The organism is Streptomyces angustmyceticus (assembly GCF_019933235.1).
Taxonomy (GTDB): domain Bacteria; phylum Actinomycetota; class Actinomycetes; order Streptomycetales; family Streptomycetaceae; genus Streptomyces; species Streptomyces angustmyceticus.
On sequence record NZ_CP082945.1, the window covers coordinates 2,963,916 to 3,021,586 of the forward strand.

Annotated in this window: 31 protein-coding genes and 1 pseudogene (2 of these 32 cut by a window edge); 6 read left to right on the forward strand and 26 right to left on the reverse strand. The window is 71.5% G+C overall.

Going from position 1 to position 57,671, the window contains the following annotated elements; translation table 11 throughout:
- The 3 genes from K7396_RS13340 to K7396_RS13350 all read right to left on the reverse strand — a co-directional run.
- A protein-coding gene (locus tag K7396_RS13340) for a RidA family protein (protein ID WP_152104541.1) crosses the window boundary here: on the reverse strand, positions 1–61 show its start. 350 nt of this gene lie to the left of the window's left edge; only the first 61 of its 411 coding nucleotides appear in the window; it begins with the start codon at positions 59–61; its stop codon lies off the left edge, out of view.
- A 50-nt stretch (positions 62–111) separates the two neighbouring features.
- Entirely contained in the window at positions 112–864 is a 753-nt protein-coding gene (locus K7396_RS13345) for an IclR family transcriptional regulator (RefSeq protein ID WP_152104540.1), read from the reverse strand.
- A 76-nt stretch (positions 865–940) separates the two neighbouring features.
- Positions 941–1,960: a sugar kinase gene (locus tag K7396_RS13350; protein ID WP_233476799.1), complete on the reverse strand. Its 1,020-nt coding sequence runs from the start codon at positions 1,958–1,960 to the stop codon at positions 941–943.
- A 321-nt stretch (positions 1,961–2,281) separates the two neighbouring features.
- On the opposite strand from K7396_RS13350, the gene K7396_RS13355 reads away from it, so the two are divergent.
- On the forward strand, positions 2,282–3,571 hold the full coding sequence (locus tag K7396_RS13355; RefSeq protein ID WP_086718356.1) for an amino acid deaminase: 1,290 nt from the start codon (positions 2,282–2,284) through the stop codon (positions 3,569–3,571).
- Between the two features lie 54 nt (positions 3,572–3,625).
- Positions 3,626–5,266 carry an N-acyl-D-amino-acid deacylase family protein gene (locus tag K7396_RS13360; RefSeq protein ID WP_086718357.1) on the forward strand — a complete coding sequence of 547 codons (1,641 nt, stop codon included), beginning with the start codon at positions 3,626–3,628 and terminating at the stop codon, positions 5,264–5,266.
- Between the two features lie 33 nt (positions 5,267–5,299).
- Here K7396_RS13360 and K7396_RS13365 read toward each other — a convergent pair whose 3' ends face one another.
- From K7396_RS13365 to K7396_RS13375, 3 genes are all read right to left on the reverse strand, one after another.
- Positions 5,300–6,802, reverse strand: coding sequence for an eCIS core domain-containing protein (locus K7396_RS13365; RefSeq protein ID WP_373866911.1), 1,503 nt, complete (start codon positions 6,800–6,802; stop codon positions 5,300–5,302).
- 174 nt (positions 6,803–6,976) lie between these two features.
- On the reverse strand, positions 6,977–8,422 hold the full coding sequence (locus K7396_RS13370; protein ID WP_086718358.1) for a glyceraldehyde-3-phosphate dehydrogenase: 1,446 nt from the start codon (positions 8,420–8,422) through the stop codon (positions 6,977–6,979).
- A gap of 231 nt (positions 8,423–8,653) precedes the next feature.
- On the reverse strand, positions 8,654–10,507 hold the full coding sequence (locus K7396_RS13375) for a P-loop NTPase fold protein (protein ID WP_086718359.1): 1,854 nt from the start codon (positions 10,505–10,507) through the stop codon (positions 8,654–8,656).
- Positions 10,508–10,686: 179 nt separating this feature from the next.
- Between K7396_RS13375 and K7396_RS13380 the strand changes: the two genes are divergently transcribed.
- Both K7396_RS13380 and K7396_RS13385 read left to right on the forward strand, forming a co-directional pair.
- Complete coding sequence (locus K7396_RS13380) at positions 10,687–11,898, forward strand: pyridoxal phosphate-dependent aminotransferase (RefSeq protein WP_086718360.1); 1,212 nt, start codon at positions 10,687–10,689, stop codon at positions 11,896–11,898.
- 85 nt (positions 11,899–11,983) lie between these two features.
- Complete coding sequence (locus K7396_RS13385; protein ID WP_152104539.1) at positions 11,984–12,433, forward strand: SCO4983 family protein; 450 nt, start codon at positions 11,984–11,986, stop codon at positions 12,431–12,433.
- Positions 12,434–12,658: 225 nt separating this feature from the next.
- Here K7396_RS13385 and K7396_RS13390 read toward each other — a convergent pair whose 3' ends face one another.
- Positions 12,659–14,482 carry a phosphoenolpyruvate carboxykinase (GTP) gene (locus K7396_RS13390; protein WP_152104538.1) on the reverse strand — a complete coding sequence of 608 codons (1,824 nt, stop codon included), beginning with the start codon at positions 14,480–14,482 and terminating at the stop codon, positions 12,659–12,661.
- Positions 14,483–14,722: 240 nt separating this feature from the next.
- Here K7396_RS13390 and trhA point away from each other — a divergent pair, with 240 nt between their 5' ends.
- Positions 14,723–15,439, forward strand: a complete 717-nt coding sequence (gene trhA / locus K7396_RS13395; RefSeq protein ID WP_152104537.1) for a PAQR family membrane homeostasis protein TrhA — start codon at positions 14,723–14,725, stop codon at positions 15,437–15,439.
- A 354-nt stretch (positions 15,440–15,793) separates the two neighbouring features.
- Positions 15,794–16,423 carry a TetR/AcrR family transcriptional regulator gene (locus K7396_RS13400; RefSeq protein WP_152104536.1) on the forward strand — a complete coding sequence of 210 codons (630 nt, stop codon included), beginning with the start codon at positions 15,794–15,796 and terminating at the stop codon, positions 16,421–16,423.
- Here K7396_RS13400 and K7396_RS13405 read toward each other — a convergent pair.
- From K7396_RS13405 to K7396_RS13495, 19 genes and pseudogenes are all read right to left on the reverse strand, one after another.
- Positions 16,413–17,084 (reverse strand): MerR family transcriptional regulator, encoded by a 672-nt coding sequence (locus K7396_RS13405; protein ID WP_176605158.1) that lies wholly within the window; start codon positions 17,082–17,084, stop codon positions 16,413–16,415. The two genes, K7396_RS13400 and K7396_RS13405, sit on opposite strands and share 11 nt — an antisense overlap.
- 22 nt (positions 17,085–17,106) lie before the next feature.
- Complete coding sequence (locus K7396_RS13410; RefSeq protein WP_086716546.1) at positions 17,107–18,468, reverse strand: amidase; 1,362 nt, start codon at positions 18,466–18,468, stop codon at positions 17,107–17,109.
- A 74-nt stretch (positions 18,469–18,542) separates the two neighbouring features.
- A complete protein-coding gene (locus K7396_RS13415; RefSeq protein WP_086716547.1) occupies positions 18,543–19,553 on the reverse strand; it encodes an MDR family NADP-dependent oxidoreductase in 1,011 nt (336 codons plus the stop codon).
- Positions 19,554–19,659: 106 nt separating this feature from the next.
- Positions 19,660–21,702 (reverse strand): thioredoxin domain-containing protein, encoded by a 2,043-nt coding sequence (locus K7396_RS13420; RefSeq protein WP_086716548.1) that lies wholly within the window; start codon positions 21,700–21,702, stop codon positions 19,660–19,662.
- A 416-nt stretch (positions 21,703–22,118) separates the two neighbouring features.
- Positions 22,119–22,520 (reverse strand): annotated as a pseudogene (locus K7396_RS13425) (DnaJ family domain-containing protein); the annotation flags it as partial.
- A 77-nt stretch (positions 22,521–22,597) separates the two neighbouring features.
- Entirely contained in the window at positions 22,598–23,476 is an 879-nt protein-coding gene (locus K7396_RS13430; protein ID WP_158101098.1) for an NAD(P)-dependent oxidoreductase, read from the reverse strand.
- A 65-nt stretch (positions 23,477–23,541) separates the two neighbouring features.
- A complete protein-coding gene (locus tag K7396_RS13435) occupies positions 23,542–25,101 on the reverse strand; it encodes an acetolactate synthase large subunit (protein WP_086716551.1) in 1,560 nt (519 codons plus the stop codon).
- A 22-nt stretch (positions 25,102–25,123) separates the two neighbouring features.
- Entirely contained in the window at positions 25,124–25,828 is a 705-nt protein-coding gene (locus K7396_RS13440) for a TauD/TfdA dioxygenase family protein (RefSeq protein ID WP_143589049.1), read from the reverse strand.
- A gap of 104 nt (positions 25,829–25,932) precedes the next feature.
- On the reverse strand, positions 25,933–26,976 hold the full coding sequence (locus tag K7396_RS13445) for a zinc-binding dehydrogenase (RefSeq protein ID WP_086716553.1): 1,044 nt from the start codon (positions 26,974–26,976) through the stop codon (positions 25,933–25,935).
- A complete protein-coding gene (locus K7396_RS13450; protein WP_086716554.1) occupies positions 26,934–28,316 on the reverse strand; it encodes an ATP-grasp domain-containing protein in 1,383 nt (460 codons plus the stop codon). Before K7396_RS13450 ends, K7396_RS13445 begins: the two co-directional genes overlap by 43 nt.
- Positions 28,313–32,710, reverse strand: coding sequence for a non-ribosomal peptide synthetase (locus tag K7396_RS13455; protein WP_143589050.1), 4,398 nt, complete (start codon positions 32,708–32,710; stop codon positions 28,313–28,315). The genes K7396_RS13450 and K7396_RS13455 overlap by 4 nt, the downstream gene beginning before the upstream one ends.
- A 15-nt stretch (positions 32,711–32,725) precedes the next feature.
- Positions 32,726–34,501, reverse strand: coding sequence for a non-ribosomal peptide synthetase (locus tag K7396_RS13460; protein ID WP_086716556.1), 1,776 nt, complete (start codon positions 34,499–34,501; stop codon positions 32,726–32,728).
- Positions 34,501–35,733 (reverse strand): MFS transporter, encoded by a 1,233-nt coding sequence (locus K7396_RS13465; protein WP_086716557.1) that lies wholly within the window; start codon positions 35,731–35,733, stop codon positions 34,501–34,503. Before K7396_RS13465 ends, K7396_RS13460 begins: the two co-directional genes overlap by 1 nt.
- A 50-nt stretch (positions 35,734–35,783) precedes the next feature.
- A complete protein-coding gene (locus tag K7396_RS13470; protein ID WP_086716558.1) occupies positions 35,784–36,740 on the reverse strand; it encodes a hypothetical protein in 957 nt (318 codons plus the stop codon).
- Positions 36,737–37,171 carry a VOC family protein gene (locus K7396_RS13475; protein ID WP_086716559.1) on the reverse strand — a complete coding sequence of 145 codons (435 nt, stop codon included), beginning with the start codon at positions 37,169–37,171 and terminating at the stop codon, positions 36,737–36,739. The genes K7396_RS13470 and K7396_RS13475 overlap by 4 nt, the downstream gene beginning before the upstream one ends.
- Before the next feature lie 149 nt (positions 37,172–37,320).
- Positions 37,321–39,030, reverse strand: a complete 1,710-nt coding sequence (locus K7396_RS13480; RefSeq protein ID WP_086716560.1) for a carbamoyltransferase N-terminal domain-containing protein — start codon at positions 39,028–39,030, stop codon at positions 37,321–37,323.
- Between the two features lie 12 nt (positions 39,031–39,042).
- Complete coding sequence (locus K7396_RS13485) at positions 39,043–40,047, reverse strand: class I SAM-dependent methyltransferase (RefSeq protein ID WP_086716561.1); 1,005 nt, start codon at positions 40,045–40,047, stop codon at positions 39,043–39,045.
- A gap of 63 nt (positions 40,048–40,110) precedes the next feature.
- Positions 40,111–48,708, reverse strand: coding sequence for a non-ribosomal peptide synthetase (locus K7396_RS13490; protein WP_223659923.1), 8,598 nt, complete (start codon positions 48,706–48,708; stop codon positions 40,111–40,113).
- Positions 48,705–57,671, reverse strand: the 3' portion of a protein-coding gene (locus tag K7396_RS13495) for a non-ribosomal peptide synthetase (RefSeq protein WP_158101113.1). The gene runs 1,965 nt beyond the window's last position; the window shows 8,967 of its 10,932 coding nt (coding positions 1,966–10,932); its start codon lies off the right edge, out of view; its stop codon occupies positions 48,705–48,707. Before K7396_RS13495 ends, K7396_RS13490 begins: the two co-directional genes overlap by 4 nt.

Consider the following 57,671-nt stretch of genomic DNA (forward strand, 5'->3'; position numbering starts at 1 on the left):
GGGAGAACTTCGCGGGCGGGGTGGTGTGGGTGGCCGGGGTGAGCGCGATCTTCTCGGTCATGGTGTTCAGGCTTCCTGTGCGGGACCCGTGGTCGCTCACGGGGCCGGTGGTCACTGGGGAATGGCGGTTCCGGAGTACTCCCGGCTGATGGTGTCGGCGGTGCGGCGCACCAGCGGGAGCAGCGTGAGGAGTTCCTCGGCGGTGACGACGACGTTCGGCGCGGAGACCGACATGGCGGCGACCACGCGGCCGTCCGTGCCGCGGATGGGTGCCGCGACGCAGTTGATGGACTCCTCGTGGCCACCGAGGTCGGTGGCCCAGCCCTGATCGCCGACCTTGGCCAGTTCGGCCAGGAAGGCCGTGGCGTTCGGGGTCGAACGGGACGTGTAGAGGGGGTAGTCGAGCTTCTCCGCGAGGGCGCGGCGCTCGGGTTCGGGCAGGTCGGCGAGGAGCAGCTTGGCGACCGCGGCGACGGTGATCGCGACGGGCTTGCCGATCCGGGAGTACATCCGGACCGGGTAGCGGCTCTCGACCTTGTCGATGTAGAGGACCTCGTTCTCCTCGTGGACGGCGAGGTGGACGGTGTGGCCGCACCTCTCGTTGAGTTCGACGAGGTGGGGGTGGGCGATCTCGCGGACGTCGAGGTTCTCGACGGCCTGCTGGGCGAGGTTGAAGAGCCGGGCGCCGAGACGGTAGCGCTGGTCGGACTGGCGGTAGACGAGGCCGTGTTCGTGCAGGGTGCGCAGCAGGCGGAGGGCCGTGGACTTGTGGACGCCGAGGCGGTCGGCGACCTGCCCGAGGTCGGCGGGTCCTTCGGCGAGCAGCGGCAGGATGCTCAGCGCGCGGTCGACGGTCTGGCTCATGCGCGTGCCCCGCTTCGCCCGTCCCTGCCGTCGCCGGGGGCGCGCCTCTCGTCGGGGGCTGTCTCGCGTCGCTCGTTCACGGTGTCCGTACCTCCTCGTCGGCCCGGTGGCCGCCGGCGCCGGCTTCGGTCCAGCCGGGGCCGAGGTGCAGTCTCTCCCAGGCCGCGTCGTCGAGGTCCGCCAGGCGGTCGGCGTGGGCGCGGCCGGGCGGGGTGGCGAGGTCGCCGGGGTGGGTGAGGGCCGCGGCGGCCCACAGGTGGCCGTGGCGGATGCGGGTGCGGTCCGGCAGGCCGCGCAGGGTGGCGGAGAGGAACCCGGCGGCGAAGGCGTCGCCGGCGCCGGTGGCCGCCACGAGATCGACGTTCAGGGAGGGGACGAAGGTGGTGGGGGCGGCACCGGCGCGCTCGCCCGTCGCCGTGGTGCGCCGGAACACGGTGGCGCCGCGGCGGCCCTGCTTGACGACCAGGAGGGCCGGTTCCGGCAGGGCGTCGCTGATGGCCCGGGCCCCGTGCAGGCCCCAGGCGTCCCGGGCCTCGTCGTCGCCGACGAAGACCAGGTCGGCGCCCCGGGCGAGGTCGAGCAGCTCCCTTGCCCCGGCCGCCTCGCGCCAGAGGCCCGGCCGGTAGTTGACGTCGAAGGAGAGCAGCGGGCGCCCGGGGCGGCGGGCGGTCAGCTCGCGCATCAGGCCGAGGCAGCTCGCGGAGAGCGCCGCCGTGATGCCGGACAGGTGCAGGATCCGGCCGGAGCGGAGCGCGGCGGGGTCCAGGTCCGCGGCGGTCATGGCGGAGGCGGCGGAGCCGGCGCGGTAGTAGGCGACCTCGTGGGTGTCGCCGGCGCGGTCGCCCGCGGTGCGGAAGTAGACGCCGGTGGGGCGCAGCGGGTCGCGCCGGACGTGGCTGACGTCGACGCCGCAGCCGGCGACGGCGGTCAGCAGGTGGTCGCCGAAGCCGTCGGCGCCGACCGCGGAGATCCAGCGCGTGGTGTGGCCGGTGCGGGCGAGGGTGCAGGCGACGTTGGACTCGGCGCCGCCGATGGCGCGGTCGAAGGACGGTACGTCGGCGAGCCGGCCGGGCCGGGTCGGCAGGAAGGTGACCATGGACTCGCCGAGACAGACGACGTCGACGTCCGGGGCGGGCGTGCCGTCCCGGGCGGGGGTGCCGCCGGCGTTCGAGGGCCTGGTCACGATCGGTTCCGCTCCTTCGCTGTGGTGCCTGCCCGGACCGGGTGGCGCGCGGGTGCGGGCCGGGTGCGGCACGGGATCCGGGCCCCGGTGCGGCGCGGTGTGCGGGCCGTTTCCCGCCGCTTCCGGCCGCGTTGGGCACCGTTGACCGGGCGATGGCTCGGATGTTAGACAGCGGTCAGCGATATGCGCAATGACTGTTGCAGACAGTGCAACGCGGACTTTTGAGGAGGCCCCATGGCCGGCGAACGGCTCGCGCAGGGACTCGCGGAACTCGCCGGCGAGCGGGTCGATCACCGCTTCAAGGGGCTCCCCCCGGACGCCGAGGGCCGGACCGTCGGCGAGCTCGCCGCCGAGCGCCGCAACCTCTTCCGCGACGGGTTCACCACCCCCGTCCTCGCCCTCTCCGCCGAGTCCGTCGCCCACAACCTGGCCCTGCTGGAGACCTACACCGAGCGGCACGGCCTGGCCTTCGCCCCGCACGGCAAGACCTGCATGGCGCCGCAGCTCTTCGCCCGCCAGCTGGCGCACGGCGCCTGGGGCATCACCGCCGCCGTCCCCCACCAGGTCCGCGTCTACCGCCGTTTCGGCATCGACCGGATCTTCCTGGCCAACGAGCTGGTGGACGCGGCCGCGCTGCGCTGGCTGGCCGCCGAGCTCGCCGCCGACCCCGGCTTCCGCTTCGTGTGCTACGTCGACTCGCTGCGCGGCATCGAGCTGATGGACACCGCGCTGCGCGAGGCCGGCGCCACCCGCCCCGTGGACGTCGTCGTCGAACTCGGCGCGGGCGAGGGCGCCCGTACCGGCGTGCGGACCGGGGCCGAGTGCCTGGAACTCGCCGACGCCATCGCGGGCGTGGACACCCTGCGCCTGGTGGGCGTCGCCGGGTACGAGGGCGAGGTGCCCGACGCCACCCCCGAGCGGGTCACGGCCTGGCTGCGCCGACTGGTCGCCCTGGCCGTGGAGTTCGACGCGTCGGGCCGGTTCGCCGACCTCGACCGGATCATCGTCAGCGCCGGCGGCAGCGCCTGGTTCGACGCGGTGGCCGAGGTCTTCGCCGAGGTCCCCGAGCTGTCCGCCCCGGTCCTCAAGCTGCTGCGCTCGGGTGCCTACGTCTCGCACGACGACGGCCACTACAGCGCGGTCACCCCCTTCCGCCGCATCCCGGAGGAGGGCGCCCTGCGGCCCGCGTTCCGCCTCTGGGCACAGGTCGTCTCCCGCCCCACGCCCGAGCAGGCGTTCCTCAACGCGGGCAAGCGCGACGCGGCCCACGACCTGCATCTGCCGCGGGCCCAGGTCGTACGGTCCGGCCGGGACGGCACCCTGCGCCCGGCGGACGGCATCACCGTCACCGGCCTGTCCGACCAGCACGCCTGGGTCGCCACCGAGCGGCCCGGCGACCTGGAGGTCGGTGACTGGGTGGGGCTGGGCCTGTCCCATCCCTGCACGTCCTTCGACAAGTGGCAGCTGATCCCGCTGGTCGAGGAGGACGGCACGGTCACCGACTACCTCCGCACCTTCTTCTAGAAGGGCCGGGCCAGGACCGGAAGCCCGCAGGCACCGAGAAAGGCAGTCCCAGCCATGGACACCGTGCTCCGCGACGTCCGCGTCCTCGACGGGTCCGGCGGTCCGTCCTACCGCGCCGATGTCGCCCTGGCCGGCGGCCGGATCGCCGTGATCCACCGCGAGACCGACGGCGGCCCGCGCCCGGGCGCCGCCCGCGTGGTGGACGGCCACGGCCTCGCCCTCTCCCCCGGCTTCATCGACATGCACGCGCACAGCGACCTCGCGCTGCTGCGCGACCCGGCGCACGAGGCGAAGGCCGCCCAGGGCGTCACCCTCGAAGTCCTCGGCCAGGACGGCCTGTCGTACGCCCCGGTCGACGACCGGACCCTCGCCGAGGTCCGCACCCAGATCACCGGCTGGAACGGCGGCGGCCCCGGCGACACCTCCGTCGACTTCACCTGGCGCACCGTCGGCGGCTACCTCGACCGGCTCGACCACGGCTTCGACGGCCACGGCATCGCCGTCAACGCCGCCTACCTCGTCCCGCAGGGCACCGTCCGGATGCTGGCCCTGGGCTGGGACGACCGCCCCGCCGGCGCCGACGAGCTGACGCGGATGAAGCAGCTGGTCGCCGAGGGCCTGGAGCAGGGCGCGGTGGGGCTGTCCTCGGGTCTGACCTACACCCCGGGGATGTACGCCTCCGACGCGGAACTGACCGAACTGTGCCGGGTGGTGGCCCGCTACGACGGCTACTACTGCCCGCACCACCGCTCCTACGGGGCCGGCGCCCTGCGGGCGTACGAGGAGATGGTGGCGCTCACCCGCGAGGCCGGCTGTGCGCTGCACCTGGCGCACGCCACCATGAACTTCGGCGTCAACGAGGGCCGCGCGCCCGAGCTGCTGGCGCTCCTGGACGGCGCGCTGGACGCCGGCGCCGACCTCACCCTCGACACGTACCCCTACACCCCCGGCTGCACGACCCTGGTCGCGATGCTGCCGAGCTGGGCGAGCGAGGGCGGCCCGGAGGCGATCCTGGCCCGCCTGCGCGACGAGGCGACGGCCGGGCGCATCCGCCGGGTCATGGAGGTCGAGGGCGCAGACGGCTGCCACGGGGTGCCCATCGAGTGGGACACCATCGAGATCTCCGGGGTCGCCGACCCGGCGCTGTCCGGCTACGTCGGCAAGACCGTCGCCCGCAGCGCGGCGGAGCGCGGCGAGGAGCCGTGGACGACCGCCCGGCGCCTGCTGACCGAGGACCGCCTGGGCTCGACGATCCTGCAGCACGTCGGCCACGAGGACAACGTCCGCCGGATCATGCGCCACCGGGTCCACACCGGTGGCAGCGACGGCATCCTCCAGGGCCACAAGCCGCATCCGCGCGCGTACGGGACCTTCCCCCAGTACCTCGGCCGGTACGTCCGCGAACTGGGGGTGCTGTCCCTGGAGGAGTGCGTCGCCCATCTGACCGGCCGCCCGGCCGCGCGTCTGCGGCTCCCCGACCGCGGCCTCGTCCGGGCCGGCTACCGCGCCGACCTCGTCCTCTTCGACCCGGAGACGGTCGCCGCCGGGTCCACCTTCGACGCCCCGCGCACCCTGCCCACCGGCATCCCGCATGTGCTGATCGACGGCCGGTTCGTGATGGAGGACGGCCGGCGGACGGATGTCCTGGCGGGGCGGGCGGTACGGCGGACGGCGACGGGGCGCGGCCGGGGATAGGGCCGGGACGCCGCCGGGCCGCGGCAGTGCGCGTCACACGGCTGCCACGGCCGCCTCCCCCGGCAGCGGCGTCCCCGACTTGTTGCCCACGACGTCCACGTCCGCGACGAACAGCTGGAACAGCAGCTGGCTCGGTCCGGCCTCCCGGCCCTTCTTGCTCTTGGCCCCCTGCGCGACGGCGATGCTGAACGGCTCGTTCTCCTCCGCCTTCACCCCGATGTAGCCGGGCAGCGCGCCCTCGTTGGCGCTGGCGTTCTGGTAGTCGCCGTCGTGGGCGCCGCGGATCAGCTCGCTGTTGTAGGAGGGCCCGAGGGCCATGTGCTGCGGCTGGAAGAGGAGTTCGTGCGCACCGGGCTTCAGCGTGAACTTCAGCATGACCTGATACGCCTCGCCGCCCATGCCGTGGTACGCCTCGGCCTGGGCCCGGTCCCCGAGGTGGGCACCGATGGTCATGCCCTTGTGCTGGGTCTTGAACTCCTTGGCCGAGCCCTGGCCGTCCGCCACGTACGCCAGGGCGGCGGCCCGCGCGGGACTGCCCCAGTACTCCACGATGCCGACCGCCTCTTCGAGGCTCATGGAGCGGTACAGCTCCAGCTTCCCCGCCGTCGCCGGCTTGCTCTGCAACTGGCGCAGGAGGTCCGGGCCGACGGTCGCGACGATCTCCTCCATCGTCCGGCCCTTCCCCGCCTTGGCCTTCTTGTTCTTCTTGGCCGCGTTGGCGAGGCCGACCTTGGCGGTGGCCATGTCCTTCGTGGCCCTGCCGTCGGCGCCCATGATCCCCGCCCGGCGTTCCCAGTGCTCGGTGGTCATGACGTTCTGCGGGTTCGCCGGGTTGTCGTGGTCGTAGGCGCGCTGCACGGCGGGGCGGACGGCGGGCCCGGGAGCGGGCGCCGTGCGGCGTTGCAGGCTCTGGGCGGCCGGGTGGCCGGCGACCATGACCCGTACGGCGTTCGCCTCGGCTTCGCGCTCGAAGCGGTCGGACGGGTCGGAGACCTGCAGCCCGCTGCCGTTGTCGGCACCGGCGACGGGGCCCTGGCGCTGCTGGATGACGTGGGTGAGTTCGTGGGCCAGGGTGTGCTTGTCCGCACCGCCCTCCCCGATGACGACGTGATGGCCGCTGGTGTAGGCATGGGCACCGACTTCGGCGGCCGAGGCCCGCGCGGCGGCGTCGTGGTGGATGCGGACGTCGGAGAAGTCCGCGCCCAGCCGCGCTTCCATGTCGGCCCGGGTGGCGGCGTCCAGCGGCCGGCCGGGCGTGCGCAGCACCTCGTGGACGGCGGAGCGCTGCACCGCGGGCTGCGCCGCCGGCTCGGGACCGGCCTGCCGGTGGCCGCATCCGGCGCCGTGCCGATGCTGCTCCTGGGACCACGGGTGGCCGGCCTGACGGAGCATCTGGACGACCGCGGCGTTGCCGGCGCCGGCCGGCAGGGCGGGCACGCCGGCGCGCGGCGGTGCGGACGGGGCGGGCGCGGGCTTGTGTACCGGGGTACGGCCGCTGCCCGCTGCGGCATGTCCGGCCTGCTCGTGATGGTGCACGGGGGTCCCTCTTCCGGCGCGAGTTCGTCGACCCTTTCTGGATACGTGCCGGGGATTCACCGGGGCAAGGTACGAAAGGGCAGCATGTGCTGACCGGACGGGCGGAGTGACGACGCCGGCCCTCCCGCCGCCGAGGGGCGGTGGGAGGGCCGGCGGATGAAGCGGTTCCCGGGCTCAGGCCTCCGGAGCCGGGTAGGTCGGGTACTCCACGCCGGAGACGTGCTGGACGACCCGGATGACCTGGCAGGAGTAGCCGAACTCGTTGTCGTACCAGAGGTAGAGGATCGCGTTGTCGCCGTCGACCTTGGTCGCGCCGGCGTCGACGATCGAGGCGTGCCGCGAGCCCATGAAGTCGCTCGACACCGCGTCGGGGGCGCTGGTGAAGTCGATCTGGCGCTTGAGCGGCGAGTTCAGCGACACGTCGCGGAGGTGGTCGAGGACCTCCTCGCGGGTGGTCTCCCGGCCGAGCCGCAGGCTGAGGATCGCGATCGAGACGTCCGGCACCGGCACCCGGATCGAGCTGCCGGTGATCGGGGCGGTGAGCTCGGGCAGCGCCTTGGCGACGGCCGAGGCGGCACCGGTCTCGGTGATGACCATGTTGAGCGGCGCGGAGCGGCCGCGGCGGTCGGCCTTGTGGTAATTGTCCAGCAGGTTCTGGTCGTTGGTGAACGAGTGGACGGTCTCCACGTGGCCGCGCAGCACGCCGTACTCGTCCGCCATCGCCTTCAGCGGCGGGACGATCGCGTTGGTGGTGCAGGAGGCGCAGGACAGGATCTGCTCGTCCGGCTTGATCGTGTCGTGGTTGACGCCGTGCACGATGTTGGGGACGTCGCCCTTGCCCGGCGCGGTCAGGACGACCTTGTCGATGCCGGGGCGCAGGTGCTTCGACAGGCCCGCGCGGTCGCGCCACTTGCCCGTGTTGTCGATGAGGATGGCGTCCTTGATGCCGTACGCCGTGTAGTCGACCTCGGAGGGGTCGTTGGCGTAGATCACCTTGATCTCGTTGCCGTTGGCGATGATCGTGCTGTTCGCCTCGTCGACGGTGATCGTGCCCTGGAACTGCCCGTGGATGGAGTCGCGGCGCAGCAGCGAGGCGCGCTTGACGATGTCCTGGTCGCCGCCCTGGCGGACGACGATGGCGCGCAGCCGCAGGCCGTTGCCGGAACCGGTCTTCTCGATCAGCAGCCGGGCGACGAGGCGGCCGATGCGGCCGAAGCCGTAGAGGACGACATCGCGCGGCTCGCGGCGCTCGATCTTGTCGGTACCGGTGGCGCCGGCGACGGCCTCGGCGGTGAACTCCGCCACCGACAGACCACGGTCGTCGCTGCGGTACGCCTCGGCGAGCAGGGCGATGTCGATCTGGGACGGGCCGAGGTCGAGCGAGGTGAGTGCCTGCAGGAACGGCAGCGTCTCGGTGACCGAGAGTTCCACGCCGGCGATCTGCCGGGCGAACCGGTGGGTCTTGAGGATGCTGACCACCGACTTGTTCACCAAGGAGCGGCTGTGCAGCAGGACCGTCACGTCCTGCTCACGGTGCAGCTTCCCGATGATCGGGATCATCGACTCCGCGATCTCCTCGCGGTTCTTCCAGTTGGTGAACGAGTCGTCATTGACAGTCACAGGCTTATCTTTCGAGCTAGGCGGTGCTCATATGCTAGCGCCCCGCTCTTTTCATCATTCAAACGGTGCCCCCTGAGCGGGGCGCGCACGCAGGAATCAGCACCACACTCGGGGCGGAATGCACCGGTATGCCGGACTACCGGTTTCCTGTTTGCGGCACTTTCGGCGCTTACGTCGCTGTGTGACCCGTGCCATGGCAGGGACGTGTGCCATGGCAGCGGCGTGCGCGCCCTACCCCGCCTCGGCCGCGCGCACGATCAGCCGCTCGATCTCGCTGCCGCTGCTCGTCATATGCGCCGCCAGCTCCCGGGCCACCGCCTCGCGTTCCGGAGTGACGCGGCCCGCGTAGAAGACGACCGGGCCGGTGTAGCGGCCGTCGCGGCGCAGGCGCGCGACGTGCTCCAGGCCCTCCCGGGGATTACCGCCCCGCTCGATGTCGGAGATGATCAGCGTCGGCGTCTCGACGGCGAGCGCGTCGTCGGCGGCGCGGGAGTCCTCGGCGATCCGCACCACCGCGCCCGCCGCCCGGAACGCGCCGGCCAGTGAGTCGTTGTTCCGCGGATGGTCGTCCACCCACAGGATGCGCACCCCCCGCAACAGGTCCGCGCGGGAGGGCGCGGTCCGCGCCCCGCTCCGCGCCGAGGAGGGCACCCGGGCCGGGGGCGGCCCGGAGTACGCGACGGGCTCCGGCCGCACCTCCGCCGGGAGTGCGGCCCCCTCGCGCAGCCGGCGCAGCAGCTCACCGGACCGGGGCAGCGCCACCAGGCCGTCGATCAGCGAGGTGAACTCCTGGTCGCCCACCATCTCGGGGAATCCGCTGGGCAGTTGGCGCTCCAGCCGGCTCAGCACCACACCCGACCGCCTCACATCCTCTTCCGGCAGGTCGTGCTCGCGCAGGAAACGGGTCACCGTCGGCAGCTCGGCCTCGGGGATCCGGCCGGGGGCCCGCAGCAGCGCGCGCACCCGCTGGTAGGTGCGGAACTCGGCGATCACATCGCCCGTACCGGAGCCGGCCGCCCCGGCCACCATCCGGTAGAAGTCGGGGTAGAAGTACTGCAGGAGCAGCGTCCTGACCACCGCCTCGGGCGCGAACTCGTCCCACATCGGGTTGAGCGTCGCCTCCAGCACGAAGCCGTTCACCAGGCGCTTGATGCGGCGGGGGTTGCGGGCCGAGCGCTCCGCGAGCAGCGTGGTCAGCCGGTCGTCCAGGAGCTGGTCGATCCCGACGGTCCGGGCGCACCGCCGGATGTACTCCCGCACGCCCTGCTGGTCGGCCACCGGAATCCGGTAACTCGTCTGGAAGATCTTCTCCATGAAAGCCGAGGCGGCCGGGGAGGCATCGCGCAACAGCCCGCCCGGGGCGAGCGCCGAGCGGTCGCACCCGATGACGAACGCCAGGCCCGGTACGTCCAGATAGATCTTCACCGCCTCGCAGACCGCGAGCACGGTCTCCTCCGGGCAGCGGTCGAGGTCGTCGATGAAGACGACCAGCAGCCGGCGCGGCCGGAAGCCGTCGGACTCCGACCACTCCTGCACCAGCTCACCGATCGCCCCGCGCATCTCGTTGCGCGCCTGGGAGTCGACGGACAGGGTCCGCCACAGCTCGTCGACCAGACCGCCCACCCCGAGCGGTCCCGCGGCGAGGGTCGTCACCGCCCGTACGGCCCGCAGCAGCGCCCGCCGTTCGGACAGCCGCTGCAGCGCGCGCCGCAGCACGCGCCGGTCGAAGCGCATCAGGACGGACTTGATCAGCCCTTCCAGCGCGTCGGCCCCCTGCGAGGTCCAGGCGTTGTACCAGACGGTGTGCACGTCGGGGGCGTGCGCCAGCTCCGCGTCGACCAGCCGCATCAGGCTGCTCTTGCCCATGCCCCAGCCTGCGTCGACGGCCAGCGTGAACGGGGTGGAGCCGCGGGAGGCGACCAGCAGCCCGGCGAGCTGGCGGGCCGCCCGGCCGGCGCCGAGCAGATCGTCGTCGGGTCCGGCCACCGGTTCGTCGTTGAGCAGCGCGAAGGGGCCGCGCGACGAGGGTGCGGGCGCCGCGGCCGGGGAGGCGGCGGGCGGGGGTAAGTACGCCGAGGTGGTCATGCGCCCGGAGCGTACCGAGCCACGCTGCCGCCCGCTGGCCCGCCGCCGGGCGCCCCGAGGGCGGCGCCCGGCGGCGGGCCACGGTGCGTCACTACGCGTGACGCACTCCACACCGTCCGCCGACGGACGTGGGGAAGAACACCGGGCACGGTCCGAAACGCGCCCGTAAGGTGGCGGACATGCAGGTGATCCAGTCAACGAAGCTCGCCAACGTCTGCTACGAGATCCGTGGCCCGGTGCTCGAGGAGGCCATGCGGCTGGAGGCGGCGGGTCACCGCATCCTCAAGCTCAACACCGGCAACCCGGCGGCGTTCGGCTTCGAGTGCCCGCCCGAGATCCTGGAGGACATCCTCCGCTCGGTCGGCACCGCGCACGGCTACGGCGACGCGAAGGGCCTGCTCTCCGCCCGCCGCGCGGTGATGCAGCACTACCAGACCAAGGGCATCGACCTCTCCGTCGACGACATCTACCTCGGCAACGGCGTCTCCGAGCTCATCCAGATGTCCATGCAGGCGCTGCTGGACGACGGCGACGAGGTCCTGGTGCCGGCCCCGGACTACCCGCTGTGGACGGCGTCGGTCTCCCTCTCCGGCGGCACCGCCGTGCACTACCGCTGCGACGAGCAGGCGGACTGGATGCCGGACCTCGCCGACATCGAGCGCAAGGTCACCGACCGCACCAAGGCCATCGTCGTCATCAACCCCAACAACCCCACGGGTGCGGTGTACGACGACGAGCTGCTGCGGGGCATCGCGGAGATCGCCCGGCGGCACAACCTGATCGTCTGCGCCGACGAGATCTACGACAAGATCCTCTACGACGGCGTCACCCACACCCCCTTCGCCTCGCTCGCCCCCGACCTGCTGACGCTGACCTTCAACGGCCTGTCGAAGTCGTACCGGGTGGCCGGCTACCGCAGCGGCTGGATGGCGGTCTGCGGCCCGAAGGCGCACGCCGCCTCGTACATCGAGGGCCTGACGATCCTCGCCAACATGCGGCTGTGCGCCAACATGCCTGCCCAGCACGCGGTCGCCACGGCCCTCGGCGGCCGCCAGTCGATCAACGAACTGGTACTGCCCGGCGGCCGGCTGCTGGAGCAGCGCGACACCGCGTACGAGCTGCTGACGCAGATCCCCGGCGTCAGCTGCGTCAAGCCGAAGGGCGCGCTCTACGCCTTCCCGCGGCTGGACCCCCACGTCTACAAGGTCAAGGACGACCGGCGGATGGTGCTCGACCTGCTGCGCGCCGAGAAGATCATGATCGTGCACGGCACCGGCTTCAACTGGCCCGAGCCGGACCACTTCCGGCTGGTCACGCTGCCCAGCAAGGACGATCTGACGGACGCCGTCACCCGGATCGGCTCCTTCCTCGACGGCTACGGACAGTACTGACCCGGGGCCGATTGCTGTACGAGCCACAACTTTAGACAGCGTCCAAGCTAGGATGGCCTCCTAGACGCTTTCAGGAGGCCGTCCCATGTACGAACCGATCCGCACCAAGTCGGTCCACACCATGGCCGCCGCCCCGGAGGTCCCGCACCGCTCCCGCGAGGAGGAGCTGGACATCCGGCTCGCCGGACAGCTCACCGCGCTGCTCACCGTCACCGACGAGCTGCACGCCCTGGCGACGCGGGCGGACGGCGGCGCGGCCCGCGGGGCCGCGCCGGACGGCGCCGCGCTCGCCGCCGCCGCCGAGCGCATCGCGGAACAGGTCGCGCGGCTGAGCGGCGGCCACTATCCGCTGCGTGCCGAGCCCTCCGACGGCGCCGGCCCGTCCCGCGCCGGCGCCCTGCAGCAGCGCGCCCACACCCTCGCCGGCAACGCCCTGGCGGTCGCCACGTCCCGCGGGGACGCGGCGGCCATGGCCCTGGCCGCGGAGCGGATGGAGGCCCACGCCGCGCCGCTGCGGGACCTCGCCACGGCGTGAGACCCCCGGGGCCGGCCCGCCCGCCCCGTTCGGCGGGGGCCTGCGCTTCCGCGGCCATTCCGTTCCCCGCCCCCGCCGGCGCCCCGGCGTCACTCCACCGGCCCAACGGGGCGGCGCGGCTTCCGCACTGCGCGGCCCGGCTTCCTTACCGCGGACGGTGAACGGGCCGGGGCCCCGCATCCGACGATGCGGGGCCCCGGCCGGGCGTGAGCGGCGCGGCGGCGGTCAGCCGAGCCGCTGGACCAGCGCGCGGTACTCGTCCCACAGCTCCTTCGGCGTGTGGTCACCGAAGGTGTTGAGGTGCTCGGGGATCAGCGCCGCCTCCTCGCGCCACACGTCCTTGTCGACGGTGAGCAGGAAGTCGAGGTCGGCGTCGTCGAGGTCCAGGCCCTCGGTGTCCAGCGCCGCCTTCGTGGGCAGCACACCGATCGGCGTCTCGACGCCCTCGGCCTTGCCGTCCAGCCGCTCGACGATCCACTTGAGCACCCGGCCGTTCTCGCCGAAGCCGGGCCACACGAAGCGGCCCTTGTCGTCCTTGCGGAACCAGTTGACGTAGTAGATCTTCGGCAGCTTGGACTGGTCCTTATCCGCACCGACCTTGACCCAATGACCCATGTAATCGCCCATGTTGTAGCCGCAGAACGGCAGCATGGCGAACGGGTCGCGGCGCAGCTCGCCGACCTTGCCCTCGGCCGCGGCGGTCTTCTCGCTGGCGACGTTGGCGCCGAGGAAGACGCCGTGCTGCCAGGTCAGCGACTCGGTCACCAGCGGCACGGCGCTGGCGCGACGGCCGCCGAAGAGGATCGCCGAGATCGGCACGCCCTTGGGGTCCTCCCACTCGGGCGCGATGATCGGGCACTGGCCGGCGGGGACGGTGAAGCGGGCGTTGGGGTGGGCCGCCGGGGTCCCGGACTCCGGGGTCCAGTCGTTGCCCTTCCAGTCCGTGAGGTGCGCGGGCTTCTCCTCCGTCATGCCCTCCCACCACACGTCGCCGTCATCGGTGAGCGCGACGTTGGTGAAGACGGAGTTGCCCCACATCGTCTTCATGGCGTTGGCGTTGGTGTGCTCACCGGTGCCGGGCGCGACGCCGAAGAAGCCGGCCTCCGGGTTGATGGCGTAGAGGCGGCCGTCCTCGCCGAAGCGCATCCACGCGATGTCGTCGCCGATGGTCTCGACCGTCCAGCCGGAGATCGTGGGCTCCAGCATCGCGAGGTTGGTCTTCCCGCAGGCACTCGGGAAGGCGGCGGCGACGTACTTGGCCTCGCCCTGCGGCGGGGTCAGCTTGAGGATCAGCATGTGCTCGGCGAGCCAGCCCTCGTCACGCGCCATGACGGAGGCGATGCGCAACGCGTAGCACTTCTTGCCGAGCAGGGCGTTGCCGCCGTAGCCCGAGCCGTAGGACCAGATCTCGCGGTCCTCGGGGAAGTGCGAGATGTACTTGGTGGAGTTGCACGGCCACGGCACGTCGGCCTCGCCCTCGGCCAGCGGGGCGCCGAGGGTGTGCACCGCCTTGACGAAGAAACCGTCCTCGCCGAGCTCGTCGAGCACCGGCTGTCCCATGCGCGTCATGGTGCGCATCGAGACCGCGACGTAGGCGGAGTCGGTGATCTCCACACCGATCGCGGAGAGCGGGGAGCCCAGCGGGCCCATACAGAACGGGACGACGTACATCGTCCGGCCGCGCATCGAGCCGCGGAAGATGCCCTTCTCGCCGGCGAAGATCTCCCGCATCTCGGCGGGGGCCTTCCAGTGGTTGGTCGGCCCGGCGTCCTCCTCCTTCTCGGAGCAGATGAAGGTGCGGTCCTCGACCCGCGCCACGTCCGAGGGGTCGGAGGCCGCGTAGTACGAGTTGGGGCGCTTGATCGGGTCGAGCTTCTTGAACGTGCCCTTGTCGACGAGCTCCTCGCACAGACGCTCGTACTCCGCCTCCGAGCCGTCACACCAGACGACCCGGTCGGGCTGGGTGAGTGCTGCGATCTCGTCGACCCAGGAGATGAGGTCCTGGTGACGGGTCGGATGGGCAGAGGGAGCCGCGTTGTCGCGCGCCACGATCGCTCCTAGATGAGGGTGTGGACGGATTTATGCCCGGTTTGCCGGAAAAACCCGCTTCTTTTGTTTGTCTGCCCCTTGGGGGCCGCGACCCGGATGCTTCGTGACCGCTCATCCGGTGCCGACCGCACTCATTTGATCATCCGACCCGGATAGAGTTCTGTCCAGAGGGCGCCTTCGTGACCGTCACCACTTCGGCATGAATCCGTAACTTACGGTCGCGTAGGTAGCATGACGGCCATGACTTCCGCGCCTGACGCCGCCGAGAGCCAGCCCCCCTCCGCGCCGCCCGCGATCGCGGCCGTCGCCGCCGCGGCCGCGCCCCTCAAGCCCAAACTGCGCGGCTGGCTGCACGCCGGAATGTTCCCCGCCGCGCTGCTGTCCGGGGTCATACTCACCGCCCTCGCCGACAGCCCCCGCGGCCGCCTGGCCTGCGCCATCTACACCATGACCGCCTGCCTGCTCTTCGGCGTCAGCGCGCTCTACCACCGCGGCAATTGGGGACCGCGGGCCGACGGCGTACTGCGCCGGCTCGACCACGCCAACATCTTCCTGATCATCGCGGGCACCTATACGCCGCTGACGATGCTGCTCATGCCCGGCTCCCGTGGCCAGGCGCTGCTCTGGGCGGTCTGGGCGGCCGCCCTCGCCGGGATCCTCTTCCGGGTCTTCTGGGTCAGCGCCCCGCGCTGGCTCTACACCCCCTGCTACATCGCGATGGGCTGGGCCGCGGTCTTCTTCCTCCCCGACTTCCTGCACACCGGCGGCGTCGCCGTGCTGGTGCTGGTCATCGTCGGCGGGCTGCTCTACAGCGCGGGCGGCGTGATCTACGGGATCAAGCGCCCCAACCCCTCGCCCCGCTGGTTCGGCTTCCACGAGGTCTTCCACTCCTTCACCCTGGCGGCCTTCGTCGTGCACTACGTCGGCATCTCCCTGGTGGCCTATTCGCACTCCTGAGCCCCCGGGCCCCAAGGACCCGCCCCGGCCCCGCCGTATGGCCGCGACCCCGAGGTCGCGGCCATACGGCGTTCCGCACCTGCGCACACCGGCCCCCGCACACCCGCCGGGCTCGCTCTCATGCGCCGGGTCCCCGACTCCCGCGCCGGGCGCACCGGACAGCCCGCCACGCGCCGGCCCCCTCCCACGCGCCGACCCCCTCCCACACGCTGCCCCTCCCCCTCGCATTCACCGAGCGTCATCACTCTCACGCACAGCGTGACACGCCCCACTGACAATCCGGCTTGCCGCCCGCCCAGGGCCCGTCCCGCGCGCGAAGGCGGCCGTGGCCTCCCGGCCGTCCGATGCCCGACAATGCTGCGCATGGCCGCAGCTATCTCCGCCAGCACACCGCCCGGGGCGCCGATCGGGCGGCGGGAGCGGAAGAAGATCCAGACCCGGCAGGCGATCCGCCGGGCCGCCTACCGGCTCTTCGAGGAGCACGGGTACGACGCGACCCCCGTCGACCGGATCGCCGAGGCCGCCGAGGTCTCCCCGAGCACCGTCTTCCGCTACTTCCCCGCCAAAGAGGACATCGTGCTCACGGACGAGTACGACGCCGTACTGGAGACCGGGATCCGGGCCCGCCCCGCGGACGAGCCGGTGATCGAGTCGGTGCGGCAGATCAGCATCGAGGCGCTGCGCGCGATGACGGCGGAGGACCGGGGTGAACTCGTCCAGCGCGTCCGGCTGATCCGTGAGGTTCCCGCCATCCGGGGCCGTACCGCGGAGCGCACCGCACGGGACGCCGCGATGCTCACCACCGTCCTGGCGGAGCGCTCCGGACGGCCGGCCGACGACCTGGAGCTGCGGGTGATCAGCGCCGTGATCCTGGCCGCGCTCCAGGAGGCGCTGCTCCACTGGGGCGAGAGCGGCCGCACCACCGATGCCGAGGCGTCGATCCACCGGGCCATGGACGTCCTGGGGCGCGGGCTCACGCTCTGAGGGCGGGGCACCCAGGGGGTGTTGGGGCCGGCGTCGAGGTCGGGGGCGGGGTCGCGGCCGTGGCTGGTGGCGGGGCTGAGCCCGGCGCCGCGGGCTGTGCCGTGGCGGAGGCCGGGCCAGGGGACCGGGGCGGGTCCGGGGCCGGTGGCCGTGCCGACGCCGATGCCGATGCCGATGCCGGGAGCGTGTCCAGGCGGAAGAGCGGGCCGCTGTCCGCCCCGGCGCGGGTCACGGCAGCCGGCTCCGCGGGCCCGGCCGGCGCCGCCGCTTCCGCCGCCCCGGCGCCCGGTTCGCCCAGCCGGGCCGCGAGACGTGCCCGCAGGCGCGACAGCCGCTCGATGCGGGCGTCCAGGTCGGCGAGCCGGCGCCGGGCGACCGCTTCCACCGCCGAGCATCGTTCCGGATCCGCGCCCCGGGGAGCGAGGTCCGGCACCCCACCGGGCGGCATCGTGGGCAGCAGATGCGCGAACGCGCGTACGTCCCCCACCGTCAGCCCGGCGTCCCGCAGTTCGCGCACCGCGCGCAGGCGGCGGATGTCCTCCGCGTCGTACACCCGGTGCCCGGACGGTGCCCTACGGGCCGTCACCAGCCCCTGCTGCTCGTAGTAGCGCAGCGCCCGCGGCGTCATCCCGGCGGCCGCGGCGGCTTCCCCGATGCGCATCTCCCCTCCCCCTCCGGCGGGTTCAGCCACGCCGCTCCGGGCCGGGGCGGCGGTCGTCGTGCCGGGCGCAGGCGGCGTCCAGCACCCGCTCGATGCCCGCCGCCCCGTACAGCAGGTCCTCGTCCGCCCCGTGGCCGCCGACGAGTTGGAGCCCGAGCGGCAGCCCGTCCGCGGCCCGGCCGGCGGGCACGCTGACGGACGGGAGTCCGGCGTTGCTCCAGGGCAGGCACATGATCGAGCTGCCCGTGGTGGTGAGGTCGGCGGGCGCGGGGCCGGTGGCCGACGGGGCGATCCACAGGTCGATGCCGGCGGCGGCACCGTCCGCGGCGAGCCGTGCGCGGAAGGCCGTACGCCGTTCCCGGGCCGCTTCGTAGGCGGCGTCCCCGATCGTGTGGCCCTCCCGGATGGCCGAGGTGGTCTCGGGGCGGTAGCGGTCGCCGAAGCGGGCGAACCAGTCGGCGTGGGCGCGGGCGACCTCGTAGCGGTTCATCGTGAAGAGCTGCTCCACGATCTGCTCGAAGTCGGCCATCACCGGCACCTCGCGGACGGTGTATCCGGCGGCCCGGAGGAGTTCCCGCTGCGCCGCGAAGGCACGCAGCGCCTCGTCGCCGGCGCGCGCCAGATAGGGGCCGGCCGGCACGCCCAGCACCGGGAGCGCTCCCCGCCCCGCCGCTTCCGGCGCCCGCCAGCCGTCGACCAGCACCGACGCGGCCAGGGCGACACCTGCCACGTCCGTGGCGTAGCACCCGAGAGTGTCGAATCCGGCGGCGTTGGGGATCACGCCGTCGATCGGGATCCGCCCGTAGGTCGGCTTGAAGCCGACCACGCCGCAGTACGCGGCGGGCCGGATCATCGACCCGACGGTCTGCGTCCCGATGGCCAGCGGCACCATCCCGGCGGCGACCGCGGCCGCCGACCCGCTGCTCGAACCACCGGGCGTGTGCGCCGGGTTGTGCGGATTGCGGGTCGGCCCGGGGGCGGTGACCGCGAACTCCGCGGTCACGGTCTTGCCCGCGATCAGGGCACCGGCGGCGCACAGCCGGTCGACGACGGCGGCCTGCGCGCCGCCGAGCACCTCGGGCGGCAGCGCCGAGCCCGCGCGGGTGGGCAGCCCGTCGGCGCGCACGATGTCCTTGATCCCGACGGGGACGCCGTGCAGGACGGGCCGGCCGGCGGCGTCCGCCCGCCCCGCGTCGGCCTGCCGGCGGGCCGCCTCCAGGAGCCGCGTACGCCGCCCGGCCTCCGGCACGAACGCCTGCACCTGCGCATCCACGGCGTCGATCCGGTCGCAGGTGCGGCGCGCCGCGTCGACGGGGTCGTCGGCGCCGGCCCGCAGCGCCGCGGCCTCCTGGACGAGTGATCGCTGTCCGAGCAAGGTGGTCACTCGTGCAGGCTACAACCGGCGACCGACAGCGGCGGGTGCCTCGCCCCGCCGCCCGGCGACGCGGCCCGGTGACCTCACAACTCCACGAGCACGGCGCCCAGATGACGCCCCTCGGTCAGCTCGCGCAGGGCCCGCGGCGCCTGCTCGATCCCCTGCAGCCGGGTGTGCGGGAAGGTGAGGGTGCCCTCGCGCAGCCCCTCGCCGAAGCGCCGGTTCCACTCCGGGATCAGGTCCAGGTGCTCGTAGAGGGCGACGCCGCGCAGGGTGACGCTGCGGGAGAGCAGCGAGAGGGTGTCGATCTCGACCGTGGTGGCCCTGGCGTCCCCGGAGAGCTGGCCGGCGAGCGCGCCGACGACGGCGATCCGGGCGCCCCGGTTGGCGAGGGCGAGAGCGGCCTGCAACTGCTCGCCGCCGACGTTGTCGAAGACCGCGTCGATGCCCTCCGGGGCGGCCGCGCGCAGTTGCTCCTCGATGGGGCCCGCGCCGCGGATCACCACCGCGTCATAGCCGAATTCCTTGATCAGCCGGTCCCCCTTCTCCGGCGACCCCGTGCTGCCGATGACCCGGGCGGCGCCGCGCAGCCGGGCGATCTGGCCCGCCAGGGAGCCCACTCCGCCCGCCGCCCCGGTGACGAAGACGGTGTCGCCGGGGCGCACTTCGGCGCCGCGCACCACCCCCATCCAGGCGGTGGGGCCCTGCGAGAGGCAGGCCGCCGGGTCGGGCAGCAGGCCGGGGTCGAGCCGGTGCGCCTGGTCGGCGTCCACCACGGCGTACTCGCGCCAGCCGAGGCGGTGTTCCACCAGATCGCCGGGGTGCAGGTCGGTCCCCGGGGCAGTGGCCACCACCTCGCCGACGGCGGCGCCGTGCAGCGGTTCGCCGATCTCGTAGCGGGGCATCGGCACCCCGCTGCTCTCGTCCATCAGCGTGCGCATCACGGCGGCGACGCCCATCACGGTGTTGCGGACCAGCACCTGGCCCGGCCCGGGTTCCGGAACCGGCACCTCCACGATCTCGAAGAGGTCATCGGTGACGGGCCCCCGGGGGCGGGCGGCCAGGCGGACTTCACGGTGTGTGCGCTCTGTCATGCCCCGAGGCTAGAACCTGACGCGCACGTCAAGGTCAAACCTGCCGCCGGCCCCGTAGGCCCCGCGAGCCCGCCAAGACCCGAACGACGCCCCTGCCCGCTACCCGCTACCCGCCGAGCCGTTCCGTCAGCTCCTCCGGTTCCGTCGTCGGCCGCTCGCAGGTGAAGCGGCGGCAGACGTAGGCGGCGGGCCGGCCGTCGACCAGGGGCCGGTCCTTCAGGAGCGGCACCTCGTCGACCCCGGGTTCGCCCAGCGCGACGACCGCCCCCGGGGCGGTGCCGAGCAGCGCGGCGCGGTGCAGCGCGGCGGTGGCCGGATCGCCCTGGGGGCCGACGACGGCGACCTCGCGCGGACCGTCCAGCGCGGCCTCGGCGACGGCCAGCCCCCAGCCGATGAAGCGCGGGGCCCGGCCGCCCAGCGCGGTGACGATGCCCAGGGCCCGCTCCGCGGCGTCCCGGTGGAGCTCGCTGCCGGTCAGCGCCGCATAGGACAGCAGCGCGCCGGCCGCGGCGGTCCACCCGGAGGGCGTCGCGTTGTCGGTCGGGTCCTGGGGGCGGCGGATCAGGGCCTCGGCATCGGCCGCGGTGTCGTAGAGGGCGCCGTCCTCGGTGGTGAACTGGAGCAGCACGGTGTCCAGGAAGAAGCCCGCGAACTCCGCCCAGACGCCCTCCCCGGTGACCGAGGCCAGGGTGAGGAAGCCCTCCGCGACATCGGCGTAGTCCTCCAGGACGCCGGAGTTGGCGCCGGGCGTGCCGTCGCGGGAGGTGCGGTGCAGCCGGGCCTGCCAGTCCATGTGGACGCGGACCAGCAGGTCGGCGGCGTCGGTGGCGGCCTGGATCAGGTCAGGACGGTCGAAGTAGGCGCCGGTCTCGGCGAGCGCGGCGATGGCCAGCCCGTTCCAGGAGGCGACGACCTTGTCGTCCCGCCCCGGGCGCGGCCGCTCCTCCCGCGCCGCGAGCAGCCGCTGCCGGACGGAGGCCACCCGGTCGGCGTCCACCGGGCCGTCGGCGTCCGGGAGCTGGAGGACCGAGGCGCCCTCCTCGAAGGTGCCTTCCGGGGTGACACCGAAGCGGGCGGCGGCGAACTCCGCGTCCTCCTCGCCCAGTACGGCGCGCAGTTGCTCGGGCGTCCAGACGTAGTAGGCGCCCTCGACATGCCTGCCGGTGCCCGACCCGTCGTCACTGTCGGCGTCCAGTGCGGAGGCGAAGCCGCCCTGTTCGGTGCGGAGTTCGCGGACCATGAAGTCGGCGGTCCCGACGGCGATGCGCCGGGCGAGGTCCGAGCCGGTGGACCGCCACAGGTGGGCGTAGGTCCGGCACAGCAGGGCGTTGTCGTAGAGCATCTTCTCGAAGTGCGGCACGGTCCAGGTGGCATCCACCGCATAGCGCGCGAACCCGCCGCCGAGCTGGTCGTAGATGCCGCCCCGGGCCATCGCCGCACAGGTCGCCTGCACCATCTCCAGAGCCCCGGCGGACCCGGTGCGGGCGTGGTGGCGGAGCAGGAACTCCAGCACCATGGACGGCGGGAACTTGGGCGCCCCGCCGAACCCGCCGTTCACCGCGTCGAACTCCCGGGTCAGCCCCATCAGGGCACCGTGCAGCTCCTCCGGCAGCGGGGGCCGCCGGTCCGCGGGCAGCGACTCGGTGAGCGACCGCCCGGCCAGGTCGGCGACGATCCGCCCGGCGACCTCGCCGACCTCGTCCCGCCGGTCCGCCCAGGCGCTGCGCACCCCCTCCAGGATCTGCCCGAAGGACGGCATGCCGTGGCGCGGCTCGGGCGGGAAGTACGTACCGAAGTAGAAGGGCTCGGCCTCGGGCGTGAGAAACACGGTCATCGGCCAGCCCCCCTGCCCCGTGGCGGCCTGCACGGCCTCCATGTACACGGAGTCGACGTCGGGACGCTCCTCCCGGTCGACCTTGACCGCCACGAAGTGCTCGTTGATCAGGTCCGCGGTGGCCTGATCCTCGAAGCTCTCGTGCGCCATCACGTGACACCAGTGACACGAGCTGTAGCCCACGCTGAGCAGGACCGGCACACCGCGCCGCCGCGCTTCCTCGAAGGCGTCGGACGACCACGGCCACCAGTCGACCGGGTTGTCGGCGTGCTGGAGCAGGTAGGGGGAGGTCTCATGGGCCAGGCGGTTCGGCATGGGGCCATCCTCTCCCAAGGAGGCGCGGGGACCCGGGAGCGGACGGAGTTGTCCACATGCCTGCCGGAATTCACGCGGACGCGGCGCTCGGTGGATCGGCGACGGATACCGACCGCGGGCGCACGGCGGGCCCGCTGTGCGCCCGCGGCGCTGGCACTCCACGGATAACCGGAATACCCCAGACGATCAAGCACCTGGGCTCCACGCTGCTGCGCTGTCCGTATCGTTCTGGTGACGGCGCCAAAGGCACGCGTGCGCGTGTTCCCTCAGCCGCGGCGCCGCGAAGGGAGGATTCGGAGCTTCCATCTGCGGCCGCCCGACGGGGGTCGGCCTTCCGCAGGGAGGGCCGGAACGGGTTCCTCGCGGTGTCCGCCGGAGGAACCTGCCCCTATGCCGTTCTGCGGCCGGCTGCCGTCCTTACTGCGTGCCTGCCGCCACTGGGCCACGACCTCGTCGATATCGATCAGCGGGCAGCCGAGCGGCGGGCCCGGCGGCGGCATGCGCAGGTTGGCAGCGATCTTCTCGTTGACCGGCTCGAGGATTTCGCGTACACGCCGTTCGGACGGCGCTCCGGCTGCCTCGGCCAGGACGTCCTCGATCTCCTTGCGCAACGCGAGAGTGGGCTGGAGTATCGCGGTGGAGCCCTCCTGAGCCATCTTCTTCTTGATCCACCACTGCTCGTCGTAGGGCACGCTCGCGTGGGGCAGGGGTTTTCCCACGCCCGGCAGCTGGGCGAACTCACCCCGCTGCTCCGCCTCGCGGATCTGCTTGTCGATCCAGGATTCGTAGCTGAGCCCAGGGGGCTTTCGCTCAGTCATGCCGCTTCCTTCCCATGCTCGGTATCACGGTGTCCTCCCCATGCTCGGTATCACGGTGTCCTCCTGTGCGGCCCGTCTCACGAGCGAAGCGCTGCCGTGAGGTTCTCCACCAGTCGGGTCTCTGCCCGCGTCACCGACTCGGTGGTCCGTGCCGCGTAGAGATCGTGCACGTCGATGCCCGGTAGCCTTCGCACGGCGTCGCCGGCGGCGTGTGCCGCGCACAAATCCAGGACCACACGACCTGTGCGGCCCGACTGCCAGCTGTGCAGATCGCTTTCCGCCATGGGCAGCCCCAGCGTCGTCACGACGACGAAGGCGTCCCCGGGGACGAGACACAGATCCTGAAGGGTGACGACGTGCCGGTAGGCCGGTGAATGGAAGGACAGGCAGTCCGCGGAGCCGAGCACCTCGGCGAGCGGAGCCCAGCGTGCCACTCCCTCCGGCTCGGAGCGGGGGGTCGGCGTATGGAAGATGACCTCCATGCCCAGCGCGGCAGCCACCGTGCCGACGCGCCGGGCCACGGGCCCATAGCCGATGAGCCCCAGGCGGCGCCCCGCCAACTCCCCTGGTGCATCCTCACCGTGCCGCGCATGGTCCAAGAACTGTTCGATCACGAACTCGACCGTGCCAATGTCGCCGTAGCCGTAGATGGGCGACACGGTGATGCCCTCACGCCGGGTGTGGTCCAGGTCGACGCGGTCGGTGGACGTGGCGCGCAGACCCACGTAGCGCAGGGCGGGCAGCTGACTCAGGCGCCCGGAGTCGAGCTGGTCCTTCCAGCCCGCCAGCAGGGCGTCCGTCCGCGCGAACCGCTCTCCGGTCTCCGAATCCGGTGAAGGCCACTGGGTCAGGTGCAGCGGTGGCCGCTCGCTCAGCGGGCGAAGGGCATCGAGAAGGCCGGGGGACGGCCAGACTCCGGGCAGGAGGGAGACCTGCCGGAACACGGGAGTGGGCACCGTACTTCCTTTCGGGGGGATCGGTCGGGAGCGGTTTTTGGAAATGCGCAGCGGCGGCCTCGCAATCAGGAGCCACCCGTCACGGGCGGCACCACCGCGTCAATGAGGTGCGGACCGGGTTCTGCGGCGGCCGCGCGCAGCTGACGGGTGAACTCCTCGGTCGTGCGGGCCCGCGTGGCGGGTACGTCCATACCCTTCGCCAGCGCGACGAAGTCGAGCCCGGGGATGTCGATGAGCGACCGGCTGCGCCGAACGTCTTCGCCCTCGAACGCCCCGACCCGACGCAGCTCGGAGTCGAGGATCGCGTACGAGGCGTTGTTGAAGACGACCGTGGTCACGTCGAGGCCCTCGCGCGACTGCGTCCACAGCGACTGGAGGGTGTACATCGCGCTGCCGTCCGCCTCCAGATTGAGGACAGGACGGTCCGGGCAGGCGACGGCCGCGCCCGTGGCAACCGGCATACCCATACCGATCGAACCGCCGGTGATGTTGAGCCAGTCGTGCAAGGGCGCGCCGGCCGTGGCGCTCGGCAGCCACTGGTCGGACGTCATGGCCTCGTCGACGACGACGGCCCCCTCCGGCAGGAGCGCGCCGATGACGGCCGCGGCCTTCTCCGCCGTCAGCTCCCCGCTCGGCAGCGCCGGCCTGTGCTCGTCGGTGACGAGCGGCGCGGTGCCGGGTGCCACTAGGTCCGCCAGGTATTCGAGCGCGCCGGATGCCGCGCCGAGGTCGTGCACCTCGCACCCGGACGGGATCAGGGTGCTCGGCTTGCCCGGGTAGGCAAAGAACGAGACGGGCTCGCGCGTGCCGGCGAGGATGAGGTGCCGCGCCCCGGCGAGGCGTCGTACCGCCAGGTCCCTGGGGTAGGGCAGCCGGTCGAAGCGCGGGAGGCCCGCTCCTCTCTCGTGTCGCGCCGGGGACTTCTCGGCCAGGACGTCGACCCCGGTCGCCGCGGCGATGCGGCTCGCCGCCGCCAGGCCCGCACGCCGCATGTTGCCGCCCCCGATGAGCAGGAGGCACCCCTCGTTCTCGCGCAGGGTCTTGGCGATCCGCTCCACCGCGACCTCGTCGAACGACGGGGCCTGCGCGGCGGGCACGGGCACGGCGACGCCGCCCTCGGACCAGCAGACGTCGGACGGCAGGACGAGCGTGGCGACGCCGCCGGGTAGATGGCCGACCGGAGTCCGCGCGGCCCGAACGGCGTCGGCGGCGTCCTGCCCGGCGTCGGCGGAACTCCCGGTCCGGCGCACCCACGCCGATACCGTCCCGGCCATGCTCTCGATGTCGGAGTCCAGGGGCGCGTCGAACGGTTTGTGGTATGTCGCGTGGTCGCCCACCATATTGATCAGCGGCGTACCCGCGCGGCGGGCGTTGTGCAGGTTCGCGAGACCGTTGCCGAGGCCTGGTCCCATGTGCAGGAGCGTCGAGGCGGGCTTTCCCGCCATCCGGCCGTACCCGTCAGCGGCGCCCGTCGCCACCCCCTCGAACAGACAGAGGATGCCGCGGATCTCCGGCGTCGAGACCATGCCTGCGATGAGGTGCATCTCGGAGGTGCCCGGATTTGTGAAACAGACGTCGATACCGCCGTGCACAAGGGTGTTAAGCACTGCTCGGGCGCCGTTCATGGTGGTGCCTGCCTTTCGGGGGTCAGCCTGCGATCTGGACGCGCTTGAGGTGCCGCTGTGGGTCCTCGAAGGCGTTGCGGGAATGCAGCATCCGCCAGTTGTCCCAGACCACGAGGTCCCGCTTCTTGTAGCGGATGGCGATGTGGTTCTCCTCGTAGAGGGCACCTCCGCGGTCGATGAGACGCCGTGCCAGCTCGTCGCCCTCCGGGATCTCCAAGTAGCTCGTCGAGTACCGGAAGATCAGCTCGCCGTCGCGCTCCTCCAGGACCGGGTGCTCCGCCGTGGGCACCACACCGCGGCGGGCGAGGCCCTCCGTGGACTTCCACTGGTACACGGTCTCGAGGAAGTGCTGCCGCTCGCTCTCGTCAAACTCCGCGAGCACACGGTCGCCGTCGAGCATCGTGGTCTCGCCGCCGCGCCCCTCGGCCGGCCTGACGCACCACAACGCGAGATACCGCGGCGGCGTGCCGCGGAACTCGTATCCCTCCGTGTGGGGCTGCAACCCTCCGCGGTTCTGGCCGTGGTTGACGTCATCCATGCCCCACTCGGGCTTCACGTCCCCGACGACGGTGCCGGTGGGCGTGGGCTGGAACGTGCCCAGCTCCCGGAGGAAGGCCACGTGGTCGAAGGACTCGGGGACGTCGACGACATGTACGTATCCGTTGTTGCCGAGCAGTTGGCGGAACGCGTACCGGAGTACGCCTTCGGCCAGTTCGTCGCCGTTCATGTCGACGCATGAGACAACACTGTCGGGGCACTTGGTCACGGTCGCTCCATTCGTTTCGTCGATATAGGTCGATGGGGGTCAATATGGCTTGCTGTGGCGGGAGTTCAATAGCTGACGAGTACCTTCAGGGCCGTTCGCTCGTCCATCGCCTTGTAGCCGCCGGGCACTCCTTCGAGTCCGACCGTCAGGTCGAACACCGGCGACGGGTCGATCACCCCGTCGAGCACGTCGGGCAGCAGCTGGGGGATGTAGGTCCGCACCGGCGCGACGCCGCCGCGCAGCGCGACGTTCCGCTCGAAGACGTCGCTCAAGTCCAGGCCCGTGTCGCTGCCGTGCGGCACGCCGACGCAACCGATCGAGCCGCCGTCTCTGACGATCTGTACCGCCGTCCACAGGGACTGTGCGGTCCCCACGGCCTCGATGACCGCGGGCACGCCGCGGCCGCGGGTCAGTTCGCGCACGGCCTCGATCGCCGCCTCTCCGCGCTCGGGGACGACGTCGGTCGCACCAAAGGACCTGGCGACGTCCGTACGGGAGGGGTGCCGACCGAGCGCGATGATCCGTTCGGCGCCCAGGCGCTTGGCGGCCAGGACCCCGCAGAGTCCGACCGCGCCGTCGCCGACGACGGCTACCGTCGTGCCGGGCCCCGCGCCCGCGCCGACCGCGCCGTGGTGGCCGGTCCCCAGCACGTCGGACAGCGTCAGGAGGGCGGTGAGCAGCCGCCGGTCGGACGCCGCCTCGTTCGGGAGGCGTACGAGGGTGCCGTCGGCATACGGCACCCGGACCGCCTCGCCCTGGCCGCCGTCTGATCCCTGCGTGCCCCAGAAGCCGCCCCGCTCGCACGACGTGGTCAGCCCCTCGGCGCAGTAGCCGCACTCGCCGTCCGACCAGACGAACGGCACGACGACCAGGTCGCCGACGACGCAGCCCCCGACATCGGTGCCGACGTCCTCGACGATGCCGACGAACTCGTGGCCGGTGCGCTGCCCCGGCTCGAAGTCGGCCACGCCCCGGTAGGCCCACAGGTCGGTGCCGCAGACGCAGGAGAGTACAACCCGCACCACGGCGTCGGTGGGCTGCCGGATCACCGGGTCCGGCACCTCCTCTACCCGTACGTCGCGGGAGGCGTGGATGACAGTGGCGCGCATGCGTGGGGTCCTTCCTGCTGGGCGAGTGAATCCTGGGCGGACGGGCCGTGGGTATACGGATCCTGAGCGAACGGATCGAGCACCTCGTCCACGGCGGCGAGCAGTTCGCCCATCGTCGTCGCGGGCTCCTGCTCGGACGGCTCGGTACGTATCTCGATCGACTCGGCGACCTGGCGGGCCCTACGCGCGGCGGCCGCGCTGTTCTCCGCGCGCACCACGACCACCCCGGACCGGTCCTCCGACCAGTGCAGCGGGCGGACGTCCTGGCCGGGTTCGACCTTGACCTCGACGCGCACCACGCCGGCCGCCGCGCGGGCCTCGTCCACGCCCTCGACCGACTCCACGCGCCCGGCGGGCGGAGTGAGGAAGCGCACCGCGGCGGCGCCGTCGGCCGCCGGTTCCGGGACGGTGACCGGGTCGGGGCCCGCGAGTCGGTAGGTGAGCCGCTCCAGGTCGACGCCGTGCACCATGGCCACGAGTTCGTTGATGTGGCCTCCGGCACAGCGGTTGTGGGACTCCACCACGCGCGGCCCGTCGGCGGTGAGGATGACCTCCGTGTGCGCGGGGCCCTCGACCAGGCCGACAGCGTCCAGCATCCGACACGTGAGTGCGGCGACCGCCGACGCCTCCTCCTGGTTCAGCTCCGCCGGGACCACGTGGCCCAGTGCCACCACGCCGTCGCCGTTGTCCTTGCCGGTGATCGCGAGGACGGTGTGCCTGCCGTCCACGGAGAAGGTCTCAACGCTGAGTTCGGGGCCGGCGAGGAGTTCCTCGACCATGAAGTGACGTACGCCGTACGAGGCCAGCCAGTCCCAGGCCTCGGTCGCTTCGCCGGCCGAGCGGACCTTGCGCACCGCCAGGCTTCCCGACCCTTTCGTCGGCTTCACCACCGCCCCGCCGTGGTGCGCGACGAAGTCCCGCAGCGCTTGGCAGGAGGTCCCGCGGCGCGCGGCGACACTGCCCAGGCCCCGGGTGTTCAGGAGGTCGCGCAGGGCGAGCTTGTCGTGGAGCACGCGGGCGACACCGACGCCGTTCCCCGCGATGCCCAGGACGGTGGTGAGGTGCCCCGCCACCAGGGGGCCCGCCTCCGTCTGGCTCAGGACCCGGGTGAACGGGGCGTGTTGGTGGAGCGCTCTGGCCAGCGTGGTGACCAGGCCGATGTCCTGGTAGTCGATCAGGTGGGTCTGCGCGCAGTGTTTCCTGGCGGCGGGTTCGAACAGGACGGGCTTGTCGACATTCACGACGCAGAGGCCGCATTCCGCCGCCTTCCGCGCACTCTCCGCGGTCCCGCCGAGCAGCAGGATCCGCGGTGCGGTCGGGCCCGGTACCGAAGGGCTCATCGCCGACTCCCCTCGTCGCGCGGAGTCGGCAGGAATCCGGACTCGGCGAAATACCGGACGTAGCCCGTGAAGACCTTCTCGTCGATGTCCGGGCAGGCGATGCCCGTGCCGCGCAGCAGCAGACGGGTGTCGGCCGTGTCGAAGCGCACGCTGCCCTCGGGGTCGTCGTCCCGGCCGTCGCCCATGACGCCGAGCAGCGGGAAGGCCGCGTTGTCGGGCATGGCCTCGATGGCGCGCAGCCACTCCTTTACGGGGACGTCCGTGATGGGCAGGGCCAGCGCGCGTCGCAGGCACGCGACGGCCCGGCTGAACGACATGAGCCGCTCACCAGCCAGGTGGAAGCTCCTGCCTGCCGCCTCGGGGGTGCTCGCCAGGGCGACGACGGCGCGGCTGACATGGTCCACCGGAACCAGGTCGAAGGCGACGTCGTCGAGGCGCGGCGCGAGGCCCGCCTGCGCGCAGCCCTTGAGGAGCAGCCACAGGAAGTCCGCGCTCTGGCAGGCGCCGGTGGTGGCGTCTCCCGCGATGCGGGTCGGCCGGTACACGGTCACCGGCAGGCCGCGTTCCCGCGCGGTCTCGACCAGCCGCTCGGCCACCCACTTGCTCTGGGTGTAGCCGTGCACGAGCGCCTCCACCGGGGTGAGGGGTTCGTCGGGCCCGATCCGGCGGCCGGTGAGCGCGCGTCCCGCGAACACTCCGACAGTCGAGATGTGATGAACGGGAACCGTGCGATGGGCCGCAGCGAGTCGCAGCACCTCGACCGTGCCGCGAACGTTCGCTAGTCGCGACTGGGCGTACGCCTGGGCAAGATTGACGCTGGCTCCCGCATGGTGGACAACGTCCACAGTGCGCGCCAGCCGGTCGAATGCCTCCTCAGAGAGGCCGAGCCGGGGCAGCGCGAGGTCGCCGGCATGGACGACGATCCGCTCCTGTGCCTCCTCATCCGCGATGCCGTACGCCTCCTGCGCCGCGCGCAGCCGTGCGGCCGCGTGCGCCTGGTCCGTGCCTCGGACGAGGCAGTGCACCCGGGCCGACGTATGTGCGAGGAGTTCGCGCAGGAGGAAGGCGCCGAGGAAGCCGGTGGCGCCGGTGAGCAGCACCTCCTTGGGGTTGGTGACGACAGGCAGCACCTGCTGCGCGGGCACGATGTCCGGCGGCAGGACCAGGTCGGCCGTCAGGGCCGGTGTGTCCGGCCGCTGCCCGAGCCGGTCCACGAGCCGGGTCAGGGCCACGGGCGTGGGCGCGGTGAACACGCAGTTCATGGGGACCGCGACGCCGAACTCCTCACGCAGGGCGAGGGCGAGCCGCACGGCCAGCAGAGAGTCTCCGCCGTGGGCGAAGAAGTCGTCCTCGACGCCGGCACTGCCGACTCCCAGTACCGCCGCGCACAGCTCGGTGACCCTCTTCTCGGTGGGCGTGCGGGCGGGCTCGCCCTGCGGGGGCGCGACCGCCGTGCCGGAGCGGTCGCGAGCGAGCGCCGCCCTGTCCACTTTGCCGCTGGGCGTCAAAGGGAAGGAGGCCAGCGGCACACAGACCGCCGGCACCATGAAGGAGGGCAGGCGGTCGCGGAGCGCGGACCGCAGGGCCTCGGGGGTGAGGCCGTCCCCGGCGGTGGGGAGGTAGCCCACGGCGAGACGTCTGCCCTCCCCCGGTGCCCCTTCGGTGGAGACCACCACGGCGTCGGCCACTCCGGGCACGGCCTTGACGGCGGACTCGACTTCGCCGGTCTCCACGCGGTGGCCGCGGATCTTGACCTGGTCGTCGGTACGGCCGAGGAGTTCGATGCGGCCGTCTGGCAGCAGCCTGGCCAGGTCTCCGGTGCGGTAGACGCGGCCCGGCTCCGGCGCGTGGGGATCGCGGAGGAACCGCTCGGCGGTGAGTTCCGGAAGACCGAGGTAGCCCTGCGCGGGGGCCCGGCCGCCGACGTAGAGTTCTCCGGTTGAGCCGACCGGGCACGGCCGCATGGCGCCGTCGAGCACATACACGCGGGCGCCCGGGACGGGGCGGCCGATGGAGGGGCGATCGGGCCAGGACGCGGGGGGCCCTGTGAGGCGCTCGGCGGTGACCACGTGTGTCTCCGTCGGGCCGTACTGGTTCTCCAGTGACGCGTGGGCGAGATCGGTGAAGAACCTTCGGATCGCGGGCGTGACGAAGAGCTGTTCCCCGGCGGTCACCACTTCCTTGAGCGAGGGGCACCGGCGCTGTTCGGCGCACGCGTAGCGGGCGAGCTGTTGCAGGGCGACATACGGCAGGAAGAGCCGCTCGACGCGGTGCACGCTCAGCATGTCGCACAGCCGCTCGGGGTCCGTGCGCACGTCGTCGTCGATGAGGACGACGGCGCCTCCCGAGGCCCAGGTGGCGAAGAGCTCCTGAAAGGCGACGTCGAAGCTGAGCGGCGCGAACTGCAGGGTACGGGCGCCGGGACCGGAGCCGGAGCGGCGGCGCTGCCAGTCGACGAGGCCCGCCAGCGAACGGTGCGGCAGGGCCACCCCCTTGGGGCGGCCGGTGGATCCGGAGGTGTAGAGCACATACGCGATGTCTTCGTCACGGGCGGCGGGGAGGGCCGCCGGCGACTCCGCGTCCCCGCCCGCGGCGGTCCTGGGCGTCGGGACATCGTCCAGGAAGGTCACGGGGAGGTCGCCGGGAAGCGTCAGTCCTGCGGCCACGGAGCGTCGGGTCACCAGCGCCGTGGCGCCGCTGTCCCGGAGCATGTACGCGATGCGCTCAGCCGGGTAGCCGACGTCCAACGGCACGCAGGCGCCCGCCGCCTTGAGCACGGCGAGGACCGCGACCGGCAGGTCGAAGGTGCGTTCCACGCAGAGGGCCACCCGGTGGCCCGCGTGCCCCCGCTCGACGAGCAGCGCCGCGACGGCCTCGGCCGACGCGTCGAGGTCCCGGTAAGACAGGGTGTCCTCGCCCCGCACCACTGCGGGCGCGTTCGGAGTCTTCCGCGCTTCGTCGGCAAAGACCGTGTGCACGAGGGGTATGGGGCCATCCGCGTCCGGTCCTGACGTCCAGCATCCGTGGATGAGCCGCTCCTCGGCGTCGGACAGGATCCGCAGGTCCGCCAGTGCGGTTTCGGGGCGAGCCACCGCGTGCGTGAGCACCGTCTGGTAGCGCTCCGCCAGGAGTTCGGCGGTGCGCCGATCGAACAGGTCGGACGAGTACTCCAGGAAGCCACGGAACCCATCGCCCTGCGGTACCACGCTCAGGAAGACGTCGTACTTCGCTGTGCCGTTGTGGAGCGACAGCCGCTCGGTGCTCGCGTCGGGCAGGCCCAGACCCGCGGCCTCCTGGGAGTCTGCGGTGAAGACGATCTGGAAGAGCGGGAACCTGCTGAGCGTGCGCTCCACCCCCAGCTCACCGACGAGCCGGCCGAAGGAGACCTCACGGTGCTCGACCGCGTCCAGGACGACGTCCTGGGTGGCGGAAACCAGCGAGGCGAACGACGCGGTTGGCGTCACTTTCTGACGAATCGGCAGCACCTCGGCCAGGCAGGCGATCACCGAGTCGAGCGCGGGCTCGTCCCGCAGGGAGACCGGAGTCCCGATAACCAGGTCCCGCTGCCCGCTCAACCGGTGCGTGAGCGCCGTCAGGGCGGCGAGCAGCACCACGTACGGCGAGCTGTGGCGCTGTTTTGCGAGAGCGCCGATACCACGGGCCACCTCGTCGTCGAGGGTGAACTCGACCTGTCCGCCGCGGTGACTCATCACCGCAGCCCGCGGATGGTCGGTGGGGAAGGCCGTCTCGTCAGGTGCGTCGCGCAGCGCGGTCCGCCAGTACGCCAGATGTGCGGCGTCCGTCAGGCGCGCCGTGCGGCGCCGCCGCTCCGCGTATCCGCCCATCTGCTGCGGCAGTTCCGGCAGGCCGTGCCCGGTGCCCGCGAGGGCGGCCCGGTAGCAGGCACTGAACTCGGCGTCGAGCAGGTGCAGGCTGGTGCCGTCCATGGCCGCGTGGTGCAGGACGACGAGGAGCACCGCGTCGCCGTCCACGCTGCCGGTCGGTTCGAAGAGGTACGCCCTGAGAAGCGGCGGGGCGTCGAGCGGGAGCGGCGCGGCGAGCGCCTCGCGCAGGGCCTCGTCCAGCTGGTCGCCGGGCACCGACCGCCTGGTGACCGTGATCGGCCCCGCGGGAAGCACGGTCTGCACAGGCCGGTCCGCGGCCAGGTGGAGGCGGGTGCGCAGCGCCTCGTGACGCCGGACGATCTCGGAGAGCGCGGCCTCGGCGGCGGGCACGTCGATGCGGCCGCTGATGCGGTGGGCCCATGACTCGACGTACCGTGAACGGCCTTTTTGAAACTGGTCGTTGAGCCAGATCGACTCCTGCTCGAACGACATCGGGTGGCTGGCGTGCGGCGTGTTTGCCGTCCGCTGCGCACGTTGCTGGCTGGTCACCGTGATCCGATCTGTTCAGGCCTGCCGGTCGGAGGCGAGCTCGACCTGCTGGAGGTAGTCGCCGAAGCGCGGATGGGCGAAGACCGTCCTGAGCTTGACGGTGACGCCGGTCTCCCTGAGAAGGGCGCTGGAGAGCCGGGCTGCCGACAGCGAGCCGCCGCCGAGCGCGAAGAAGTCGGAGTCGGCGCCGACTTCGGGCGCTCCCAGCACCTCCTGCCACAGCCGCCGCAGGACGGTCCGCACGCCCGGGGCGCCGGCGGGCGCGACACCCTCGTCGAGCCGGGCCGTGGCCGCCGCTCGCAGGGCCCGTACGTCCACCTTGCCGCCCTCGGTGAGGGGGAATGCGTCCCAGCCGAGGATCTCAGCGGGGACCATGGCCGGTGGCAGTACGGGGCGCAGCCGGCCGGTCATCGCCTCCCGGTCGACGGGGTGCGGGGTGCACACGCAGCCGACGAGGGTCTCGCCGATCCGGAACACCTTGGCGTCCGTCACCGCGGGCTGGGCGGCCAGCACCGCGGCGATCTCACCAGGTTCGACCCGTACGCCGTTGATCTTGAGCTGGTCGTCGACGCGTCCGAGGAAGTGGAGCAGGCCGCGTTCCTCACGCACCCAGTCCCCGGTCCGGTACCAGGGGCCCTGCCCGGCTCCGGCGACGGCCGTCCGAAGGAAGCGGTCCTCGGGGAGCGGGTCCGTGCCGAGGTAGCCGAGGGCGACACCGGGTCCGCCGATGAGCAGCTCCCCCTCGGTGCCCGCGGGTACCGGGGAGTCCCGCTCGTCGACGACCGCCGTGCGCACGCCGGGCAGCGCCGCGCCGATAGGGATCCGCTCCCCCGTCGTCAGGTCCGGGGTCACGTCGCACGCCACCGAGGTAATCGTTGCCTCGGAGACCCCGTAGGCGTGCACGAGGCGGGCGCGCTCTGCGGAGCACCAGGCTCGGGCCGCCTCGACCGGCAGTTCCTCGCTGCCCGCGACGACCAGGCGCAGCGTGGGCAGCGCCGTGCCGCTCTCGTCGAGGTGGGCGGCCCAGCCGCTGAAGTATGAGGCGGGCAGGTTGCACACCGTGATGCCGCGACCGTGGACGATGCGGCTGAACCGGTCGTAGCTCACCTCACCCAGGCCCGTGGGGAGGATGTCGACCAGGGCTCCGGCGGTGAGAGTGGGCCAGATCTCCTCAGCGGCCACGTCGAACGCGAGTGAGGATGCCTGCAGGACCCGGTCGTCGGGGGCCAGCTCGAAGAGCTGGTGGACGGCTCGGCGGTGCGCCGCCAGGGAGCGTCTGGTGATGACCACACCCTTGGGAACGCCGGTCGTTCCCGAGGTGTGCACGAGGTAGGCGGCGATGTCATCGCGCTCGGTGGAGGCGGTGCGCCGCTCCGGGGCGGGTTCGTGGCCGCGCGCCTCGTCATGCGTGACCACGGCCGGGGCGCCGCCGTGCCGGAACAGCTCCTGGTCCGCGGTCTCCTCGGCGAGCACCAGGCGGGGCGCGGCCTCGTCGAGCATGTGGCGCAGGCGGGCGGCGGGCACGTGCTCGCCGAGCGCGAGGTACGCGGCATCGGCCAGCAGGACGCCCAGCAGCGCCGCCACGACCCGTGGGCTTCTGCGGCCCTGGACGGCTACCACGTCACCAACCCGGACGCCGCAGTCTCGCAGACACCGCTCGACACGCCGTGCGTGGCCCACCAGTTCGGCGTAGGTCCAGGTCTCGGCCCCGGTGGCCAACGCGGGCCGCTGGGGGTGGCGGTGCGCCGCGGCGAGCACAGCGTCCGCCACATCGTATTCGTTGGCGTCCATCACGACTTGACCCCTTTCGTCTTGGCCTCTTTCGTCTGTGGGGAGCCTGCGACCTCGCGCGGCGCCCCTGCCCGGCCGGTGGCCCTCGTCCGCAGCGCCCACGCCATAGCGGGCACGACCGCCGCGGCCACCAGGAGGAACCCCGCGGAGAGCGCCGCCCAGCCCGTCGCCGCGTACCGCTCGACGACGAGCGTGACCACGGCGGGGCCGAGGACGAGGTTGATCGAGCTGCCCAGCGCGAAGACCCCACCCCAGGTGCCCTGGGCCTGCGGCGGCGCGAGTTCGTACCGGAGCTTCCAGCCCGCGGCGGAACTCCACACCTCGCTCAGCGAAAGGAGCACCACAGAGACCACAAGCGCGCTCACGCCGACCAGGGCGGGCATTCCGGTGCTCACGGCGATGGCCAGGCACGACACCGTGGAGGCGAAGCTCGCGAGGAGCAGCAGCCTGCGCACTCCGCCGAAGGTCTCCGCGGCCCGGCTGAGCGGCACCTGCAGGGCCACGACCAGGACGGCGTTCAGGCCGTAGAGCCAGGCTCCGAGCCCGCTGGGCAGGCCTGAGTGCGTCACGATCCACAGCGGGATCCCGATACGCAGCACGATGTCCCCGACGGCGAGCAGGCCGTACAGGACCGACAGCGTCAGGTAGGGCACATCGCGCACGGCGTTGCGGATCGGCACGACGTCGGCCCGCCACTCCGGCCCGGCTGCCCGCTTCGGCAGCCCCAGGCACAGGACGGTCGCCGCCGCCTCGGCCAAGGCGCTGCCCAGAATGAGCGCGAGATAGGCGGGCGCATCGTCCAGAGTGAGGGCGAGCCCGGCGGCGAGAGCGCCGAGGATGATCCCCACATTGAACGCGCTGCGCAGGTACGCGGAGACCGTCACACGGGCCTCGCTGTCCGTCATCTCCGCTACCAGCGCCTCGCGGCAGATCCAGCCGCCCTGGACGAAGACGCCGAGGAGGGAGACCACAACGACGAACTCCACGAGCCCGTGGACCGCGGTGGCGGCGACGAGCAGCAGAACCTGTGCCACGCCCATGAAGACGGTGGCCCCGCGCGCGCCGACCTTGTCGGCGAACCGCCCCAGGTGGATGGAGAGGGGCAGCCAGACGAGGCCGGCGACGGTCAGGCCGATCCCGACCTGGGACACCGGGAGCCCGACGTAGCGCGTGAAGTAGATCGCGTTGCCGGAGGCGTACATTCCGAAGCCGATGCTGGCCAGGAAGTTCACCCCCGTGAGCCTGAGCAGCGGTCCGGACAAGGGAATGAGGCGGCGCACGGCTACGAGAGCAGCTCGGCGGGAGTGGCGGCAGCCTCGCCCACCTCATGCAGGATGTGCCCGATGCGGCTCTCGCAGCGGGCCACCTCGGTGCTGCGCAGCTCCTCGGGCCGCTCGTCGCCGCCGTCCCCCCGTGGGTACAGGCCCCGGGCGGCGACGTCCGACGCCACCGCGTCCAGTCTGCGCAGGAGTTGGCTGGTGATGCCGTCGGCGTCCACGGGCGCGCGCAGGGTCATGAAGAAGTTGTCGTACAGGATCGCCGTGCGCTCCGAGGGGCGGACGACGGTCTCCTTCATGGTCTGCTGCAGCAGGGAACGGCCCTCGGGTACGAGGAGTGCGGCGATGCCGTCGTGGATCGTCTTGTGGACGTCCACGGCGCGGGCGAGCCCTGCGGCTTCCGGGGCGTCTCCCCGGGCCACGCCCCGTCCTCGGAACAGGCCGCGCACGGGGACGAAGTCCGAGGCCCAGGTCCCGCTGAAGCTGCGGTGCTGGAGTTGCATGCGGGGCCTGATCAGGCTCTGATAGAGGTCGATCGGACAGGATCCCGTGTAGAGCAACATGGCGCAGTAGCCGTACGCGTACGTCTCCAGGCGGGCCAGTGAGGCACGGTCCGGCGTTTCCCGGCCCGCGTTCCTGTCCAGGATCTCTCCCATCAGGTGCCAGATCAGAAAGGTGATCTGATGTCCCGTGATCCAGCGGAACCAGAACAGCTGGTCGTCGGTGGGGTCCGTGCGGATGGCCGGCAGATCCGGCGACCCGCCGTCCGCGAGGAGGCGCAGACGGAACAGGACGAGGTCGGGGTTGCAGGGGGGCAGGGCGCTCGGGACCACGGCGGACGAGACGGTCGCATATCCGACCGGCGGCATCGTCAGGGGTTCCAGGCCGTAGGCGAAGTCTCCGAACTCCCACTCGGCGGTGCGCGGTTCGGCTACCAGGGTTCCGTCGCTCAGACTTGTCATCGGTGACCGTCCGGTATGTAGCTGAGTTCGTACTCGAGGCCGTTCACGTCCAGGAGGTAGAGACTCTGCACGCCGTCGTCGTCGACGACGATCTCGGTCGGCATCTCCGGCCGGGCGAAGGTGAAGCGCCCCGATTCGTAGAGCTCGATCCACCGTCGGCGGCGCTCGGCAAGCTCCTGCGGCGTGGCCACCTGAATGCACACGTGCTGGAAGACGAATCCATCGTCGTCGGCCGTTCTGCCGTTGTGGCCCGCGCGGTCGAAGAGGTGCAGCCGGATCTCTCCGACGGCCAGCTCGATCAGCTTGCGGATGCCCGGCAGCCTGCTGAGGGTGAGCTCGGAGAAGCGGTCGAGTTCCCACTTCTTCTCGGCGTCGAAGAACTCCTGGTACCAGTCGAAGCAGTTGTCCAGATCTGCGGTCTGCACTCCCACGTGGTGAATTCTGGGGTGGTTCGAACGATCCACTGCGTCATCTTCCTTTCGGGGTACAACCGGTCGGGGCGAAGGTGGCTTTCCGGTCAGGACGGCGGCGGGACCGGGCCCGTGGGCCCGGTCACCGCCCGGGGCGGGTCGGGCTCCCGTCAGGCCTTGCTGTAGAGCACCCCGTCGGCCCAGACGTACCGGGTGCGGCCCCACTCCATGGCGGACGCCGCGTCCGGGAAGAAGCCGTGGCCGTTGAGGTTGGCGCTGGTATTGCACAGCACCGGAATGCCGCTCAACTCGTGGTAGGTGCGCAGTATCTCGGCGAGCACGGGGTCGTCCTCGTTGCTGACGGTCTGCAGGCGGGCCGTGCCGTCGAGGTGGGTGATGGCGGGCACGCGGTCCAGCCACTCGGGGCGCACGTCGTGGTCGAAGAGCATGTACGGGTCCGGGGTGCCCGGGTCGAAGATCTCGGGGGCGTGCTCGGTCAGGCAGATGGGGGCCACCGGGCGGTAGTGCTCGCGCTTCTTGAGGTCGTTCAGCAGCTCCTTCATCGACGGGTCGCTCGCCGGGGCGATGATGCTGCGGGCGCCGAGCGCGCGCGGGCCGAGTTCTGCCCGGCCGCGCAAAAACACCAGCGGCTCGCCACTCTCGTGCAGGATCTGGGCGACCTCCGCGGGGGTGCAGTCCCTGGCCGTCCAGCCGTCCGGCGTGCGGGGGGTCGGGACCAGGGCAGGGCCCTGGCGCTGGTGCCACTGGACGGCCGAGACGCCCTTGCCGCGCGCGTACTCGGCGCATGCGGTGCCGATGGCGGAGCCGGAGTCGTCGGGGTACGGCGGCACCCAGACGTCGTTGAAGAGCGGGTGGGCGCGCAGTGCGCTGTTCCACTTGATGTTGAGGGCGCAGCCGCCGGCGAAGCTGAGGTTCCAGGGACCCTCACCCTTCCAGCGCGTGATCTTCTCGACGACCCGCTCGACGAGGAGCTCCTCCATGAACTGGTGCATGCTCGCGAGGACGTCCTCGTCCGAGACGCCGAGTGCGGCGATGCGCTCGGCCGCATCGCCGAGGTAGGCGTGCGTGTAGCGGTGCGAGGGCTCACCGGTGCTGCCGCAGCCGATGACGTCACGGCGGTACTCGGCGACGGCGTCGGTCGGCGCCTCGAAGTTCCGGTGGAAGGCGTCGCGCATGGCTTCCTGCACGGCGTCCTGCGGCTTGCCCAGGGCGATATACGCCATGAGCTTGCCGGCGACGGAGAGGTCGTCCACGACCTGGGATCGGTCACCGGTCCTGCGGGCCCACGGACCGAAGTACTGGGCGGCCATGGCGTACGAGTGACCGATCAGCGGGAAGACCTCGCCGCCGTTCTCGACGGTGCCGCGCGCGGCGTCCACGAAGTACAGCCGCGGGAAGCAGCCGCCGTCCCAGACGAGGACGAAGGAGTTCTCCCCGCGTGCGGCGAACGGGCTGGAACAGTAGGCCGCCGCGAAATGGCTCGACATGTGGACGTAGCTGTTGTACGTCACCGTGGTGCCGCCGATGGGGAGTTCACCGGTGACGCCGGGACGGACCAGACTGTTGATGGTGTCGTTCTCGCGGTAGGGCGCGACCTTCAGTTCCAGGGGCGTGCCGTGGTCGAGGACGGAGAGGTGGCCGTAGTCCGCCCCGTCCCAGCCGTCGAGGGCCCAGTGGTCGACGTCGGACACCTTGAACCCGTGCTCGGTGAGGATCTCGGGGATCAGGCGGAGATCGGCGACCGGACTGTAGCGGGCGTTGTTCGCCAGCTTTTGCACTTCGATGTGGAAGAGGAGCTTGTCGTCCTCCAGGAGGGCCAGTCCACCGCTGTGGGTGAGTTTGAGGCCAGCTGTGATCATGGTCGTGTCTCCCTAACAGGCGCTCATACGAAGAAGGTTGGCGTTGCGGACGTTGGCGCGGGTCTGCGCCGTGCACCGGTCGAGACCGGCCTCATTGCCGGAGAGCAGCGTGAAGCCGGTCGGGCGGAGCCGGAGTTCGACGCAGTCAAGCTGCACCTCGGGGGGCATGCCGGCGAAGACCTCGCGCAGCCGGCCGCTCTGGAACAGATCACTGCTCGCGAGCGTGCCGAACTCGCCCTCGGCCCAGTGGTCCGAGTCGATGAGGCTGGAGCCGCCGTCCCAGTTGATGCCGTGCACGACGGTCCAGTCCGTGCCGTCGCGGAAGAAGTCCGCGGCTTCCTGGAACCGGTAGGCGTTGACAATCGGGTGGAGATAGGCGTCGGCGTCGGCGGCGAGTTGGGTTTCCGCCGAGACCTCCGCGAAAGAGGTGCGCGTTCCGTACTGCTCGACCGAGAGAGCGAGTCCGAGATCCGCGAGGACCGTCTTCGAGATGTCCTCGACGGAGTGGTCCATGAGCGTGTGGACGAGCCGGCGGCTCAGCAGACGGTCGAATTCACCGTATGGATGGTAGTACCAAGTATAGGCTATTCCATCGCGTTTCAGGTGCTGCTGCAACCATGCGGCGCCGCCTGCAGGATCGGCCAGATGGTGAATAACACCCGTGCTCGTGATCAGATCGAAATCGCGCCCCAGGTGTTCACCGCCGATCTCGGCGTGCCGGAAGCTCACGTTGTCACATTCATGGTTCTTCGCCAACTCGCGGGCCACCGAAAGTGAATGCTCACTGAAGTCGACGCCGAGGAATTCCGTGTCCGGGTACTGCAGGGCGAGGCCGACCAGGCGGTGCCCGGTTCCGCATCCCGCGTCCATCACCTGACAGTCATCCAGGGAGGGAAGGACCAGGTCGAGGCCCATGGCCACGTCGTAGATGGGCTCGGTGCCGGAATTCGGCAGCGGGTAGGGGAATTCCTCATACAGCGCACGTACATCGCCCGAGGAGGGGGGGTGGGACGACATGAATCGACTCCTGTCCTTGCGGAGAGACGTAAGTCTTTGCGGAGATGTCTGCGACTTGAGCCGCTACTGGACGCCGTTCTCCGAATGCTGCTCAATCGCCTTGGCGATTTCGTCGGCCATCGCTCCCACATGGGATGCGCGCAGGAAGGTGAGGTGGTCTCCCGGTGTGAGGCGCGCATCGAGTTCGGTGACGAACGGCGACCAGCTCTCGGCGATCGACAGCGACCAGGGGGAGCTCTCCGCCTGGTAGAGCAGCACCGGGCAGGAGACCGCCTTCGGCCGGTAGTGCAGGAGCGCCCGGGTGTGTGCCTCCATCGTCCGCAGGTGGTCGAGGAGTTCGCCGCGGCGCAGGGCGAGCATGTCGGCGGGCAGATTGAGCTCCAGCATCAGGGCGGCGACGGCCTCGGACCGCTCCGGGGCGCCCTGCGCCGCGTCGGTCAGGCGCGTGAGCAGATCGGTGGTGGCGGTGTGGTCGCGCTCGACCAGCTCCTTCGATGCGCTGACGGGCAGGCAGGAGTCCAGGCCGACGAGCAGGGCGACGCTGCCGCCGGATTCTTCGATCAGCCGGGTCACCTCGATGGCCAGGGCGCCGCCGAAGGAGTAGCCCGCCAGCAGGTAGGGACCCTCGGGCTGCAGGGTACGGATGGCCTCCCAGTAGCCGCGGGCCATCGCCGCCACGTCGGTCTCCGGCGGCGCTCCGAACGCCACGCTGCGGGCCTCGATGCCGACCACGCGGGCCGTCGGGGCCAGGGCCTCGGCGAGGTGGACGTAGCCGCTGACGTTGCCGCCGCCCTCGTGGAAGGCGAACAGCGTCCGCGATGCCGTGCCACGGTTGAGCTCCACGGTGGACACCCTCGTGTCACCGTCCGCCGTCAGAGCGCCGATGGCCGCGAACTGCCGCTTCCCCGGAGTCGGTCCACCGGGCGTACCGGCAGCTCTCGTCCCGGCCGGGGCGCTCGGGCCCGCCGCCGCGGTTGCGTCAGGCGCCGCGTTCGACCCCGCGGCGCGCTTGGTCGTCGCACGTGCGGCCAGGTCCGTGATCGTGGGGTTCTGGAAGAGCAGCCTCGGCGTGATCCTGACGCCGCCGCGCCGTGCCTGGGCAATGACCTGCATGCCGAGGAAGGAGTCGCCGCCGAGCTCGAAGAAGTTGTCGTCGGCGCCGACCCGCTCGACTTTCAGGACCTCGCACCAGATGCCGGCAAGGAGCTTTTCGGTCGGCGTCTCGGGTGCCACGTACCGCGTGGCCACCTCGGCACGGTCCTCGCCAGGAGCCGGGAGTGCCTTGCGGTCCACGCCCTTGCCGTTGGCCGTGACGGGCAGCGCGTCCAGGAACGTGAAGACGGAGGGGATCATGAAGTCGGGCAGCCTGCGCGCGCACCACTCCCGCAGGTCAGAGGCCGCAGGACGGTCGCCGTCCGCGACGGTGCAGTAGGCCACCAGGCGGCGCACGCCCGGCTCGTCCTCACGGAGCAGCACCACGCCCGCCGTGAGCCTCGGGTGGGCGCCGAGCGTCGACTCGATCTCACCCAACTCGATCCGGAAGCCGCGGAGTTTGACCTGGTCGTCGATGCGACCGAGGAAGTCGATCCGCCCGTCGGGCAGCCAGCGCACGAGGTCACCGGTGCGGTACATCCGCCCCGCCGTCCCCTCGGCCCGGGGGTCGCGGACGAACCGCTCTGCGGTCAGCTCGGGCCGGTTGAGGTAGCCGCGGGCGACACCCTTGCCGCCGATCCACAGCTCTCCCGGGGCGCCGATCGGGGCCGGGCGGCCCGAGCCGTCGACCACGAGGACGTCGGTGTTGGCCACCGGCGTGCCGATCGGCACAACCGCCTCGGCCCCGGTGAGCAGGCATGTGGTCATGTTGACGGTGGTCTCGGTCGGGCCGTAGATGTTGAACAGCGGCACTGACGTGCGCCGGAACCAGCGCTCCACCGAGGTCGCGAGGACCCGCTCGCCGCCCATGCTCATCAGGCGCAGCCGCGGCCCGGGGCTTGTGCCCTCGTCCAGGTGTGGGATCAGCTCGTTCCAGACGAAGGGCGGCAGCTGGCAGACGGTGATGTCCTTGGTCCTGAGGGTCTCCAGGACCTCGACCGGGGTCCAGTCGTCGCCCCTGGGGACGAGGCGCGCGCCGGCGATCAGCGTCGGGAAGATCTCTCCGACGGATCCGTCGAAGGTCACCGAGGAGAACTGCAGATACGCGTCTTCCGGGGTGAGCCCATACTGGCGGCGCATCTCCTGGACCCGGTCGCTCATCGACCGGTGCTCGATCATGACCCCCTTCGGCCGGCCGGTGGAGCCGGACGTGTAGATCACGTACGCGAGGTCGTCGGGTCCCGCGTGCGGCTCGGGATCGGCCACCGGGGCGGCATCGAGCAGGGCCGTGTCGGCTTCGCGGTCCAGACACAGGACGTCCACGGATGCGGGCAGCCGGTCGGTCAGGTGCTTCTGGGTGACCACCACCGGAAGGGCCGTATCCTCGATCATGAAGGCGAGGCGCTCGGCCGGGTACTGCGTGTCCAGCGGCACGTAGGCACCGCCGGACTTCAGGATGCCGAGCAACGCCACGATCATGTCGAGCCCGCGCTCCAGGCACAGGCCGGCCATCGTCCCGGGCCGGATGCCCAAGGTCCTCAAGTGGTGGGCGAGTTGGTTGGCCCGCTCGTTGAGCGCATGGTAGGTGAGAGTCTCGTCGCCGAACTCTACGGCGACGGCGTCGGGCCTCTCCTGTGCCTGGCGCTCGATGAGCTCATGGACCGGCACGTCGTCGGCGTGAGGCAGCTCGGGACCGTTCCACGCGGCGAGCTGGGACCGGTCCGCCGCAGTGAGCAGTTCGACGGAGCCGACCGTGCCCTCCGGGTCGCCGTTGACGATGCCGGCGAGCAGCTGCTCCAGGTGGCCCGCCATGCGCCGCGCCGTGACGTCGTCGATCATGCTGCGGTCGTGGACGAGGTGCAGGTCGAGACGGCTGTCCGCGTAGGCGGCACCGAGGACGAGGGGGTAGCCGGTCCGCTCGACGTACTGCAGGCGGTGACGGCTGAGCCCCTGGGGGAGGTCGTCGCCGCTCAGCAGCTTCGGGTAGTTCTCGAAGATGAGGATCGAGCGGAAGAGGGCCTCGGGGCCGGGTATCGCGCTCCAGCGCTGGATGTCGGCGAGAGAGCTGTATTCGTACTGGCGGAGCTCGACGTGCCCTTCCTGCAGGGTCCGCAGCCAGTCGACGACCCGTGCGTCGCCGGGCGCGGCGGCGCGGACGGGCAGGGTGTTGATGAAGAGGCCGACCATCGACTCGACGTCGGGCAGGTCGGCCGGGCGGCCGGAGACCGTGGAGCCGTACAGGACGTCCTCGCTGCCGCTGTAGCGGGACAGCAGAAGCGTCCATACGCCTTGGACGATCGTATTGACGGTGAGCCGGTGGGCTTTGGCGAACTCGCCCAGGCGGGCGGAGAGAGCGCCGTCCACTGCGAATTCCACGTCACCGAAGCCGCTCTCGCCGGTCTCCCGGTCGACGCCCAGCGCCGTGGGCTCCGTGAAGCCGTCCAGGGTGCGGCGCCAGAATGCCTCGGCCTCGGCGCGCGAGCGCTCCTCGATCCACTCGATGTAGCGGGAGTACGGGACGGGCTCGGGCAGCGCGGGGGCGGTCCCGGAGAGGGCGGCCCGGTAGCGCGTGTAGAACTCCTGCTGGACCAGCTGAGCGCTCCACCCGTCGAGCAGCAGGTGGTGGAATGACCAGATCACCACCGTCCGGTCGGCGGCGGTCCGCGCGAGGGTGAACCGCATCAACGGCGGCCGCGCCGGGTCGAAGCCGCGGCGCCGGTCCTCCGCGAGCAGCAGCTCCAGGCGCTCACGTCGGGCGTCGGCGTCGGCGTCGCGCCAGTCGACCTCGTCGAAGGGGATCTCGGCCCGCGCGTGGACCGTCTGGCGCGCGCCGCTCTCGCCGTCCATGGTGAAGGAGCTGCGCAGGATGGTGTGCCGGTCCACGACCTCCTGCCAGCCACGACGGAAGCACTCGGCATCGAACGGTCCGGTGAACTCGTCTACGAACTGCACGACATAGGGACGGACTTCGGTCGCCTCGGCCGTGTCGGCCAGCGACTGGAAGAGCATGCCGGCCTGCATCGGACTCAGCCCGCACACCGTGGGCTCAACGTCCCTGGTGTCCCCAGCGGCGGCCCGCTCCTGCTGGGCCCGCACCAGGGACCTGAGTGCGGCGGCCACGCCTTCGACGAGCTTTTCGGCGGTCTGCCTTTCGTGGATGTTCCTGCTGTACGAGACGCTCAGCGACATCCGCTCGCCCTGGACGCTCGCGACGATGTCGATCAGATGGGCGCGCCGCCCGTCCGGGTCCACGGAACGGCCGCAGGGCTCGGCGGCGTCGGCCAGGCGGCCGAGGCCGGGGACGTCACTGTCGAACCGTCCCAGGTAGTTGAAGCTGATCTCCGGACGGACCGCGTCGCGCAGGCTCCGCCGGGACTCCTCCGTGCCCAGGTGACGCAGGATTCCGTACCCGACGCCGTGGTTCGGCACCACGGCCAGCTGCTGGCCGACGCTCGACAGGCACTCTGCCGGGCCGCCGACTGCCGGAAGGCTCAGTTCGACGGGGAAGATGCTGGTGAACCAGCCCACGGTGCGGGACAGGTCGATGTCGTCGAACAGGTCCTCGCGGCCGTGCCCCTCCAGCGCGATGAGAGCGCTCGATCCGCCGGTCCACGCCTTGACGGCCTGCGCGACGGCGGTCAGCAGCACGTCGTTGATCCGGGCGTCGAAGGTGCGGGGCACGTCGCGCAGCAGCGCCGCGGTCTCCTCGCCGTCAAGGGCGACCGTCACCGCGTCGTACGAGGCGTTGGTGTTGTCACCCGGCCGGTCCCGCGGGATCGGTGCTGAGGTCTTCGGCCGGGCCCAGTGGCCGAGTTCGCCGGTCGCCGCGGGCGTGGTCGCATAGTGCTGGAGCCGGGCGGACCACGCCTGGTACGAGGTGGTCTTCAGGGGCAGCACGGGGCGTTCGCCCGCCGCCAGGGAGCGGTAGGTGTCGGCGAGGTCCTGGAGCAGGATCCGCCAGGAGACGCCGTCGACCACGAGATGGTGGACGGCGAGCAGGAGGCGCTGCCCCCGCCCGGCACCGAGGTCGAACAGGGCCGCGCGCAGCAGGGGACCCGACGCGAAGTCCATGCCCTGCTGCACCTCGTCGGCGGCGGCCTCGACCTGCTCCCACGCGTGGGCTTCGGACAGCGCGGACAGGTCGTGGTGCTCCGTGCACGGCACCTGCTCGTCGGCGGTGTGAGTCTGGCGCCAGCCTTCGGCGTCGTGCTCGAACCTGAGCCGCAGCGCGTCGTGGTGTTCCACAAGCAGCGCGAGGGCTTCGTCCAGGGTCGCGGCGTCGAGTCCCTCGGTCTCCAGAAGTCTGGACTGGTTGAACTGCTCCCTGTTCGGCAGGTCCAGGCCGAAGAACCAGTGCTGGATGGGTGTCAATGCCGCCTCCCCCTGCACAGGCCCCTGCTCGGCCCAGACCACGGCGCCCTCTTCAGCGTGCCGGGCGATCTCGGCGACGGTCTGGTGCCGGAAGACCATGCGCGGCGTGAGGTGCAGTCCGTACCGCTTGGCACGGGAGATCACCTGGATCGTGAGGATCGAGTCGCCGCCGAGGCCGAAGAAGTTGTCGTGGACGCCGACCCGGTCGAGGCCGAGGACCTCGGCCCAGACGCGGGTGATCGCCTCTTCCACGGGGGTGCTCGGGGCCACGTACTCCGCGCCGAGCTGCGGGCGGGCGCCGCCGGGGGCGGGCAGGGCCTTGCGGTCCACCTTGCCGTTGCCCGTCAACGGCAGCTCGTCCAGGAGCACGAAGGCACTGGGCACCATGTGGCCGGGGAGGGTACGGCCGCACCACTCGCGCAGGTCCGTGACGCTCGGCTCCGCGTCGCCGGCCGCCGACACCGCGTAGGCCACGAGGCGTCGGTCGCCGGGGGCGTCCTCGCGCAGGACGACGGCGACGGACTCCAGGCCGGGGTGGCGAACGAGCGCCGACTCCACTTCGCCGAGTTCGATGCGGAAGCCGCGGACCTTGACCTGATCGTCGAGACGCCCCAGGTACTCCAACTCACCATCGGCCGACCACCGCACCAGGTCACCCGAGCGATACATCCGACGGACCACTCCGCCGATCGCCCGCTCCACAAACCGCTCGGCCGTCAGCTCCGCACGATTCAGATAACCACGGGCCACACCCGCACCCGAAACCCACAACTCCCCCGCCACACCCACCGGCACCACCCGCCCAGCGGCATCAAGAACATACGCCCCCGTATCGGCCAGCGGACGTCCGATGGGCGACACAGCCCCGTCAGCCGTGTCGGCCGGCGTGATCTCACGAGCGGTCACATGCACCGTGGTCTCGGTGATGCCATACATGTTCACCAGCCGCGGACCACCCTCACCCACAGCCGACCACCACGCCGCAAGCCGCGCAGGCCGCAACGCCTCACCACCGAACACCACCAACCGCAGGGCCAACTCACCCGCCACCCCACGATCGACCTCCTGCTGCAGCAGACCGAACGCCGACGGCGTCTGGTTCAACACCGTCACCTTCCGCTCCACCAACAACCGGACGAACGCCACCGCATTGCGCGACGTCTCCTGGTCGACGACGACCAGACGACCGCCATAAGTCAGCGCCCCCCAGATCTCCCAGACCGAGAAGTCGAAAGCAAAAGAGTGGAACAACGTCCACACATCCTCCGGACCGAACCCGAAGTCCCCGTCCGTCCCCCGCAACCGATTCACCACACACCGGTGCTCAACCAGCACACCCTTCGGCACACCCGTCGAACCCGACGTATAAATCACATACGCCAGATCATCCGGACCGGCACCCACCGCCAGATCCTCACCCGACTCCCGCGCAATCAGCCCCTGGTCGGCATCGACACACACAGCAGTGAAGCCCGCCTCCGGCAACCGCTCCCGCAGCCCCGACCGCGTCACCACAACCGAAGCCGCAGTGTCCTCCACCATGAACGCCAGCCGACCGGACGGATACTCAGGATCCAGCGGCACATACGCACCACCCGCCTTCAGCACACCCAGCAGCCCGACCACCAAGTCGACCCCGCGCTCCAAACACACCCCGACCAAAGAGCCGGAAACAACCCCCCGCGCCCTCAGAAAACGCGCAAGCCGGTTCGCCCGAGAATTCAACTCACCATACGAAAACGACTCCTCACCGAACTCCACAGCCACCGCGCCCGGACACTCCCGCGCCCGCTCCGCCACCAGACCGTGCAACGTCGCCGCATCCGCCACCCCCGCCGGCGCGCCACCACCCCACTCCCCCAACGCCCGCAACTCCACCGCACTCAACATCTCCAACTCGCCCACCCGACCAGCCGGATCAGCCACAAGAGACGCAAGAAGCCCCACAAAATGCCCCGCGAGACGCTCGACCTCCTCGTGCCGAAACAAACTCTTGTCGTAGGTGACTTCCGCGAGCAGCTGCTCCTCGGTGTGGCCGACGGCGACGGTGAGGGGGTAGCCCGTGCGGGCAATGCCCTTCTGGTGGTGCACGGCAAGATTTCCGGGCAGGTCCGAGTCGCCAAGGATCTTCGGGTAGTTCTCGAAGACTAGGATGGACTGGAAGAGCTGCTCCCCCTTGGGGACCGCGCTCCACCCCTGCGCGTCGACCAGCGACGTGTACTCGTACTGCCGCAGCTCCACATGCTCGCCCTGGAGTTCGCGCAGCCACTCCACCACCGGAAGCTCCGGCCGCACCCGGGCACGCACCGGCAGCGTGTTGATGAACAGGCCCACTATCGACTCCGCGTCTGCGAGCCCTGCGGGGCGTCCGGAGACGGTGGATCCGTAGACCACGTCGTCGCTGCCGCTGTAACGGGAAAGGAGCAGCGCCCAGGCACCCTGCACCACCGTGTTGACGGTCACCCGGTGGGCGCGGGCGAAGTCACCAAGACGACCCGCCAGGTCGGCGCCAAGTTCCAGGTCGACGTCTCCAAAACCGCTCGCGCCGGTCGCCGAGCCGATGCCAAGTGCCGTCGGTTCGGCGTATCCGTCCAGGTAGCGGCGCCAGAACTGCTCGGCCCGCTCCCGCGACTGCTCCCCGAGCCAGCCGATGTAGCGCGCGTACGGGACAGGGTCGGGGAGCCGGGCCCCGATGCCGTCCGTGGCGGCGCGGTAGAGGGTGAACACCTCCTTCTGCACCATCTGCGTGCTCCACCCGTCGAGCAGCAGGTGGTGGAAGGTCCACAGGACCATCGCCCGCTCTTCGGCGAGACGAACCACTGTCAGGCGCAGCAGCGGTGCCGAGCCCAGGTCGAAGCCGCGACCGCGGTCCTCGCCGAGCACGTCGTCGAGCCGGCGCTCATGTTCGCCGGCCGGCAGGGACCGCCAGTCGACAACCTCGAAGGGCAGCTCGACCTTGCGCTGCACCACCTGCACCGGCTCGTCCAGGCCCTCCCACACGAACGCGCTGCGCAGCGCCGTGTGCCGGTCCACCACCGCCTGCCACGCCTCGCGCAACCGCGTCACATCCAGCGGCCCGGTGAACTCGTCAATGGACTGCGCGACATAGGGGTTGGCGTCCGACGCGTCGTAGAGGACGTGGAACAACATCCCAGACTGAAGCGGCGTCAGCTTGTATATGTTTTCGACGTTGGTCATTTTTTGGAGAACCTTTCAAGGACTGACGCCAGACCCGCTTCATCGAGTCCCGCGAGCGGGAAGCTGTCGGCCGAGACGGTCTTCGGGTCTGCGCCGGCGGTCTCGTCGAGTAGTTCCGTCACACGGCTCCGCAGGCGTTGGGCAAGCGCTTCGATCGATCCCTCGGTGTACGTGTCGGTCGCGTAGGCGAGCTCGAAGGACAGCGACCCGTCCTGGAGCACGGCGGTGACGTCCACGGGGTGGACGCGCACGCCGACCGGTGCTGAGAAATATTCTTCTTGCTGATGCAGTCGGACTTCTTCCCCCAGACCCGCCGGCGGCGGCCCGGACGGCTGGGCGACAGTCAGCACCACGGCGGGGCGCTCGTCCCCGTCACCCACCGGACGCAACAGGCAGCCGACGGTGCGGGTGAGATCCATGCCGTCGAAGGGGCGCTCACGGCCGTTCACGGCGAGCCCGACCTCTGCGGGCCCTTCTCCCCAGTCGCGTACCGCCGACTTCAGTGCGTCCAGGGCGACTTCGGTCAGCCGCGCCCGCCGCTCTTCCTCGGTGCCGTGCGCGGGCGTTCCGCTCGGCGCCCACTCGGCGTGCGTGTGCACCCGGGACGTGGCGGAGGGCGCCGCTCCGGCGTCGGCGATACACGCAGCCCATGCCGTGAACGGCGTGCTCTTCAGGGGCAGCACGACGTCCTTGCCCGCTGAACGCGCCTGGTACGCGAGGTCCAGGTCGGTCAACAGGATCGGCCATGACTCCTCGTCCACCGCGAGTCGATGGGCCACGAGGAGGAGGTGTCGGACCCCGCGTTCGCCGATGTCGAACACGGCGCCGCGCAGCAGGGGTCCCTCGGCCGGGTCGAGGCCCGCGCGCAGGGTGCGGCAGGCGGCCTCCATCGCCGCGCGTCCGGCCTCTTCCGTCCGGTCCGTGAGGTCGTGGTGGTCCAGGTGCGCGCTCGCGTGGTCGGCGGTGATGAGCAACTGCCGTTCCCCGCATCTGATTTCGGGACGCAAGCGCAGCGCTTCGTGGTGACCGATCACTGCGGCCAGCGCCTGGCGCAGCGCTTCGACGTCGAGTTCCGGGGCGGCGATCAGCCGGGCGGTGGTGCCCGGTGCACCGTGATACGAGATGTCGTCCAGGAGCGCCCGCTGGTACGCGGTCGGCGTCACCACTCCGGTGGCCGGGAGCCCGGGGGCCCTGGTCCCGGTATCGGGTGCCGCGTGCCCCGCCAGTTCCGCGACCGTGAGGTGACGGAACATCATTGGCGGGGTGAGATTCAAGCCGAACCGCCGGGCGCGGGCGATGACCTGGATGCTGAGGATGGAATCGCCGCCGAGCTCGAAGAAGTTGTCGTGGGCGCCGACCCGGTCCACGCCGAGCACGTCGCTCCAGACACGGGCCACCACCCGCTCCGCCGGGGTGCGCGGGGCGGCGTACTCCTCCCCCAGGTCGGGCCGATCGCCCTCGGGTGCTGGCAGGGCCTTGCGGTCCACCTTCTTGTTGCCGGTCAGGGGCATCCGGTCGAGAAAGACGAAGGCGCTCGGCACCATGTACTCCGGCAGGCACCGCGCGCACCACGCCCGCAGCGCGCTCACATCGGGCTGTTCGGCATCTCGGCCCGTGACGCAGTAGGCGACGAGCCGCTTCGCGCCGGGCGTGTCCTCGCGCACGACGACGACCACGGATTCCATGGCGTCGTGGCGTACGAGCGCCAACTCGACCTCGCCGAGTTCGATGCGGTGACCTCGGACCTTGACCTGGTAGTCGATCCGCCCCAGGTATTCGACGGTGCCGTCCGCAAGCCGGCGCACGAGGTCGCCGGTGCGGTAGACCCGGGCCTCCGGGTCCTTCGAGAAGGGGTGCCGCACGAAGCGTTCGGCGGTGAGCTCGGGGCGGTTCAGATAGCCGCGGGCGACGCCGGCCCCGCCGATCCACAGCTCGCCCGGGACGCCCACCGGGGCCAGGCGGGCGAACCGGTCCATCACGAACAGCTCCGTGTTGGCAATGGGTTCGCCGATGGTGACGGCGCGCGCTCCGGACGCCACGTCGGCGGCCAGGGACCAGATCGTGGTCTCCGTCGGCCCGTACAGGTTGGTGACCCGGCCGACCCGCCGTGTCAGGCGCTCGGCGAGGTCCAGGGGCAGCGCCTCGCCGCCGGTCAAGACGTGCAGCCCCGCGGCTTCGTCCGGCAGCTCGTCGACGAGCATCTGCCAGACCGAGGGAGTCGCCTGCATGACGGTGACGCGCTGCTCGGTCAGCAGTGCGGCGAGCGCCAGCGGGTCGCGGGCTTGTTCCCTGCCGGCGAGCACGACCCGGGCACCGGCGACCAGGGGCGCGTACAGCTCCAGGTTGGAGATGTCGAACATGATGGTCGTGACGGACAGCAGCCGGTCGTCGGGCGTGATGGACAGCCGGTCGCGCAGGCCGATGAGCAGGTTGGTGAGAGCGCTCCGGGGCACCCCGACGCCCTTGGGCCTGCCGGTGGATCCCGAGGTGTAGATGACGTACGCGAGGTCGTCACCGGACGCCTCCGACGGCAGGTCCGCTGCGCTCTGCCGCGCCACGGCGGCCGCATCCGCGGCACCGTCCACACTGACGACCACGGCGCCGGTGCCCGGCAGCCGGTCACGCAGGCTCTCCTGCGTGACCACGACCGGGACCGCGGTGTCCTCCAGCATGAACGCCAGGCGGTCGAGCGGGTACTCGGGGTCCAGCGGGACGTACGCGCCACCGGCCTTGAGTACGGCGAGCAGGCCGACGACCATGTCGGGGCCACGTTCCAGGCACACCGCGACGAGCGTGTCCGGGCCCACCCCCAGCCCCTTAAGACGGCGGGCGAGCCGGTTGGCCTCGGCATTCAACTCTGCGTATGTGAGGGACTGTTCGCCCGCGGTCAGCGCCACCGCGTCCGGGCGCTCACGCACGCGCTCCTCGAAGAGCTCGGGGACGCCGAGGTCCGCGGGGAAGTGGGTCGCCGTATCGTTCCACTCCACGAGGAGCCGTTCGCGTTCGGCGCCGGTCAGCAGCTCCAGTTCGCCGACCCGTCGGTCGGGGTCGGCGACCGCGGCCGCAAGGAGCACTCCGAAGTGCCCCGCCATCCGTTCGATGGTCGCGCGGTCGAAGAGGTCGGTGGAGTACTCCATGCGCGCCGCGATACGGTCGCCGTCCTCACGTACCGACATCGTCAGGTCCAGCGCAGAGGTGGCCGCTTCGAGCGGAAGCCGGGTGGCGTCCAGATCCTCGAACCGCCAGTGCTCGTCGGAACTGTCCTGCGGGGCGAGCATCACCTGGAACAGCGGGGTGCGCGAGAGGTCCCGCTCGGGGGCCAGCTCCTCCACGAGGCGTTCGAAGGGGACGTCCTGGTTTCCGTACGCGTCCAGGGCGCGGCCTTTGACCTGGCGCAGCAGCTCGCGGACCGTCGGGTCGTCGCCGAGGTCGACGCGCAGGACGAGGTTGTTGACGAAGAACCCGACCAGGCCCTCGGTCTCCGTCCTGTTCCGTCCGGCGATCGGCACGCCGACCGCCACGTCGGACTGCCCCGAGTACGTGGAGAGCAGCACCTGGAAGAAGCCGAGCAGGACCATGAACAGCGTGCAGTCCTCGCACCGCGCCAGCTCACGCAGCCCTTCCGCCACCGCGCCGGTCACCTCGAACTCAAGGCTCGAACCGTGCCCCGAGCGCACCGCAGGCCGCGGGCGGTCCGTCGGCAGCTCCAGCGGGTCCAGGCCGGCCAGCGCCTTCTGCCAGTATTCCAGCTGGCGGTCGATGGCGGCTTCGCGCAGCCACTCGCGCTGCCAGAGCGCGAAGTCCGCGTACTGCACCGGTAGCACTGCGAGGTCCGCGGGGCGCCCCGCGCGCTCGGCCGCGTACAGCTCCGGCAGCTCCTGCGCGATCAGCCGCATCGACCAGCCGTCGGAGACGATGTGGTGCACCACGACGAGGAGCAGGTGCTCGTCGTCGGCGGCCCGCACCAGCGCCGCCCGCGCCGGCGGTCCGGCCTGAAGGTCCATCGGCCGGAACGCCTCACGCCGCACCACGTCCAGCGGGTCGGGCCCGCCCTCGAGCCGGGACAGGGAGAAGTCCGCGGGTGTGTCCACGAGCTGCCGCGGGTCGCCGTCCGGGCCCGCGACAAACCTGGTCCGCAGCGCCTCGTGTCGCTCGACGAGCCGTGAGAGGGCCCGCTCCAGGGCCGCGTCGTCGACGACGCCTCGCAGCCGGACGACGACGGGCAGCAGGTACTCGGCTGACCCGGGCTGGAGCTGGTCGAGGAACCACAGGCGCTGCTGTCCGAAGGACAGGGGCAGTTCACCGCCGGCGGGCCTGGGGAGCAGGGGGACGCGGTCCGGTTCCCCGGCCTGGGCGCCCAGGTGCCCTGCGAGGCCCGCCACCGTCGGATGAGCGAAGAGATCACGTACCGGCACGTCCACCTGCACCTTGTCCGCGAGGCCGTTGACGACGCGCATCGCGAGGAGCGAATGGCCGCCGAGGGAGAAGAAGTTGTCGTGGATCCCGACCCTGTCCACGCCGAGCACGTCGGCCCAGACGCGGGCCACCTGTTCCTCGACCGGGGTGCGCGGCGCGACATATGCCCGGGCGAGTTCCGGCCGTTCGCCCTCGGGTGCGGGCAGCGCCTGGCGGTCCACCTTCTTGTTCGCCGTCAGCGGCAGCCGGTCGAGGACGACGAAGGCGCTCGGCACCATGTACTCGGGCAGGGTCCGCGCGCACCACGCCCGCAGCGCGGACACGTCCAGGTCGCGCCCGGCCCTCGGCACGCAGTATGCGGCGAGGCGCTTGTCGCCCGGCCCGTTCTCCCGGGCGAGGACCACGCAGGACGCCATGCCCTCGTGCTCCATGAGGGCCGCCTCGACCTCGCCCAGCTCGATGCGGATGCCGCGCACCTTGACCTGCTGGTCGATGCGGCCGAGGAAGTCGAGCGTGCCGTCGGGCAGCCATCGCACGAGGTCGCCCGTGCGGTACATACGGCTTCCCTGCGGACCGTAGGGGTCGGGCACGAAGCGCTCGTCCGTCAGCTCAGGGCGCCGCAGATAGCCGTGGGCGAGGCCGACCCCGGCCGCGTACAACTCACCCGCCACGCCGGGCGGCACGAGTCCGCGGTGCGCGTCGAGGACATACAGGCGCGTGTTCCCGACAGGGCGGCCGATGGGGGCGACGCCGGGCCACCGTGAGACGTCGGCGGGCAGTGCGTGGTCGGTGACGCCGTGCGTCTCGGTCGGGCCGTAGCCGTTGTGCAGGGTGCACCAGGGGTGGCGGGCGTGGAATGCGCGGGCGGAATCGCCGAGCACGTGCGTGTCGCCGCCCTGGGCGATGACGCGCAGCTCCGGCAGGACCGCGCCCGTGGCGTTGGCCGCCTTGTAGAACTCCTCCAGGACGAGGTTCGGGGCGTTGAGTTCGTGGATGCCGTGCCGCTCCAGCCAGCGCACCAGGCCCACCGGGTCAATGCGGACGTTCTCCGGCGCGACGACCAGGCACTTGCCGTACAGCAGGGCGCTGAGGATTTCGTAGGGGGCGATGTCGAAGCTGATCGTCGCGAACTGGGCGATCCTGCCGTGCGGTTCGCCGGGGGTGGCCGCGCGCAGCCAGGAGGTCAGGTTCACCAGACCCGTACCGGGCATCACCACGCCCTTGGGACGCCCGGTGGATCCCGAGGTGTACATCACGTAGAAGGGTGTGTCCTGGGTGACGGGTCCGAGCCGGGTGCCGTCGTCCGGGTCGGTGACCGGGCACGCGTCGATCTCTGCCGCGCAGTCCGGCTCGTCCAGAACAATCTGGTGCGGGACGGCGGGCAGCGAGCTTTGGACGGTGGTGTGAGTAAGAACGCAGGCGGGCCTGGCGTCCTCGATCATGTACGCGATGCGCTCGGCCGGGTACTGGACGTCGACCGGCAGATAGGCGGCGCCGGTCTTGGCCACGCCCAACAGCGCCGCGACCAGGTCGACGGACTTGGGCAGTGCCAGGGCCACCACCTGCCCCGGTCCCGCGCCGGCGGCGATGAGGCGGTGGGCGATCCTGTTGGCGCGCCAGTTGAGTTCGCGGTAGCTGAGTCCGGTGTCCTCGTGGACCACGGCCGGTGCGTCCGGGGTCGCCGCCGCCTGCTTCTCGAAGAGTGCGGGCACGCTGTCCAGGGGCAGCGGGTGGCCGGTGCCGTTCCACTCCTTGAGGAGTTGGTGCCGGTCGGCCGCGCTGAGCATGTCGAGCGCGCTCAGCCGTTCCTTCGGTGCGTCGACCACCCTGGCCAGCAGGTTCTGGAAGTGCCGTGCCATACGCTCGGCCGTGGCCCGCTCGAAGAGGTCGGTGCTGTAGCTGAGCTGCCCACGGAAGGTGTCGGGGGCCTCCTGGAGGACCAGGGTGAGGTCGAACTGGGCGCCGTCCATGCCCGTGCGGAGTGCCTCGCTGTGCAGGCCGGGGAAGTTCCACACCTCGTCGGAGAGGTTCTGCGGGGTGAGCATCGCCTGGAAGAGCGGCGTGCGGCTCAGGTCGCGGTCCGGGGCGAGGTCCTCCACGAGGCGCTCGAAGGGGACGTCCTGATGGGCGTAGGCGCCGTGCGCCGACTCCCTGACCCGGCCGAGGAGCTCCTCGAACGTGGGGTCGCCCGACAGGTCCGCGCGGATCACGAGGGTGTTGACGAAAAAGCCGATCAGACCTTCGGTCTCGGCCCGGTTGCGGCCCGCCGCGGGTACCCCGATGGCCACGTCCTCCTGCCCGCTGTACTTGGCAAGGTGCAGCTGGAACACCGCGAGGAACGCCATGAAGGGGGTGACACCTGTACGGCGTGCCAGCCGTCGCAGCCCGTCGGACACCTCGGTGGGGAGGGCGAACTCCACACTCGCGCCGGCGCCCGTGCGCTGCGGCGGCCGCTTCCGGTCGGTGGGCAGCTCAAGGGGTTCCAGTCCGGCAAGCTGGTCGCGCCAGTAGGACAGTTGGCTCTCCAGGAGAGGGCCGCTGAGCCTGTCGCGCTCCCAGACGGCGAAGTCCGCGTACTGGACGGGGAGTGCGGGCAGCGCGGGGGCACGGTCCTCGACGGCTGCCGAGTAGAGCTCCCCCACCTCTTCGGCCAGGACGGCGGCCGACCAGTCGTCGGAGACGATGTGGTGCAGGACCACCAGGAGGAGGTGCGCCTCGGCCGCCTCGCGCACCAGGACCGCGCGCAGCAGTGGTCCGTCCTCGGGATCAAGTGGCCTGCGGGCCTCCTCCCGTGCCAACAGGAGCGCCTCGTCACGTCCGGCGGCGTCCCGCAGCTCGACCCTGAACTCGCCTGCCGGGAGAATCTGTTGCCGCGGTTCGCCGTCGTCGCCCCGCACGATCCGCGTGCGCAGCACCTCGTGCCGCGCCAGGAGTCCGGTGAAGGCGGCGTCGAGTGCGGAGGCGTCCACAGCGCCGCACAGCCGCACGACCCGATGGGTCAGGAGCTGTCCGCTGTCGGGCGTGAGCCGGTGGAGGAACCACAGGCGCTGCTGTCCGAACGACAGGGGAGCGTCCCGGTCCTTCTGGCCGCGCGCCTCCAGAGCGGCGGCCACGGAGCCCGAGAGGCCCTCCGCCCGCTCGGCCAGCGCGGCGACGGAGGGGCAGGCGAACAGGTCTCCGACGGTGAGGTCCACGCGCAGGTCGCTGGTGATCCTGTTGACCACGCGCATCACCAGCAGTGAGTGCCCGCCGAGGTCGAAGAAGTTGTCGTGGATGCCCACTCGGTCCACGGCCAGGGCGTCGGCCCATATCTGGGCGAGCCTGTCTTCCGTGGGGGTGCGCGGCGCCACGTACTGCCCGTTGATCTCGGCGCGCAGACCGCTCGGCTTGGGGAGGGCCTGCCGGTCCACCTTGCCGTTGGCCGAGAGCGGCAGCCGTTCCAGGACCACGAACGCGTTGGGCACCATGTGCTCGGGGAGCCGCTCGGCGACGTGCCGGCGCAGTGCCAGGCGCAGCTCGGCCTCATCCCCGACGGCGCCCGGGCGGTTGGCGCATCGCGCGAACGTGTGTGGTCCTTCCTGGGGAGCGACAGACACCCGGGACCCGACCACGCCGCCCCGCTCCGCCGGGTCCACGAAGGCCACATCGAGGCTGCCGTCGTCGTCTCCCGACCAGGTGACCACCACCTGGCGGCCGAGGTCCTCGCCCAGTCGTACGAATTCCTCGACGTTGGGCACCCCCGCGTCGTCCACCCGGCCCGCCACAGCGTCCCGCACGGCCGTGCCGTCGCCCCGCTCGACAGCGCGCCGCACCGTCAGGTCCCGGCTGAGGCGCCGGTTGGGTACGCCCGCCACGCGCGCTGGCGCGTCCGACTCGGCGAGGAGCCGCTTCAGTTCGGCCGCTCCGCCGACGTCCTGCCAGTCCCAACGACGCGTCTCCGCGACGTCCTGGCGAGCGGCCCCCTTGCGGATCGTGACGTCGTAGCGGTAACGGCTCAGCTCGTTGTCGTAATCGCCGCGCTTGACGTGGACGCGTACGGCGCCGATGCCCGGCAAAACCCCATGGAGCGCCGCGAAGAACTCCGGGGCCAGCAGAAGCTCCTTCTCAAGCTGGGCGCTGTGCTCGGCCAGGGTCTGCAGCGTCGCCGGATCCGGCTCGCCGTGTGCCCGCTCCGCCTGTACGGCGGTGTGGAAGCAGTGGAGCAGCTGGAGGTTGCGCACGTCCCCGATGAAGAGGGTGCCGTCGTCGGCGAGCAGGTCCATGACCCGCGCGAGGACCTGAAGCAGGTAGTCGACACTGGGGAAGTACTGCACGACGGAGTTCAGCAGCACCATGTCGAAGGCGCCCTCCGGCAGTCCTTCGCTCGTGTGCGCGGGCAGGCACCGCAGTGTGACGCGGGAGGCCAGGTCCGGGTCGTGAGCCACCAGCTCCGTCAGGCGCTCCACCGCCGTGGGCGAGAGATCAGTGCCCCAGTACTCCGTGCAGTACGGGGCGATCGCGGCAAGGAGGGCGCCGTCCCCGACACCGAGTTCGAGGACGCGCCGGGG

Excerpts from the sequence above, each read along its gene's own strand:
- trhA (WP_152104537.1), top strand. The coding sequence starts at position 14,723 with ATGACTTCCGCGCCTGACGCCGCCGAGAGCCAGCCCCCCTCCGCGCCG.
- K7396_RS13450 (WP_086716554.1), bottom strand. The coding sequence starts at position 28,316 with ATGAGCCCTTCGGTACCGGGCCCGACCGCACCGCGGATCCTGCTGCTC.
- K7396_RS13380 (WP_086718360.1), top strand. The coding sequence starts at position 10,687 with ATGCAGGTGATCCAGTCAACGAAGCTCGCCAACGTCTGCTACGAGATC.
- K7396_RS13470 (WP_086716558.1), bottom strand. The coding sequence starts at position 36,740 with ATGACAAGTCTGAGCGACGGAACCCTGGTAGCCGAACCGCGCACCGCC.
- K7396_RS13360 (WP_086718357.1), top strand. The coding sequence starts at position 3,626 with ATGGACACCGTGCTCCGCGACGTCCGCGTCCTCGACGGGTCCGGCGGT.
- K7396_RS13460 (WP_086716556.1), bottom strand. The coding sequence starts at position 34,501 with ATGGACGCCAACGAATACGATGTGGCGGACGCTGTGCTCGCCGCGGCG.
- K7396_RS13400 (WP_152104536.1), top strand. The coding sequence starts at position 15,794 with ATGCTGCGCATGGCCGCAGCTATCTCCGCCAGCACACCGCCCGGGGCG.
- K7396_RS13440 (WP_143589049.1), bottom strand. The coding sequence starts at position 25,828 with ATGAACGGCGACGAACTGGCCGAAGGCGTACTCCGGTACGCGTTCCGC.
- K7396_RS13480 (WP_086716560.1), bottom strand. The coding sequence starts at position 39,030 with ATGATCACAGCTGGCCTCAAACTCACCCACAGCGGTGGACTGGCCCTC.
- K7396_RS13405 (WP_176605158.1), bottom strand. The coding sequence starts at position 17,084 with ATGCGCATCGGGGAAGCCGCCGCGGCCGCCGGGATGACGCCGCGGGCG.
- K7396_RS13445 (WP_086716553.1), bottom strand. The coding sequence starts at position 26,976 with ATGCGCGCCACTGTCATCCACGCCTCCCGCGACGTACGGGTAGAGGAG.
- K7396_RS13420 (WP_086716548.1), bottom strand. The coding sequence starts at position 21,702 with ATGCCGAACCGCCTGGCCCATGAGACCTCCCCCTACCTGCTCCAGCAC.
- K7396_RS13435 (WP_086716551.1), bottom strand. The coding sequence starts at position 25,101 with ATGAACGGCGCCCGAGCAGTGCTTAACACCCTTGTGCACGGCGGTATC.
- K7396_RS13415 (WP_086716547.1), bottom strand. The coding sequence starts at position 19,553 with ATGACAGAGCGCACACACCGTGAAGTCCGCCTGGCCGCCCGCCCCCGG.
- K7396_RS13350 (WP_233476799.1), bottom strand. The coding sequence starts at position 1,960 with ATGGTCACCTTCCTGCCGACCCGGCCCGGCCGGCTCGCCGACGTACCG.
- K7396_RS13355 (WP_086718356.1), top strand. The coding sequence starts at position 2,282 with ATGGCCGGCGAACGGCTCGCGCAGGGACTCGCGGAACTCGCCGGCGAG.
- K7396_RS13490 (WP_223659923.1), bottom strand. The coding sequence starts at position 48,708 with ATGACCAACGTCGAAAACATATACAAGCTGACGCCGCTTCAGTCTGGG.
- K7396_RS13385 (WP_152104539.1), top strand. The coding sequence starts at position 11,984 with ATGTACGAACCGATCCGCACCAAGTCGGTCCACACCATGGCCGCCGCC.
- K7396_RS13375 (WP_086718359.1), bottom strand. The coding sequence starts at position 10,507 with ATGACCACCTCGGCGTACTTACCCCCGCCCGCCGCCTCCCCGGCCGCG.
- K7396_RS13485 (WP_086716561.1), bottom strand. The coding sequence starts at position 40,047 with ATGTCGTCCCACCCCCCCTCCTCGGGCGATGTACGTGCGCTGTATGAG.
- K7396_RS13345 (WP_152104540.1), bottom strand. The coding sequence starts at position 864 with ATGAGCCAGACCGTCGACCGCGCGCTGAGCATCCTGCCGCTGCTCGCC.